Annotated in this window: 51 protein-coding genes, 4 tRNA genes, 2 pseudogenes and 1 other annotated feature (2 of these 58 cut by a window edge); of the genes and pseudogenes, 34 read left to right on the top strand and 23 right to left on the bottom strand. The window is 40.9% G+C overall.

The window, feature by feature from the left end:
• On the top strand, positions 1-786 hold the 3' portion of the coding sequence (locus tag PSM_RS12420) for a mechanosensitive ion channel family protein (protein ID WP_013465812.1). Its footprint begins 171 nt before the window's first position; 786 of the gene's 957 nt are visible here — the last part of the coding sequence; its start codon lies off the left edge, out of view; the stop codon is at positions 784-786.
• A 745-nt stretch (positions 787-1,531) separates the two neighbouring features.
• On the opposite strand, the gene PSM_RS12415 is transcribed toward PSM_RS12420, so the two are convergent.
• Positions 1,532-1,852, bottom strand: coding sequence for a BON domain-containing protein (locus PSM_RS12415; protein ID WP_013465811.1), 321 nt, complete (start codon positions 1,850-1,852; stop codon positions 1,532-1,534).
• A 239-nt stretch (positions 1,853-2,091) separates the two neighbouring features.
• Positions 2,092-3,318 (bottom strand): ATP-dependent RNA helicase SrmB, encoded by a 1,227-nt coding sequence (gene srmB / locus PSM_RS12410; RefSeq protein WP_013465810.1) that lies wholly within the window; start codon positions 3,316-3,318, stop codon positions 2,092-2,094.
• A 76-nt stretch (positions 3,319-3,394) separates the two neighbouring features.
• On the opposite strand from srmB, the gene PSM_RS12405 reads away from it, so the two are divergent.
• Positions 3,395-4,093, top strand: coding sequence for a tRNA1(Val) (adenine(37)-N6)-methyltransferase (locus PSM_RS12405; RefSeq protein WP_013465809.1), 699 nt, complete (start codon positions 3,395-3,397; stop codon positions 4,091-4,093).
• Between the two features lie 81 nt (positions 4,094-4,174).
• The gene (locus PSM_RS12400) at positions 4,175-4,633 is read left to right on the top strand and encodes a DUF2147 domain-containing protein (RefSeq protein ID WP_008467790.1); all 459 of its coding nucleotides are present in this window, start codon (positions 4,175-4,177) and stop codon (positions 4,631-4,633) included.
• Positions 4,634-4,680: 47 nt separating this feature from the next.
• On the opposite strand, the gene fldB is transcribed toward PSM_RS12400, so the two are convergent.
• A complete protein-coding gene (gene fldB / locus PSM_RS12395) occupies positions 4,681-5,202 on the bottom strand; it encodes a flavodoxin FldB (RefSeq protein WP_008467792.1) in 522 nt (173 codons plus the stop codon).
• Between the two features lie 105 nt (positions 5,203-5,307).
• Here fldB and xerD point away from each other — a divergent pair, with 105 nt between their 5' ends.
• The 22 genes and pseudogenes from xerD to PSM_RS18460 all read left to right on the top strand — a co-directional run.
• Positions 5,308-6,234, top strand: a complete 927-nt coding sequence (gene xerD, locus PSM_RS12390; protein ID WP_008467794.1) for a site-specific tyrosine recombinase XerD — start codon at positions 5,308-5,310, stop codon at positions 6,232-6,234.
• 72 nt (positions 6,235-6,306) lie between these two features.
• Positions 6,307-7,035: a bifunctional protein-disulfide isomerase/oxidoreductase DsbC gene (dsbC, locus tag PSM_RS12385; RefSeq protein ID WP_013465808.1), complete on the top strand. Its 729-nt coding sequence runs from the start codon at positions 6,307-6,309 to the stop codon at positions 7,033-7,035.
• 83 nt (positions 7,036-7,118) lie between these two features.
• A complete protein-coding gene (gene recJ, locus PSM_RS12380) occupies positions 7,119-8,840 on the top strand; it encodes a single-stranded-DNA-specific exonuclease RecJ (RefSeq protein WP_013465807.1) in 1,722 nt (573 codons plus the stop codon).
• 145 nt (positions 8,841-8,985) lie between these two features.
• Positions 8,986-10,084 (top strand): peptide chain release factor 2 gene (gene prfB / locus PSM_RS12375; RefSeq protein WP_109874146.1). Its coding sequence is split into 2 segments (ribosomal slippage): positions 8,986-9,060 and positions 9,062-10,084, totalling 1,098 coding nucleotides; the frame shifts between segments, so codons are not numbered across the junction.
• A 26-nt stretch (positions 10,085-10,110) separates the two neighbouring features.
• Positions 10,111-11,646 carry a lysine--tRNA ligase gene (gene lysS, locus PSM_RS12370; RefSeq protein WP_013465805.1) on the top strand — a complete coding sequence of 512 codons (1,536 nt, stop codon included), beginning with the start codon at positions 10,111-10,113 and terminating at the stop codon, positions 11,644-11,646.
• A 353-nt stretch (positions 11,647-11,999) separates the two neighbouring features.
• The gene (locus PSM_RS12365; protein WP_013465804.1) at positions 12,000-12,182 is read left to right on the top strand and encodes a hypothetical protein; all 183 of its coding nucleotides are present in this window, start codon (positions 12,000-12,002) and stop codon (positions 12,180-12,182) included.
• A gap of 128 nt (positions 12,183-12,310) precedes the next feature.
• Positions 12,311-12,403, top strand: a tRNA-Ser gene (locus PSM_RS12360).
• A gap of 34 nt (positions 12,404-12,437) precedes the next feature.
• Positions 12,438-12,514, top strand: a tRNA-Arg gene (locus PSM_RS12355).
• Positions 12,515-12,572: 58 nt separating this feature from the next.
• Positions 12,573-12,649 (top strand) — tRNA-Arg (locus tag PSM_RS12350).
• A 144-nt stretch (positions 12,650-12,793) separates the two neighbouring features.
• Positions 12,794-12,870 (top strand) — tRNA-Arg (locus tag PSM_RS12345).
• A gap of 153 nt (positions 12,871-13,023) precedes the next feature.
• Positions 13,024-13,338: an IS66 family insertion sequence element accessory protein TnpA gene (gene tnpA, locus PSM_RS12340; protein ID WP_013465803.1), complete on the top strand. Its 315-nt coding sequence runs from the start codon at positions 13,024-13,026 to the stop codon at positions 13,336-13,338.
• On the top strand, positions 13,335-13,685 hold the full coding sequence (gene tnpB, locus PSM_RS12335; RefSeq protein ID WP_004588658.1) for an IS66 family insertion sequence element accessory protein TnpB: 351 nt from the start codon (positions 13,335-13,337) through the stop codon (positions 13,683-13,685). The genes tnpA (PSM_RS12340) and tnpB (PSM_RS12335) overlap by 4 nt, the downstream gene beginning before the upstream one ends.
• Before the next feature lie 80 nt (positions 13,686-13,765).
• Positions 13,766-15,268 carry an IS66 family transposase gene (gene tnpC, locus PSM_RS12330; RefSeq protein WP_013465802.1) on the top strand — a complete coding sequence of 501 codons (1,503 nt, stop codon included), beginning with the start codon at positions 13,766-13,768 and terminating at the stop codon, positions 15,266-15,268.
• A 766-nt stretch (positions 15,269-16,034) separates the two neighbouring features.
• On the top strand, positions 16,035-17,207 hold the full coding sequence (locus PSM_RS12325) for an exo-beta-N-acetylmuramidase NamZ family protein (RefSeq protein ID WP_041695782.1): 1,173 nt from the start codon (positions 16,035-16,037) through the stop codon (positions 17,205-17,207).
• A gap of 12 nt (positions 17,208-17,219) precedes the next feature.
• Positions 17,220-18,878 carry a penicillin binding protein PBP4B gene (pbp4b, locus tag PSM_RS12320; protein WP_013465800.1) on the top strand — a complete coding sequence of 553 codons (1,659 nt, stop codon included), beginning with the start codon at positions 17,220-17,222 and terminating at the stop codon, positions 18,876-18,878.
• Positions 18,879-18,958: 80 nt separating this feature from the next.
• The gene (locus tag PSM_RS12315) at positions 18,959-20,335 is read left to right on the top strand and encodes a Na+/H+ antiporter NhaC family protein (protein ID WP_041695779.1); all 1,377 of its coding nucleotides are present in this window, start codon (positions 18,959-18,961) and stop codon (positions 20,333-20,335) included.
• A gap of 174 nt (positions 20,336-20,509) precedes the next feature.
• On the top strand, positions 20,510-22,252 hold the full coding sequence (locus tag PSM_RS12310; protein WP_013465798.1) for a potassium/proton antiporter: 1,743 nt from the start codon (positions 20,510-20,512) through the stop codon (positions 22,250-22,252).
• 72 nt (positions 22,253-22,324) lie between these two features.
• Positions 22,325-23,382, top strand: a pseudogene (locus PSM_RS18765) (IS3 family transposase); the annotation flags it as partial.
• Positions 22,603-22,719 (top strand) — a sequence feature (AL1L pseudoknot). Its footprint overlaps the pseudogene before it by 117 nt.
• Positions 23,383-23,465: 83 nt before the next feature.
• Entirely contained in the window at positions 23,466-23,771 is a 306-nt protein-coding gene (gene tnpA, locus PSM_RS12295) for an IS66 family insertion sequence element accessory protein TnpA (protein WP_013465796.1), read from the top strand.
• The gene (gene tnpB / locus PSM_RS12290; RefSeq protein WP_024605589.1) at positions 23,768-24,121 is read left to right on the top strand and encodes an IS66 family insertion sequence element accessory protein TnpB; all 354 of its coding nucleotides are present in this window, start codon (positions 23,768-23,770) and stop codon (positions 24,119-24,121) included. Before tnpA (PSM_RS12295) ends, tnpB (PSM_RS12290) begins: the two co-directional genes overlap by 4 nt.
• Before the next feature lie 39 nt (positions 24,122-24,160).
• Complete coding sequence (gene tnpC / locus PSM_RS12285; protein ID WP_013465794.1) at positions 24,161-25,705, top strand: IS66 family transposase; 1,545 nt, start codon at positions 24,161-24,163, stop codon at positions 25,703-25,705.
• Between the two features lie 21 nt (positions 25,706-25,726).
• Positions 25,727-25,897, top strand: a pseudogene (locus PSM_RS18460) (IS3 family transposase); the annotation flags it as partial.
• Between the two features lie 112 nt (positions 25,898-26,009).
• On the opposite strand, the gene PSM_RS12280 reads toward PSM_RS18460, so the two are convergent.
• A complete protein-coding gene (locus tag PSM_RS12280) occupies positions 26,010-27,341 on the bottom strand; it encodes an MFS transporter (protein WP_013465793.1) in 1,332 nt (443 codons plus the stop codon).
• Positions 27,342-27,454: 113 nt separating this feature from the next.
• A complete protein-coding gene (locus PSM_RS12275) occupies positions 27,455-28,231 on the bottom strand; it encodes a hypothetical protein (RefSeq protein ID WP_013465792.1) in 777 nt (258 codons plus the stop codon).
• Between the two features lie 255 nt (positions 28,232-28,486).
• On the opposite strand from PSM_RS12275, the gene PSM_RS12270 reads away from it, so the two are divergent.
• Complete coding sequence (locus tag PSM_RS12270; RefSeq protein ID WP_013465791.1) at positions 28,487-29,197, top strand: VC0807 family protein; 711 nt, start codon at positions 28,487-28,489, stop codon at positions 29,195-29,197.
• Positions 29,198-29,269: 72 nt separating this feature from the next.
• On the opposite strand, the gene PSM_RS12265 is transcribed toward PSM_RS12270, so the two are convergent.
• The 3 genes from PSM_RS12265 to dps form a co-directional block, all read right to left on the bottom strand.
• A complete protein-coding gene (locus tag PSM_RS12265; protein ID WP_041695873.1) occupies positions 29,270-29,713 on the bottom strand; it encodes a c-type cytochrome in 444 nt (147 codons plus the stop codon).
• A gap of 313 nt (positions 29,714-30,026) precedes the next feature.
• Entirely contained in the window at positions 30,027-31,769 is a 1,743-nt protein-coding gene (locus PSM_RS12260; RefSeq protein ID WP_013465788.1) for a SulP family inorganic anion transporter, read from the bottom strand.
• 185 nt (positions 31,770-31,954) lie between these two features.
• Positions 31,955-32,479, bottom strand: coding sequence for a DNA starvation/stationary phase protection protein Dps (gene dps / locus PSM_RS12255; protein ID WP_013465787.1), 525 nt, complete (start codon positions 32,477-32,479; stop codon positions 31,955-31,957).
• A gap of 348 nt (positions 32,480-32,827) precedes the next feature.
• Here dps and corA point away from each other — a divergent pair, with 348 nt between their 5' ends.
• The gene (gene corA / locus PSM_RS12250; protein ID WP_013465786.1) at positions 32,828-33,784 is read left to right on the top strand and encodes a magnesium/cobalt transporter CorA; all 957 of its coding nucleotides are present in this window, start codon (positions 32,828-32,830) and stop codon (positions 33,782-33,784) included.
• Between the two features lie 33 nt (positions 33,785-33,817).
• Here corA and PSM_RS12245 read toward each other — a convergent pair whose 3' ends face one another.
• From PSM_RS12245 to PSM_RS12235, 3 genes are all read right to left on the bottom strand, one after another.
• Entirely contained in the window at positions 33,818-34,180 is a 363-nt protein-coding gene (locus tag PSM_RS12245) for a DUF2237 family protein (protein WP_013465785.1), read from the bottom strand.
• 165 nt (positions 34,181-34,345) lie between these two features.
• Complete coding sequence (locus tag PSM_RS12240) at positions 34,346-34,765, bottom strand: CBS domain-containing protein (RefSeq protein ID WP_013465784.1); 420 nt, start codon at positions 34,763-34,765, stop codon at positions 34,346-34,348.
• A gap of 177 nt (positions 34,766-34,942) precedes the next feature.
• The gene (locus PSM_RS12235) at positions 34,943-35,722 is read right to left on the bottom strand and encodes a DUF2189 domain-containing protein (protein ID WP_013465783.1); all 780 of its coding nucleotides are present in this window, start codon (positions 35,720-35,722) and stop codon (positions 34,943-34,945) included.
• 233 nt (positions 35,723-35,955) lie between these two features.
• Between PSM_RS12235 and PSM_RS12230 the strand changes: the two genes are divergently transcribed.
• Positions 35,956-37,836 carry an MFS transporter gene (locus PSM_RS12230; protein WP_013465782.1) on the top strand — a complete coding sequence of 627 codons (1,881 nt, stop codon included), beginning with the start codon at positions 35,956-35,958 and terminating at the stop codon, positions 37,834-37,836.
• 58 nt (positions 37,837-37,894) lie between these two features.
• On the opposite strand, the gene katG is transcribed toward PSM_RS12230, so the two are convergent.
• Together katG and PSM_RS12220 are read right to left on the bottom strand one after the other, a co-directional pair.
• Positions 37,895-40,162, bottom strand: coding sequence for a catalase/peroxidase HPI (katG, locus tag PSM_RS12225; RefSeq protein ID WP_013465781.1), 2,268 nt, complete (start codon positions 40,160-40,162; stop codon positions 37,895-37,897).
• 315 nt (positions 40,163-40,477) lie between these two features.
• Positions 40,478-41,818: an L-cystine transporter gene (locus PSM_RS12220; RefSeq protein WP_013465780.1), complete on the bottom strand. Its 1,341-nt coding sequence runs from the start codon at positions 41,816-41,818 to the stop codon at positions 40,478-40,480.
• A gap of 291 nt (positions 41,819-42,109) precedes the next feature.
• Here PSM_RS12220 and PSM_RS12215 point away from each other — a divergent pair, with 291 nt between their 5' ends.
• A complete protein-coding gene (locus PSM_RS12215; RefSeq protein WP_013465779.1) occupies positions 42,110-42,637 on the top strand; it encodes a hypothetical protein in 528 nt (175 codons plus the stop codon).
• 69 nt (positions 42,638-42,706) lie between these two features.
• On the opposite strand, the gene PSM_RS12210 is transcribed toward PSM_RS12215, so the two are convergent.
• Positions 42,707-43,894: a GGDEF domain-containing protein gene (locus PSM_RS12210; RefSeq protein ID WP_236613517.1), complete on the bottom strand. Its 1,188-nt coding sequence runs from the start codon at positions 43,892-43,894 to the stop codon at positions 42,707-42,709.
• A 255-nt stretch (positions 43,895-44,149) separates the two neighbouring features.
• On the bottom strand, positions 44,150-45,292 hold the full coding sequence (locus PSM_RS12205; RefSeq protein WP_029610021.1) for an alkene reductase: 1,143 nt from the start codon (positions 45,290-45,292) through the stop codon (positions 44,150-44,152).
• Between the two features lie 110 nt (positions 45,293-45,402).
• Between PSM_RS12205 and PSM_RS12200 the strand changes: the two genes are divergently transcribed.
• Positions 45,403-46,287 (top strand): LysR family transcriptional regulator, encoded by an 885-nt coding sequence (locus PSM_RS12200; protein ID WP_013465776.1) that lies wholly within the window; start codon positions 45,403-45,405, stop codon positions 46,285-46,287.
• A gap of 3 nt (positions 46,288-46,290) precedes the next feature.
• On the opposite strand, the gene PSM_RS12195 is transcribed toward PSM_RS12200, so the two are convergent.
• Together PSM_RS12195 and PSM_RS12190 are read right to left on the bottom strand one after the other, a co-directional pair.
• Complete coding sequence (locus PSM_RS12195; protein WP_013465775.1) at positions 46,291-47,559, bottom strand: mechanosensitive ion channel family protein; 1,269 nt, start codon at positions 47,557-47,559, stop codon at positions 46,291-46,293.
• Positions 47,560-47,678: 119 nt separating this feature from the next.
• The gene (locus tag PSM_RS12190) at positions 47,679-49,568 is read right to left on the bottom strand and encodes a propionyl-CoA synthetase (protein ID WP_013465774.1); all 1,890 of its coding nucleotides are present in this window, start codon (positions 49,566-49,568) and stop codon (positions 47,679-47,681) included.
• Between the two features lie 203 nt (positions 49,569-49,771).
• Between PSM_RS12190 and PSM_RS12185 the strand changes: the two genes are divergently transcribed.
• A complete protein-coding gene (locus tag PSM_RS12185; protein ID WP_016900495.1) occupies positions 49,772-50,182 on the top strand; it encodes a nucleotide triphosphate diphosphatase NUDT15 in 411 nt (136 codons plus the stop codon).
• Here PSM_RS12185 and PSM_RS12180 read toward each other — a convergent pair.
• Together PSM_RS12180 and PSM_RS12175 are read right to left on the bottom strand one after the other, a co-directional pair.
• Positions 50,179-50,940, bottom strand: a complete 762-nt coding sequence (locus tag PSM_RS12180; protein WP_013465772.1) for a substrate-binding periplasmic protein — start codon at positions 50,938-50,940, stop codon at positions 50,179-50,181. The two genes, PSM_RS12185 and PSM_RS12180, sit on opposite strands and share 4 nt — an antisense overlap.
• 93 nt (positions 50,941-51,033) lie before the next feature.
• Complete coding sequence (locus tag PSM_RS12175; protein WP_013465771.1) at positions 51,034-52,032, bottom strand: AraC family transcriptional regulator; 999 nt, start codon at positions 52,030-52,032, stop codon at positions 51,034-51,036.
• Positions 52,033-52,128: 96 nt separating this feature from the next.
• On the opposite strand from PSM_RS12175, the gene PSM_RS12170 reads away from it, so the two are divergent.
• Together PSM_RS12170 and PSM_RS12165 are read left to right on the top strand one after the other, a co-directional pair.
• The gene (locus PSM_RS12170) at positions 52,129-52,578 is read left to right on the top strand and encodes an SRPBCC family protein (RefSeq protein ID WP_013465770.1); all 450 of its coding nucleotides are present in this window, start codon (positions 52,129-52,131) and stop codon (positions 52,576-52,578) included.
• Entirely contained in the window at positions 52,568-53,392 is an 825-nt protein-coding gene (locus tag PSM_RS12165; protein WP_008111422.1) for a sterol desaturase family protein, read from the top strand. Before PSM_RS12170 ends, PSM_RS12165 begins: the two co-directional genes overlap by 11 nt.
• A gap of 69 nt (positions 53,393-53,461) precedes the next feature.
• On the opposite strand, the gene PSM_RS12160 is transcribed toward PSM_RS12165, so the two are convergent.
• From PSM_RS12160 to PSM_RS12150, 3 genes are all read right to left on the bottom strand, one after another.
• Positions 53,462-55,651 (bottom strand): fasciclin domain-containing protein, encoded by a 2,190-nt coding sequence (locus PSM_RS12160; RefSeq protein WP_013465769.1) that lies wholly within the window; start codon positions 55,649-55,651, stop codon positions 53,462-53,464.
• Positions 55,652-55,794: 143 nt separating this feature from the next.
• Positions 55,795-56,178 (bottom strand): hypothetical protein, encoded by a 384-nt coding sequence (locus PSM_RS12155; RefSeq protein ID WP_008111424.1) that lies wholly within the window; start codon positions 56,176-56,178, stop codon positions 55,795-55,797.
• Positions 56,175-56,480 (bottom strand): hypothetical protein, encoded by a 306-nt coding sequence (locus PSM_RS12150; RefSeq protein ID WP_008111425.1) that lies wholly within the window; start codon positions 56,478-56,480, stop codon positions 56,175-56,177. The genes PSM_RS12155 and PSM_RS12150 overlap by 4 nt, the downstream gene beginning before the upstream one ends.
• A 283-nt stretch (positions 56,481-56,763) precedes the next feature.
• On the opposite strand from PSM_RS12150, the gene PSM_RS12145 reads away from it, so the two are divergent.
• On the top strand, positions 56,764-57,186 hold the full coding sequence (locus PSM_RS12145) for a VOC family protein (RefSeq protein WP_013465768.1): 423 nt from the start codon (positions 56,764-56,766) through the stop codon (positions 57,184-57,186).
• 24 nt (positions 57,187-57,210) lie between these two features.
• On the opposite strand, the gene PSM_RS12140 is transcribed toward PSM_RS12145, so the two are convergent.
• Positions 57,211-57,671, bottom strand: partial view of a sensor domain-containing diguanylate cyclase gene (locus PSM_RS12140; protein WP_013465767.1) — the end only. 1,006 nt of this gene lie beyond the right edge of the window; only the last 461 of its 1,467 coding nucleotides appear in the window; its start codon lies beyond the right edge, outside the window — the gene reads right to left on this strand; it ends in the stop codon at positions 57,211-57,213.

The raw sequence follows: 57,671 nt of genomic DNA, 5'->3' as shown, positions 1-57,671 counted from the left end.
CGTCGCTCGCTCGATTCTACTCAAATTGCTGACTTAATGGCCTCCATTTTTAAAGTTATTGTTCTGAGTGTTGGGGTCTTTATTGCCCTTGATTTTATGGGCTTAAAAAGTACCGTTACGTCACTGCTTGCGGGTGCAGGTATTGTTGGTCTCGCCATTGGTTTTGCTTTTCAAGATATGACCGAAAACCTAATTGCGGGTATTGCTATGGGTATTCGTAAACCGTTCAAAGCGGGTGATGTTATCGAGACCGATAACGTATTTGGTTCAGTGCATTCAATAAACTTGCGCAACACACTAATAGAGAGCTTTTACGGGCAGTTGATACTGGTTCCTAATAAAATACTATTTAGAAATGTACTGCGTAATTACAGCACTTTAGGGGTCAGAAGAATAGAGGTAGCTGTAGGTATTTCTTACGCTGATGATATAGAAAAAGCCAGTGAAGTTATTGTCGAAAAAATTAATCAATTTGACTTTGTGATCCGCAAAAATGAGACCGCGGTGTACGCAGAAGGCTTTGGTGATAGCAGTATAAACTTACTGGTATGGTTTTGGATTAAATACCCTGGTGAGCCCGATTTTATGACGGTGCGTCACAAAGGGGTTGTGGCAGTAAAGCAAGCACTCGATGCTGCTGATATAAGTATTCCGTTTCCTATTCGTACGTTGGATTTTGGTATTAAGGGCGGTGAAAAACTCGATGCCATGATAAGCGATAAAATAAATCAGCAGTCAGCAAATAAAGAGGGTGACAATAATACTGATGCAAGCCAAGGTGAGTAAATAATTTAAAACCCCGAAGGTAAAAGCATTGGGAAATAGTTACTGACTATCAGCGCGTTTTTACAAATTAAAACGCGCTTTTTATAATAAATAATATAAGGGTCTGTTGACCTTTGCGGATTAAAATTAGTTCAAACTAAGAGCTATTTAATCGCGACGCGAGGTTTGTTGCCTAGTGGGCTCGATAACTGCTCCTGTGTTATTCTACTGGCTTACATCCATGTAATAATAAGTAAAAACCGAGCAAAGCTTCCGCGTCCAGCTCACGCTCCTTACCACCATCCATGTAGACAACAAAGAGTAAATGTCCCTGGGCAAAACCCTTGGCTAAATACCAAACAGACTACTGCAAATTCAACCTTGAAAGAACAACAGACCCAATTGATAATCTGAAGTAATTAAAGCCTTGCGCTAACTGCCTTAAAAACGCCTCAATTAGAAAACTATATCGATAAGGTTTCTCATCTCAAAATAGATTATTTAATCAACCGAACTAGAGCCCAAGCTTGATGTAAGCTCTTTATAATAAGTGTCTATAAACAAAGGTTTCAAAAGTATAAGCAGCTGCAATGAGCGTCGCGATTGGTGCGTAAACTAAAAGGCTTTTAATTAAGTATTTAAACTGGCTTGGGAATATGCTCTGCAGTGAATTATATTGTGCAAACCATAAAAAAGCGCCGCTTGTGTTGGAGAAACAAGCAGCGCTGAGGGATAAGTTAGGTGTATTAGTTAAGAAAAAGTTGTATTAAATGACACTAATTTTGTTATGAATGATTTTAACCCCATCCATATTTTCTAAAAACTTTTGTGCGAGAGCGCGTTCAAAACCGTTATTGGCTTCACCTTTAAGTTCAACGTTACCGTCATTAACGTGTACGTTTAGTTTTTCTAACTTTAAATTTGGGTTAGTGCGCAACTCATGAGTAATAGATTGTTGTAAATTAGGTTGTGTAGCCACACTGCTAACTACAGCTAAATGCGTTGCTGCACTGACTTTAAAAGCAGAGACTAATAAAAATAAACAACAAAACGAAATAAAACCGATAGTAAATTTAATGCGACTCATAACTATATCCTTAGTGTGTTACTAAAAAACAACGCCATTACTCGGCGTTTTAATACTCGTATATTCGATAGGGTTACAAGTTTCATTCCAAGATTAACTATTTGAAATAAATTACTATTTTATTAATTGGTTATTCAGCTAAGTATTTTTTACATATTACTATGAATAGCTTACTCACTGTTTTTAAGTCACAAAAAAGCCGACAAACGTCGGCTCAATTAAATGTGTTAAAGCTAAAGCTATTTTTTCTTTTTAGCTTTGGCTTTTTTCTTCGCTTTCATTTTTACTGGATCTTTACGTTTTTTAACCGGTGGCTTGGCTTCTTTATGCTTTGGCTCTAATCCTTTAAATACACGGCGTTTTAGCTTTTGCTCTATGTAACGTTCTACTTTGTAAAGTATGCCAATGTCGTGCGCTTCAATGAGTGAAATCGCAATACCTTTTTTACCCGCACGACCCGTACGGCCAATACGGTGTACGTATACATCTGCAGTACGTGGCATATCAAAATTAATTACGTGGCTTATATCAGCTACATCAATACCGCGGGCCGCCACATCGGTAGCGACTAAAATACGGGTTTTGCCACTGTGGAAGTTTTCCATGGCTTTCATGCGTTTGTCTTGTGGCATTTCACCACGTAACCACGCAGCTTTTACGCCGTTATTAGTAAGCTCACCAATTAGGGTTTCAAGGCGCTCACGAGTTTTTACAAACACAATCGCTTTACTTACATCAGGGCCATTTAAGGTGTTAACTAATAGCTCTAGTTTATGGCGGTAGTCGTCGGCTAAATGAACCCATTGATGAATTTTAGCTTTTTCTTTGCGTGATGATTCGGCTTCAAGTAGCGCGGGGTCGTTTAAAATACGCTCAGCAAATAATTCTACGCTATCGCCCTCAAGGGTTGCTGAGAATAAAAAGCACTGACGGCGGTTCTTAGCTTCATCACAAATGCGCAGCATTTCTTTACGAAAGCCCATGTCGAGCATGCGGTCGGCTTCATCAAGAATGAGCATTTCTACGTTTTCTGCGTGGAAGTTCTCGGTTTCCAAATACTCCATTAAACGCCCAGGTGTGGCGATTAAAATGTCATTATTATTTTCAAAAATTTCTTTGTGTGTACCGTAGTTTATACCGCCGGTAACCACCCCAATTTTTAACTGGGTTTGTTTTGCAAGTAACTCACATTGTTCATGAATTTGATAAGCAAGCTCGCGCGTTGGGGTCATAATTAATACCCGTGCAAAGCCCGGATCACGACGTGGGAAATCCATTAAATATTGAATTGCCGGAATTAAAAATGCCGCCGTTTTACCCGTACCTGTTGGTGCCGACGCTAAAATATCGCGTCCTTGCAACGCCTCAGGAATGGCTTGTTGTTGAATGCTAGTGGGGGTTTCATAGCCCATTTTATTAATAGCATTGAGTAGCTTATCATCAAGATCAAATTCAGAAAATTGCATAGAGTGTCAAAAATAGGGGACAATTGCCGTTAATTATACGCACTTAAACCTGCTTGGTGAATGAAAAGGTGAAAAAATGTCTGGTTTTGCATTTAAACAATTTAAGGTTGAGCACGACCAGTGCGCCATGAAGGTCTCTACCGATGGTATTTTACTGGGCGCATGGGCTGATTTAAGCCACGCAAATACGTTACTTGATATAGGAACAGGTACAGGGTTACTGGCTCTAATGTGTAAGCAACGAGCGCCACATTTAAAGGTGAGTGCGGTTGAAGTTGATGAAACCGCCTACCAGCAGGCTTTACAAAATTGCCAGCAAAGTCCTTGGCGAGATATTAGTATTTACCATCAGCCTATTCAGCAGTTTGAGGCTGTGGGTTTATTTGATTGTGTTATAGCTAATCCGCCTTATTTTAATCACAGTTTAAAAGGTGATAATGCAGCGCGAAATACCGCTCGCCATACCGATGGTTTAAGTTTTGCAGAACTGCTTGGTGCGTTTAGGCATCTAAGTCATCAAGATTCGCGTTTTAATCTTATTTTACCCACCACTGAGGCGCAGTTATTTATAACATTAGCACAGCAGCAAGGGCTGTATTTAAATCGCCTTTGCCAAGTACAAGCTATGCCAAATAAGCCCTTTAGCCGCAGTTTGATGACTTTTAGTTATGAGCAGAGTGAGATAAGTACAACTAAGTTATGTATTAGAGCCAATGATAATAGCTATACCACAGAGTATCAGGCGCTATGCCGCGCATTTTATTTAAAAATGTAGCGCGTTCTGGGTGTTTAAACAGTTTTGCATCTAGTTGTTTATTGTTACTATGGCTTAATTAATCGCTAATATAGTAACGCAATGAATTTATTGAATAAAAAAAGAGCTAACTCGCTGTTGATGGGATTTTTGGTCGGCAGTATTTTTGCCTCATTTAAGTTATTAGCTAACCCCACACCGGTTGGGCTTTGGAAAACTATTAACGAAGAGACTAACGAGGCTAAGTCGTACGTGCGCATTACTGAGCAAGATGGCGTGCTGACTGGAAAAATTGAAAAAATACTCAATAAAGCCAAGCAAGATGCACTTTGCACCGAGTGTGATGGTGATAAAAAGAATCAGCCTATGTTGGGGATGACCATTATTGAAGATGTGACCTATGCGGGTGACGGTAGTTGGGAAGACGGTGAAATACTCGACCCAAATAATGGTAAAACCTACAGCGTGCGTTTAACACCGCAGCAAAATGGCGAAAAACTAGAAGTGCGCGGTTATGTGGGCTTTTTTTACCGTAACCAATACTGGTTAAAAGTAGAATAGTTAAGAATTAAAAAGCGCTGCATGGCAGCGCTCTTTGCAATAGTGAGTTATAGGGTTTCAGCGTACTCTGTCATCACTTGTTCTACCCAAGTGGCGATACGCTCGTCGCTTAGCTCGTACTGACTGTCTTCGTCTAATGCTAAACCTACAAACTGTTTACCGTCTTCGGTAAGTGCTTTTGATGCTTCAAATTCGTAATTACTGTCGTTCGGCCAAAAGCCTAATTGAGTAATGGCTTGGGCATTTATTTCGTCGTGAAGCATGCCTAATGCGTCTTGAAACCACTGACCATACCCTTGCTGGTCGCCCATACCAAACAAAGCAATGGTTTTACCATTTAAGTCGACATCTTTTATGTCGTCCCACTTTGATTCCCAATCTTCTTGAATTTCGCCAAAGTCCCACGTAGAAATACCAAAAATGATAAAGTCATATTGCTCAGCGTTTTTAAGCGGCTCGTCTTTAATATTGTGTAAACTGACGATATCGGCGCCAATAATGTCGCGTATTTTTTCTGCCGCCATTTCGGTATAGCAGGTAGTAGAACCAAAAAATAAACCAATCTGCATCGTATTTATCACTGTGTAATTGCCTGTTATGATAGGCTCAAGTTTACCGTAAGGTATTTTTAATTGATACCTTCTCCCGTGGTATTACCAACATGAGATCACAACGTGACAACGCTATCTGACGATTTACCTGAACAAAATACTGAGCTAAGCAGCAATAGCGACTTTTTAGAAACCTTTTTAGATAGCCTCTATTTAGAGCAAGGCGTAAGTGAAAACACACTGAGCGCTTATCGCAGTGACTTAGATAAGTTTTGCCAGTTTTTAAAAGGTGAAAGCTTAATGACGGTAACCAGTTTAGATGTTGAAAGTTACCTAGCACACCGCGTTGATTTAGGGCTAAAACCACGCAGCACTGCGCGAAGTATTAGTGCATTAAAACGTTTTTATCAGTACTTTGTACGCGAAAAAATAATTAGCGACTCACCTATGGTCAATATTGCTCAGCCAAAGGCAGGGCAGTCGTTACCAAAAACGCTTTCTGAGGCCGAAGTAGAAGCGCTATTAAGTGCGCCCAACATTGAAGAGCCAATGGGGCTGCGCGATAAAGCCATGCTGGAGTTACTGTATGCAACAGGCCTGCGGGTAACCGAGCTGGTGGGGCTTAGAATGGAGCAAATAAATTTGCGCCAAGCTGTGGTGTTTGTAAAAGGTAAGGGAAACAAAGAGCGGCTAGTGCCATTAGGTGAAGAGGCCATGTACTGGCTTGAGCAGTTTTTAAAGCTCGGGCGCGCACAAATGATAAAACACGCCACCGATTTTGTATTTCCCTCAAAGCGAGGGGTGGGTATGACACGACAAACTTTTTGGCATCGGATTAAACACTATGCTATTTTGGCATCCGTTGAGTCGCCGTTATCACCCCATACCTTGCGACATGCATTTGCAACGCATTTATTAAATCATGGGGCTGACTTGCGTGTGGTGCAGATGATGCTTGGCCACAGCGACCTATCAACTACCCAAATTTATACGCATGTAGCGAATGAGCGATTAAAATCGGTGCATGCTGAGCATCACCCTCGTGCTTAAGCGAATTTTTTTGTCACTAAGCCGGTCATATAGACACGATAAGATAAGTATTTTTAGGATAGAGAACCCGTTATGAAAAAATTAATGTTAGCAGGTGCCATGTTGTGCACTAGTTTGAGCGCTTTTGCTAATAGCGTTGCAGTCACTCCGGATGCTACAGATCCTATCGTGACAAAATTTGCCGCGCTAGGGGTGACCGTTAAACAAATTAATCCAAGCCCAGTTGCAGGCTTAAAAGAATTGATCACCAATAAAGGTGTGTTGTATGCAAGCCCTGACGGTCAGTTTTTAATGCAAGGTACGCTAATCGATCTAAACAACCGTAGTAACTTAACCGAGCAAGCACTTAATGGTGTGCGCCAATCAGGGTTAAAAGAATACGAAGACTCAATGATTGTGTATAAAGCGCCAGAAGAAAAACACAGCATTACTGTATTTACCGATATTAGCTGTGGTTACTGTCGTAAATTACACCGTGAACTAGATGACTTACTTGAATCGGGCATTACGGTTAAATACCTAGCGTTTCCACGCGGTGGCCTACAAGGGTCAGGTTATGCTGATTTAATGAATGTATGGTGTGCGAAAGATCAGCAAGAAGCACTTACTGAAGCTAAATCTGGTGCAGATACCCAAATTGTTAAAGGCTGTAGCGCACCTGTTGCTGAGCATTATCAGTTAGGCCAGAGTTTTGGTATTAGCGGTACACCGGCTATTATTTTAGAAGATGGCACGATGATCCCAGGCTACCAACCAGCTGCGGCATTAAGCGCAGCGCTTGAGGCTAACAAAGCGGGCTAAGCAATACCGCGAGTATGTGTTTAAAAAGGCCTTAATGGCCTTTTTTTGTCTTATATCATGAACATCATAAGTTAAAAACTAGCATGAAAAAAATGATCATTGCGCGAGAACCCGTTGACGACTCTCATCTGCCGAGCCATCTTCACCCTGTTATTAAGCAAATTTATGCCACGCGAAATGTTTCCCATGCCGATGAGCTAAACAATAGTGCAGCTACACTCCACGACTTCAAACTTTTTAAAGATATAGACAAAGCCAGCCAACTGTTAATTGAAGCCCTACACGCACAAAGCAAAATACTTATTGTGGGCGACTTTGACGCCGATGGCGCAACCAGCACCGCCACCTTAATGCAAGGGCTGGCCATGTTTGGCTTTACCCATTTAGATTATTTAGTGCCAGACCGCTTTAGTTTAGGTTATGGCTTAAGCCCAGCATTGGCTGAGCAAATAGTCACTATGCAGCCCGATTTAGTGATCACCGTAGATAACGGGATTTCGTGTATCGCAGGCATTGATATTGTTAAAGCCGCAGGCATTAAAGTGCTGGTTACAGATCATCATTTACAAGGCGAGCAACTGCCTAATGCCGATGCTATTGTTAATCCTAATCGTCATGACTGTGATTTTCCCTCTAAGTCGATAGCCGGTGTTGGGGTGGCGTTTTATTTACTTATCGCACTGAGAAGTGCGCTGCGTGAACAAGGCTACTTTAACCAACATCCTATGCCAAATATTGCTGACTTACTCGATATTGTAGCCCTTGGTACGGTGGCCGATGTGGTGGCTCTGGATGCGAATAACCGTACGTTAGTGCATCAAGGCTTGGCACGTATTCGCAGTGGTAAAACCCGCCCAGGTATCACCGCACTGATTGAAGTGGCTAATCGCAATGCAGCTCGTTTGAGTGCCAGCGATTTTGGCTTTTCATTGGCGCCACGTTTAAATGCAGCAGGGCGTTTAGATGATATGAGCCTAGGTATAGCTTGCTTACTTAGCAACGACATAAATCAAGCTAGGCGCATAGCCGGTGAGCTTGACAGCTTAAACTTTGCCAGACGTGAAATAGAGCAAGGCATGCAAGTAGAAGCGCAAGCCGTGCTCGATAGGCTCGCCTTTAAAGAAGACAGTGTGCCTGATGCTATTTGTTTGTATCAAGACGATTGGCATCAAGGTGTTATTGGCATTTTAGCGGGGCGCTTAAAAGAAAAGTACCACCGCCCAACCGTGATATTTGCCGGTGGCGAAAACGGTGAAATAAAAGGCTCATGTCGCTCAATTGAAGGCTTGCATATGCGCGACCTACTTGAGGGATTAAACACCGCGCAACCCGGTCTAATTAATAAATTTGGTGGCCATGCAATGGCGGCAGGTTTAAGCATTAATGAGCAGCATTTTACTGAGTTTAAACGTGCTTTTGATAGTGCGGTCAGCGCGCAACTCAGTGAAGAAAGTAAACGCTGCATTGTATTTACTGATGGTGAACTACCTAACGACTGCTTTAGTATGGATTTTGCGCAATTATTAAAGCAATCAGGCCCGTGGGGACAGCAATTTCCTGAGCCGATATTTGAACACACCTTTGAATTGATACAGCAGCGCATTGTGGGTGAAAAACACCTAAAGTTAGTCCTTAAACACCAATCTGCACGTTTAGTTGACGCCATTGCTTTTGGGATTGATGTAAAAGCGTGGCCAGATACCGAGGCGCAGTTTGTTAAAGTAGCGTACCAGCTCGATATAAATGAATTTAGAGGTAAATTTAGCTTACAACTGATTGTAAGAGAGCTTGAAAAAGTGGGCTAAAAAATATCTTCAAACCATGCATAAAAGGCTAATAAAACGCGCGGTTTTTTGTTAAAATCGGGCGTTTTTATTATTTGATGATTTTTAATTGCGCTCGGTCTCTTTTTTAAGTGCGCAATAACCTAGCCATTTTGGAGTAATGTACATGTTTGAAGTGAATCCTGTGATTAATCAAATCAAGGAAATTCGCGAACGTACTGAACTGCTTCGGGGGTACCTTTGACTACGCTCTTAAACAAGAACGTTTAGAAGAAGTTAACGCCGAACTTGAAGATTCAGCCGTATGGAATGAGCCTGAGCGCGCACAAGCCCTTGGTCGTGAAAAGTCAGCACTAGAAGCCGTGGTTGAAACAATCGATAACCTTGTTGCTGGTACTGACGATGTTGAAGGTTTAGTAGAGCTTGCTGTTGAAGCTGAAGACCAAGACACTTTTGATGAAGCACAAAGCGAACTAGCTGATTTAAACCAGCAGCTTGAAGGGCTTGAGTTTCGTCGTATGTTTTCAGGCTCTCACGATTCAAACGATGCCTACCTTGATTTACAATCAGGCTCTGGCGGTACTGAAGCACAAGACTGGTGTAATATTTTACTGCGTATGTACTTACGCTGGGGTGAAGCAAAAGGCTTTAAAGTAGAGCTTGTTGAAGCCACCGATGGCGATGTTGCTGGTATTAAAGGCGCAACGGTACGTTTTTCTGGTGAGTATGCATATGGTTGGTTACGCACTGAAACAGGCGTACACCGCCTAGTTCGTAAAAGCCCATTTGATTCAAGTGGCCGTCGTCATACTTCGTTTGCATCTGCGTTTGTTTACCCAGAAGTTGATGACAACATTGAGATTGATATTAATCCGTCTGACTTACGTATAGACGTTTACCGTGCATCAGGCGCGGGTGGTCAGCACGTAAATACCACTGAATCGGCAGTACGTATTACCCACGTACCAACCAATACCGTGGTGCAGTGTCAAAACGAGCGCTCGCAGCATAAAAATAAAGCCCAAGCAATGAAGCAGTTAAAAGCGAAATTATTTGAGCTTGAGCTACAACAGCAAAATGCAGAAAAGCAAAGCCAAGAAGACAATAAGTCTGATATTGGCTGGGGAAGTCAAATTCGTTCTTACGTACTTGATGACTCGCGTATTAAAGATTTACGTACCGGCGTTGAAAACCGTAATACTCAAGCGGTACTCGATGGCGACTTAGACAAATTTATTGAAGCCAGCTTAAAATCTGGTTTATAACCACCAAGCTAAAAAAGAGCTAAAAAATGACTGATCAAATCCAAGACGAAAATAAGTTAATCGCTGAGCGTCGCGGCAAATTAGACGCTATTCGCGCAAATTGCCCAGCCAACGGTCATCCAAACCAATTCCGTCGTGAGCATTACACGGCAGATTTGCAGGCTGAGTTTGGTGATAAGAGTAAAGAAGAATTAATCGAATTACAGCACGTAGTATCGATTGCAGGTCGTATTCTTGCTAAGCGTGGTCCGTTTATGTCTATTCAAGATATGAAAGGCCGTGTACAAGTTTATGCATCAAAAGACGTACAAAAAGATTTAAAAGCAAAATATGGCCAGCTTGATATTGGCGATATTATTGGTGTTAAAGGGCCGCTTAATAAATCGGGTAAAGGCGATTTATACGTAGATATGGCTGAGTACGAACTGCTGACTAAGTCACTTCGTCCACTACCAGAAAAATTCCATGGTCTATCGGATCAAGAAACTAAATACCGTCAACGTTATGTTGATTTAATTACTAACGAAGCAACGCGTGAAACATTCCGCATTCGCTCACAAGTGGTTGAAGGTATTCGTCGCTTTTTAGCAGACCGCGATTTTATGGAAGTAGAAACGCCAATGCTACAGGTTATTCCTGGTGGTGCATCTGCGCGCCCATTCGTAACTCATCATAATGCGCTTGATATCGACATGTACTTACGTATTGCGCCTGAGCTTTACTTAAAGCGTTTAGTAGTAGGTGGTTTTGACCGTGTATTCGAAATTAACCGAAACTTCCGTAACGAAGGGTTATCAACGCGTCACAACCCAGAATTCACCATGATTGAGTTCTACCAAGCATACGCTGACTACATTGATTTAATGAACATCACCGAAGACATGTTACGTACAGTTGCAACTAACGTACTGGGCAGCCCAATTGTGGTTAACACCACTAAAGATGAAAACGGCGACGTTGTTGATTCAGTAGAGTATGACTTTGGTCAACCGTTCACACGTTTAAGCATGAGCGACGCAATCTTAAAATATAACCCTGAGTTTGATGCTGCGGTATTTAATGACCCAGAAAACCACTTTGAAGAATTAAAAGCGTACGCGAAACAAGTGCATGTTAAAATTCCTGAAAACTGCGTATGGGGCCCGGGTAAGTTTTTATGTGAAATATTTGAAGAGACGGCTGAGCATATGCTTATCCAACCGACATTTATCACAGGGTATCCGTGGGAAGTATCGCCACTTGCACGTCGTAACGACGAAAACCCATTTGTTACTGACCGTTTTGAGTTCTTTGTTGGCGGGCGCGAGCTTGCAAATGGCTTCTCTGAGCTTAATGATGCGCAAGACCAAGCAGAGCGTTTCACGCGTCAGGTTGAAGAAAAAGACGCCGGTGATGATGAAGCAATGCACTACGACGAAGACTACATTCGCGCTCTAGAGTATGGTTTACCACCAACAGCCGGGGAAGGGATTGGTATTGACCGTTTAGTCATGTTGTTTACTGACTCATCAACTATCAAAGATGTTATTTTATTCCCGCATATGCGCCCACAAGCAGACTAAGCTTGAAGGAATAAACTAAAAAATTATCAACGCCGCTAACTAGCGGCGTTTTTTTGCCTTATTGTTTGTGAGATATTGCCTAAACTTCACATTAGGGCTTTTAATTAATAAGTACTACACTGATAATTAAGTGTAAGTATAAAAGTAAATTAATCTTTAATTCAGCTTCATTATCATAAAGTTGCTTGACTGCTTTGCAACATTACAGCAGTGCTATAACTTTTTGGTATGATTGTTTTTTAAACATTATGTTGTATTTATGTGAATTTTTTAGCTAAAATGTGGCCGAAATTTATACGCGGTCATTCTTAGTCGTAAAAAATAAAAATTTCTAAAGGACTTAGAGAAATAATATGAAAGCTAAACGAGTAGAATCTTTACCTGATGAGAACACTACAGAGCAACAGCGAGAAGCGTATTATCGCGCGTGTATTGCCGAGTTTCAGAAGTTAGGCTATCAAGAGCAATACCTTGCTGAACTTACGGACGAACTAGTGCCAGTGATGGGTGTAAATTCAAGCACCCCAAACACCTAACCTGATTATTTTTCAAACTAATTACACTTTAAAACTAGGCATGTGTGCAATCTATAGCCATATAGTCACTTTTGTCAGAAAAGTGTTTGACATATTTTCTGAAATCTTTATTATACGCCCCATAAGACGGAGAGGTGTCCGAGTGGCCGAAGGAGCTCCCCTGCTAAGGGAGTATAGAGTTTGTAGCTCTATCGAGGGTTCGAATCCCTCCCTCTCCACCATTTTTTAAATGGCGCATCTTGTAAAATAAAGTATGGGCGCATAGCTCAGCTGGATAGAGTACCTGGCTACGAACCAGGCGGTCGGAGGTTCGAATCCTCCTGCGCCCACCATACTTTACTCTCTTTTAGAGAACGCTCTGCTTAGAGTTAAAACAAGCAAAATGAAAGTGGGCGCATAGCTCAGCTGGATAGAGTACCTGGCTACGAACCAGGCGGTCGGAGGTTCGAATCCTCCTGCGCCCACCACTTTCATTGCAACTCCTGCTAAGAGTATAAAATAAGTAAAGTGTTGGCTAACGCCAAGCGGTCGGAGGTTCATTCTTATTAGATACGTCCTACGCTCACCACTTTCAACTCTCACTTAGAGTTTAAATAAGTAAATATGAAAGTGGGCGCATAGCTCAGCTGGATAGAGTACCTGGCTACGAACCAGGCGGTCGGAGGTTCGAATCCTCCTGCGCCCACCACTTTCATACATAAGCCGACATTAAGTCGGTTTTTTTGTGCCTGGAATAAATCAAAGGTAAGCGTCCGGCCAACCGTAAGCGTCCGGCCAACCACACCTAGCAACACCATTTTTTGTATTTGAAAATACCTTCAACTTTTTATTGGAGGTCATTATGAATTCACCCATCCCTAAACGTTGGCTAGAAATCCTAGCGCTTCGCTCATCATTTACTGGAACGAATGAAGCGTTTTGCAAACACCATCAAGTATCTATCAGCTCGTTTTATAAATATAAAAGCATGCAACAGGTGAAATCTTCAGGTGCATCACCTCAATTTGTCCGAGTTGAGCAACAAACCCAACGCACACACGTCAGTATCACTGAGCAACCAACGATTAACTTTAATCCGCGCACTGGCCAACTGACATTACCCACAACACTTAACTGTGATGCTATCGTCTCAATTATTAAAGGTCTATCAGCATGAATATGTTTGTTAATCCGCCCGAGGTGTACTTATGTGCTGAGCATGTGGACTTTCGTAAATCCATCAATGGCCTTGCGGCGTTGGTGGAATGTGAGCTTGAATTGCCCGTGCTATCGGGCGCGCTGTTTGTGTTTTGTAATAAAAAGCGCGACAAGTTAAAGCTTCTCTATTGGGATAAGACAGGCTTTGCATTGTGGTACAAGCGACTTGATAAGCACAGGTTTAAATGGCCTAAGCTTAAACGTGACACCATGACACTGAATGAGCAACAATTACATTGGCTATTATCAGGGTATGACGTTATTGGCCATGAAGAAATCAACGTCAGTCAGCACACAGTGACTTAATTACTTAGATCAATTGATGATCATCAAGGTTTAAGTTATTAACCCTATTCATTGTGCATAAAAGCCGTAAAATAAACGGCATGAACGATGTATTTACCTTACAACAACGCATTGCTGAGCTTGAAAAACAGCTTAAATATGAGCGCGAAGTATCTATACAGAAAGATGCTAAAATCGCCTATTTATATGAGCAATTCCGTTTAGCCCAACAAAAGCAATTCGGCAAAAGTGCTGAAGGCTTTGTAGGGCAAGGTGAATTATTTAATGAAGTTGAAGAGATTGCTGAGAAAGCTGAGCCTGAGCAGCAAGGAATTAGCTACACCCGCAACAAGCCTAAACGCAAGCCACTGCCAAAAGACTTACCCCGTGAACAAGTTATCCACGACATAGCAGATAAAAGCTGTGCATGTTGCGGTGGTGAGTTACATAAAATCGGTGAAGATACTGCTGAAAAGCTTGAGTTCATTCCAGCACACGTCAAAGTGATTGAACATATTCGCCCTAAATACGCCTGTCGTGAGTGTGAAAAATCAGGCACTGGGTCAACGATAAAGCAACAGCCTATGCCCGCCATGCCCATTAACAAAGGCATTGCCACCGCGAGCTTACTTAGCCAACTCATCACCAGTAAATATCAATATGGTTTACCGCTTCATCGCCAAGAGAGCATGTTTAAGCAATACGGCATTGAGCTGAGCCGCAAAACCATGAGCGATTGGGTGATTAAGTCAGCAGCGCTGTTTACCCCGCTGGTTAAACGGTTAAAAGAAGAATTACTCAAGCAACCACTCCTTAACGCTGATGAAACCACGGTCAATGTGGTGAAATCAGATAAAGTGAATAGTTACATGTGGGTGTACTGCTCAGGTGCTGACTCACCTAAACCCGACAGCCCCATCCCTAACATTGTGCTTTACGACTACCACACTCGTCGCGCAGCCGCCTGCGTGATGGATTATCTTGATGGCTATCAAGGGTACTTACATGTTGATGGTTATCAAGCTTATGAAAAGACACAGGCCAGTCTTGTGGGGTGCTGGGCGCACGCACGTCGGAAATTCATTGAAGCGAAAAAGCTGCAAGGGAAAAATAAGACAGGCAAAGCCGATGTGGTGCTCAGCTTAATACAAAAGCTGTATGGGATAGAGTCACGGTTGAAAGATAAATCAGCGGATGAGAGTTACCAGACTCGACAAGCACAGAGTAAACCGATACTCGATAAACTCAAACAGTGGCTTGAAAAACATCAGCCAAACCTTGTTGGTAATAGTAAACTCATTGATGCCGCCAATTACATGGCAAACCAGTGGCCGAAACTCATTGAGTACATTAATGATGGGCGACTGAGTATCGATAACAACCGTGCAGAAAGAGCCATCAAACCGTTTGTGATAGGCCGTAAGAACTGGCTGTTTAGCCAAACAGCAACAGGTGCTAACGCAAGCGCGATACTTTACAGCATCATCGAAACAGCCAAAGCCAACGGCTTAGCGCCATACGATTACATCACCGCGTGTTTAGATGAGCTGTGCCAATCAACACCTGATATCGATAGTCTATTACCGTGGAATTTTAAAGGCTAGGCGGTGATCACCGGACGGATACGTTAAACCTAATGATACATACTGCCAAATCTTCCATTCAGTCACTTCTCTAAAAGCGCAGCGCCTCTTAACCTCTTTGTGAATAACGCCCTTAAAAATTTAAATGCACAAAGAGAAATGAATGAGGAGTAAATGAGACGTTCAAAATCACCATGAGTATTTGAACGCCAGCAAGCTACATTCTACAAATAATATCATCGTCTATTTTCAATGTGGACGTAGAGCTTACTTACGTTAGAAACACAGCTTCTGATTTATAATGTTTTAATCACTTCTCTAAAAGCGCAGCGCCTCTTAATCTCTTTGTGAATAATGCCCTTAAAAACTTAAATGCACAAAGAGAAGTGAATGAGGAGTAAATGAGACGTTCAAAATCACCATGAGTATTTAAACACCAGCAAGCTATATTTTAGAGATAATATTATCGTCTATTTTCAATGTGGGCGTAGAGCTTACTTACGTTAGAAACACAGTTTCTCATTGCTAAAACCTAAAACCTAAAACCTAAAACCTGCGCGAGGTAAACTCCCGCCTACAATATAAAAATTGCGCTTGCAAAAGGCTCGGTGTTTTATTTTTATTACCTGACCGCTGACCGCTGACCGCTGACCGCTGACCGCTGACCGCTGACCGCTGACCGCTGACCGCTGACCGCTGACCGCTGACCGCTAATTCTTAAAACCTAAGCTGCTCTTTAAACTTAGCTGTGTTATTTTAAATGCCTTGTTTAAAAGGATCTTGCTGTATGTTTAAAACCGTGTTTTTTACCTTCTTTTTTATACTAAGCGCACTTTTTACTGTTGCTACACATGCAAATGAGGCTAAACATGCAATCGCCGTTGGTGCAGAGCAATTTGCTTTGTACTTACCGCAATTAAAAAATAAACGTGTAGGGCTGGTGGTTAATCAAACCTCTCTTGTGGGGCAAACGCATTTAGTTGATAGCTTGCTGGCTAAAAACATCAACATCACTAAAATTTTTGCACCTGAGCATGGCTTTCGAGGCGATCATGATGCGGGAGCACATGTTAAAAACGCTGTTGATAGTAAAACCGGTATTGCGCTTATTTCTATTTACGGTAAAAATAAAAAGCCAAGCGCCAAGGTGCTTAGCGATGTTGATATCATTATTTTTGATATTCAAGATGTGGGCGTACGTTTTTATACTTACATTAGCTCTATGCATTACATGATGGAGGCCGCGGCAGAGCAAGGTGTTGAATTTATAGTACTCGATAGACCAAACCCAAATATTGCTTATGTTGACGGCCCATTATTAGAACCAGAATTTAAATCGTTTGTGGGTATACACCCAATCCCTGTATTACATGGTATGACGGTAGGCGAGCTTGCTAAAATGATCAAAGGTGAGGGGTGGATCAATCAGGCTCGTGATTTAAAGCTAAACGTGATCCCTGTTGCAGGCTACACCCGCACAACGCCATACAGTTTGCCGGTAAAGCCAAGCCCTAATTTACCCAACGATCAATCAATTGCGCTTTATCCATCACTTTGCTTTTTTGAAGCCACTCCTATTAGCATAGGTAGGGGAACTGACTTTGCCTTTCAGGTCATAGGTTACTCGCCGGTGGCGCTTGGAGAATTTAGTTTTACCCCGCGTTCAATAAAAGGCGCAGCGCTTAATCCAAAGTTTAAAAACCAAATGGTGAAAGGGATTGATTTACGCCATAGTGATACCGTCGGTTTAAACTTAAATTATTTAATTAATGCTTACCAGCAGCTTACACAGGCTAAACAGCTGTTTTTTGAACGTGCCGATTTTATGGATAAGCTCGCAGGTACCGATAAATTAAGGCTCGCCATAGAAGCAGGACACTCAGCTGAGGAAATCAAACAAAGTTGGCAAGCCGGGCTAAAACAGTTTAAACAGCAAAGAGTGCCTTATTTGCTGTATTAATAAAAGGGATGTATGTATTGGGCTTTAAAAATGATAAATAATAAAACGTACTATAAAGTAGTTATATTGCTGCTGAGCATTATTATTGCGGGCTGTAGTCGCTCTACAGCAATTAAATCAGAGCGCCCTTTAACGGTTAATCATATCAACGCGTTAGCTAATGCGCAGGTGATTGCTACCTTTCCTGAGCCAAATCCTAGCAGCAGAGAATATGTAAATAACCGCGGCACTTTTAAAGCCTACCGGGGCCATGGACAACTATTGCTACAAAATGTCAGTGCGGTTAGCGCCGATATATACATCAATAATAAAAAGCTCTCACTTAATGAGCCTTTACGCGCTAACACCGAGTACGACTTTAATTTAGGGCACTATACGCATAACGGCGTGAACACCTTTAAGGTAGAGAACATTCAACCTGCTGGCGGCAGTTTAACCCTGCGCTTTGCATTTGCTACCTTAGAAAATAGCGCCACAAAAGAAATCGACTTTAGCCAAGTTGATACCTTAATTGAAAACGATATAAAAGCAGGCTTTCCAGGAGCGGTATTAGCGGTTGTTAAAGCGGGTAAGGTATTAAAATTAACTGCGTATGGCGATGCAAAACAATATCAGCAAAGTGATTTAATGCTTCTGCGCCCAGAGCCTATGCAAACCAATACCTTATTTGACTTAGCCTCAAATACTAAAATATTTGCTACTAACTTTGCATTAATGAAGTTGGTCAGCGAGGGGCAGTTAAACATAAATCATACGGTGCATTCATACCTAAAAGAGTATCAGGGTAATGGTCGAGAGCACCGCCAAGTAAAAGACTTACTAACTCATAGTGCCGGTTATCCGCCAGTGTTTGATTTTCATCGAAAAGACACCGCTTACGGCGATGCGTTTTTCTCACAAACAAGCGAAACCACTAAACAGCTATTATTAACAAGTGTGCCATTAACCGCTGAACCTACAGCGCCGCATGTTTACTCTGATATTGATTACATGATTTTAGGGGTTTTAATTGAGCGAATTAGCGGCCAACCTCTCGATGAATACCTAGAGCAGCATATTTACGCGCCTTTAAAACTCAATAACACCTTATTTAATCCGCTTAAAAAAGGTTTTAATCGTCAGCAGTTTGCTGCCACGGAGCTTAGCGGTAATACTCGAGATGGGCGTATTCATTTTGATAATATTCGCACCAATGTACTGCAAGGGCAGGTGCATGACGAACGTGCTTATTATTCGCTCGATGGTGTTGCAGGCCATGCGGGATTATTTAGTAACGCTCCCGATTTAGCTGTGCTGTGCCAAGTTCTACTTAACAAAGGTGGTTATGGCGATACGCAAATTTTTAACGCCAGTAGCTTAGCGCAATTTTTAACGCCACAAAGCAGTGATGAAACCTACGGGTTAGGCTTTCGTCTTGCGGGAAATAACCAAGCACGGCGTTGGCACTTTGGCCCTTATGCCAGCGCTCAGGCCTATGGCCACACGGGGTGGACAGGCACAGTCACCGTGATTGATCCGGCTTACGATTTGGCCATTATTTTACTCACTAATGCGCGGCATACTCCTATTAAAGGCACTGAAAAGCGCTATCAATTTGTAGGGAAAAATTTTGAAACAGCGCAATACGGCTCTATTGTGTCGCTTGTTTATGAGGCATTATTAAATCAATAAGCGTTAGTAAGTGACTTAAGTGCTTATATCTATTAAGTTAAGTAAAGCGTCGTCATTATAAAAATAAATAAGGTTTGTTTATGCATTGGTATTCTATTTTACCGCCACTGATTGCCATTGCTATCGTGTTTTGGCGTAAAGAAGTGATTATGGCGCTTTTGGTGGCAGTGGCTTCATCAGAGTTCTTACTGGCCATTCAGGGCGAAGGAAATAGCGTATTTAATACATTTTTAAATACCATAGAGCGCATTATTTCGGTAGCAAGTTCCCCCGGTAATACCCGTATACTCATATTTAGTATTTTAATAGGCGCATTACTGGCCTATATTCGCGAGTCTGGCGGTGTTGCTGCTACCGTTAATATGCTTATGAATAAAGGCATTGCAAAAAGTAAGCGCCAAGTTGGCTTTTTAACCATGTTTACCGGCATCGCGGTATTTATAGAGTCAAACCTCAGCGTATTAACCTCAGGTATTGTATCGCGTGGCTTGTTCGACAAGTTTAAAATGAGCCGAGCCCGTCTTGCTTATATTATTGATAGTACCAGTGCACCGGTGTGTATTTTAATATTACTTAACGGTTGGGGCGCATTTGTACTGGGTTTACTTGGCAATTACGAGCTAAGCGAATCGGCAGTTTCTATTTTATGGGGCAGCGTAGGGTATAACTTTTACGCGATTATCACGCTAGTCATTGTGTTTTACACTATCGCGTTTGATAAAGTACACGGCCCAATGAAAGAAGCCGAGCAAAAGCTAGAGCTGCAAAAAACCGACCTAAAAGAAGAAGTAAAAGGCTCTAAAGCGCGTTACATGCTAGTGCCATTACTTACCTTAATTGTGAGCATGGTAGGCTTTATGTTTTACACCGGCAACGGCGTACTTGCAGAAGGCAGCGGCTCTAAATCGGTTTTATACGCAACGGTATTAGCCATTGTGGTTGCATATGTTTTAATGATTAGCTCGCGCCAATTTACTCACCATCAATTAGTCGATACCGGCTTTAAAGGCATGGGCGAGTTATTACCGCTGGTGAGCATTGTATTGCTTTCACTTACACTGGGCGCAAGCTTAAAAGAGCTAGGCACGGGCGTATTTGTCGCATCACTAGTGGGCGATTACCTACCTATTTACTTAATTGTACCAGTGCTGTTTTTAACTGGCGCGGTTATGTCGTTTACTACAGGTACATCGTGGGGCACATTTGCCATACTTATTCCTATTGGCGTACCGCTTATTCAAGCGCTCGGTTTGCCACCTTCACTGGTGGTAGGCGCTATTTTAGGCGGCGGTATATTTGGCGATCACTGCTCGCCTATATCCGACACCAGCGCCGTATCGGCACTCGCTTCGGGGTGTGACTTACTCACCCACGTTAAAACGCAGCTACCGTATGCGTTATTTGGCGGCGCACTGACGTTTATAGCGTATTTAGTAACAAGCATAATAGTGTTATAAAATTTGCTCGTTTAAATACAAAAAGGCCTGCTTAATCGCAGGTTTTTTTGTTTTAAATATGCAGTTAAGTACCCGTATTTATATTTTTTAGGTTATTGTATGGCATGAGCTTTAAGCTTTTTAATAGCTATAAATTCTTACTTTTTAACTTATACAAGGCTGTAAACCCACACTATGTTTGTAATAGATAATATCATTCTTGTTAGTGCCATTTTAATTTTACTAGGGGTTATCTCGAGCAAGCTATCTGCGCGCGTTGGCTTACCCGTACTGGTGCTATTTTTACTGGTGGGCATGCTTGCAGGTGAAGACGGTATTGCCGGTATATCATTCGATAACGCAGGGGCTGCGCATGCTCTGGGCACGTTAGCACTGGCTATTATTCTATTTGATGGTGGGCTACAAACGCCAACCAGCTCTATTAAACAAGTGTGGAAACCTGCTTCAGCTTTAGCAACGGTCGGGGTGCTTTTAACGGCTGTAATTACCGGCCTTGTCGCCACTTATATTTTAGACTTACCCGTATTACAAGGCGTTTTGCTGGGCGCTATTGTGGGCTCTACAGATGCCGCAGCCGTATTTGCACTTTTACGTAGCGCCGGTATTCACTTAAATAAAAAACTTAAATCAACCCTTGAAATAGAAAGTGCCTCGAACGACCCAATGGCTATTTTTTTAACGGTTGGTTTGCTCGAAATGCTAGTGAACGACATGCCAATAGGGCTGGGTTTACTGCAGTTATTTGCCCAGCAAATGGGCGTAGGCGCCGTTTGTGGGTTTTTAATTGGTAAGGTGTCGGTGTGGTTTATTAATCGAATAAAATTAAATGCATCAGGTTTGTATTTAGTAATGGTAACCGCATTTGGGCTGCTTTCTTTTGGCCTTTCTGCAACGCTTGGAGGCAGTGGCTTTTTAGCTGTATTTATAACCGGCGTTATTTTAGGTAACAGTAAATTTGTATATAAACGCGGTATTTTTCTGTTTCATGACGGTTTAGCGTGGCTTGGGCAAATAACCATGTTTGTTGTGTTAGGGCTTTTAATTAATCCCTCGTCGTTGGTTGATGTATGGTTAGAAGGGTTGTTAATTGCACTGGCACTTATTTTTGTTGCTCGCCCACTAGCGGTAGCGCCAATTTTGAAATTATTTGGCTTTAATAATCGCGAAACTTTATTTGTATCTTGGGTGGGGCTAAGAGGCTCAGTGCCGATTATTTTAGCTATATTCCCACTGTTGTTTGGCCTTTCAGGGGCGGAGCTTATTTTTAATGTGGTTTTTTTCGTGGTGTTAATCTCGGCCACGTTGCAAGGCTCAACTATGCCTTGGATGGCTAAAAAGTTAAGTTTAATAGAGCCGCCACCCGATTTAGCAGCTGCAACGCTCGAAATTACCGCCTTAAACGATATTGATATAGAAATTGTAGAGTACACGTTAAGTGATGTTTCTCGGGTTTCTGGGCGCAGTTTGTCACATGCTGCACTGCCAGAAAGTGTAGTTGTAGCCATGATCACACGAGGGCCATCAATCATACCGCCACGTGGCTCAACAAAACTAAAACCAAACGATCATTTATTTGTTGTTTTAAAACCCGATAACAGACCTTTTGTTGATTTAGTTTTTACAGCAACCGATAAAACAAACCACCAAGACAGTCACTTAGCGCGCAACGAACTTAAAGTGAAAGGGGTTACGTTAGTAGGCGATATATTTTACTCATATCACATGAAAATAGACGCCCCAGAGGGCATAAGCTTGGAAGAGGTGATCAACCAAAAGCTCTCAGGAGAAATCAGTAAAGGCTCAATTGTGGTTATTGGTAATGTTCAACTACGCGTTATAACAATGGTACATACACGTATAGTGACCATCGGCTTAAAATACTTACACAATCCAGAACAACGACTTTTAAAGCAGTAGTCATTAACGCTGATTTATAAGATGAATCGCCCCGTGTTTGCTAGAGACTCAATAACTTGAGAAACTGGAACTATGAAAAAATCAAATCGCTATACATCAGAATTTCGTGAACGTGCAATTAGGCTTGTTACCACACAACAGCATGAATACCCCTCTCTTTGGGCTGCGCTAGTATCGATTTCAGATAAACTGGGATGTACCCCAGAAACACTTAGAGCATGGGTCAAGAAGTCTCAAGCTCAACCGTCTAAACCCTCTTCTAACACGCAATCAACTGAAGAACGACTTGCCGCCTTAGAGCGCGAGAATAAAGAGCTCAAGCGAACGAATGATATCCTGAGGCAAGCTGCCGCTTTTTTCGCCCAAGCGGAGCTCGACCGCAAACAGAAGTAATAGTGGATTTTATTGATGCTTGCAGAGAGCATTACGGTGTCGAGTCAATTTGCAAGGAATTGCCGATTGCACCATCAACGTATTATTCTCATAAACAGATACAAAGAGAGCCTGAGCGACTGTCTAACCGCAAAAAGCGTGATGCTGAGCTGATAATACTCATTCGCGAAGTGTGGGAGGATAATATGTCAGTTTATGGTGCAAGAAAAATATGGAAGCAGCTACAGCTTGACGACCATCAAGTCGCCCGCTGTACAGTCGAACGATTGATGCGAGTTATGGGAATTCAAGGTGTTCGTCGGGGTAAAGCACATAAGACAACGATACCTGACGAGCAACAAGATAAGCCACTTGATTTAGTTAATCGTCAATTTACTGCTGAGCAGCCAAATCAACTTTGGGTAGCTGACATCACCTATGTTGCCACATGGAGTGGGTTTGTTTATGTCGCTTTCGTGATAGATGTTTTTTCACGATACATTGTAGGTTGGCGTGTATCAACGACAATGCACACAGAGCTTATTCTTGATGCGTTAGAGCAAGCTATTTGGCATCGTGGCAACCCCGAAGGGTTAATTCACCACAGCGACAGAGGCAGCCAATATTTGTCTATACGATACACTGAGCGACTTGCTGAAGCTGAAATTCAAGCGTCTGTAGGCAGTGTGGGTGACTCTTATGACAATGCATTGGCTGAAACAATAAATGGATTATTTAAAACAGAGATTATTCGCAGAAATGTAAGCGCGCAATTAAACCCACATACCAATATTAATGCTACCTATGCATAATTTACTCAGCATATTAACCTGAGGTAATTATGAATAAACAGCAAAAAATAAAACACTGGCAAGGCATTTTTGAGCAGCAAAAATCGAGTGGTTTAGCCATCATTCAATTTTGTCGTGATAACAACATTAACGCATCGACTTTCTATGTTTGGCGTAAACGCCTTTCTGACGAAACGATAAGGGTTAAAAAGCAACAGGTGATCCCGTTTGTTATTCATGAGCAAGCCTTTACACACCCTTCAATCATTAAACTCACCACACCAAACGGCTATCAAATAGACTTCGAGTCGACATTAGCTAACCAAACGCTAGCCAAATTATTGAGCGTACTGTGACACCTTGCACCCACCAAGTTTACTTGGTCACGGGATTCACCGACATGCGAAAATCAATCAATGGGTTAAGTATTATTGTCAGCGATACCCTATCTCTCGATCCTTTAAGCCAAGCGTGGTTCGTTTTTTGTAATAAACAACGCGATAAATTAAAAATTTTGTTTTGGGATACCAATGGTTTTTGGCTTTATTATCGTCGCTTAGAGCAAGGACGATTTCAATGGCCAAATCATGCTCAAGCACACGTAGCCATGGGGATTGAACAACGGCAGTTACAATGGTTATTATCTGGCTTACCGGTAAATAATAAAACCCGCCACTCAACTTTATCAGGGTTATCAGTGATGTAAATTAACCAGATCGTTTTTTTTACTTGAACGATCTTTCCCATGTGTCATGCTATTAAAATGCCAGACACTATTCTCATCACCGAACTACAAAATCAGCTTGCACTTATGCAGGCTAAGCTTGATGGCTTAGAAAAAGATAAAATTTCACTGCAAGAAGATAAGGTTGAAATGCAATCGCGGATTGACCACTTGCTTGCTGAGCTTAAGTTAAGTAAATCCCAAAAATACGGTAAAAAAAGTGAAAAAGCCCCACGGGGCACCTTCAATGAAGCGGAGCAGCATAAAACGACTGAGCCGCCTAAACACCATAAGAAAGGTAAACAAATACTGGCTGAGCACTTTGAACGAGAAGAGGTTGAGCACACTTTAACCGAGTTAACATGTCAGTGTTGCGATGAACAACTACATCAATGTGGTAGTGAAGACAGCGAGCAAGTGAAGATTATTCCGGCGAAAGTCAGTGTCATTAAGCACAAACAATTTAAATATGCTTGCAGACATTGCGAGCATGAACAATTGGCCAGTAAAATAATCACCGCGCCTAAACCCAAGCAGCCTATTCCTGGCAGCATTGCGAGTCCAGAAGCGTTATCGGCGGTTGTTACGGGCAAATACTGCGACGCCTTACCGCTTTATCGTTTCGTTGACATACTGGGCCGTGGCGGCCTTGAACTATCGCGCGGAACATTAGCTAATTGGTGTATTAAAGCGGGCCTGCTAATCAGCCCCTTAGTGGCAGCCATGCAACGTCACTTGCTTAGTGAGCACAGTTTATGTGCCGATGAAACCCGTACACAAGTGTTAGATGAAGGTGACAACCCTAGCAGCAATTCCTACATGTGGGTTTATCGCAGCAATGAGGTCAGCCGTGAGCCTGTCGTGATTTACGATTACCAAGCAGGTCGAAGTCGCGCTTGCGCAAAAGAATTTCTTGCCGGTTATCAAGGCTATTTACAGTGCGACGGTTACCGTGTTTATGACGGTATTGAAGGCATTACCCCTGTTGGTTGCTGGGCACACGCTAGACGCAAATATAACGATGCCTTAAAAGCAGAGTCGAAAAACAAAGGTCGAGCGCATAAAGCCATCAGCTTTATCAGCCAATTATATAAACTGGAAACCCACGCTAAAAACAAACAGTTATCTCCTCAAGCGCGGTATCAGTTACGACAAGAAAAAGCCTTACCCATATTAATGCACTTTAAAGCGTGGCTTGATGAAGCCGAAGGTAAAGTAACGGCGGGGAGTTATATTGGCAAAGCGATAAAATACACGCTTAATCAATGGCCGAAATTAATGCGGTATAGTGAAGATGGCGAACTAGGGATTGATAATAATATTACTGAGCGAGATATTCGGCCGTTTACCACTGGTAGAAAAAACTGGCTATTCTCAAAATCGGTTAATGGTGCTCAGGCCAGCGCGATACTTTATAGTATTGTGATGACGTGTCGTGCTAATGACATCAATCCGTATTACTACTTTGTGCATTTATTTAAAACGTTGCCGAATCGAGATGTGGGTGATGATGATTTTACCGACCTAATGCCGTGGAATGTGCAGCTAGACTTCGATTATAGCTAAGCGCACTGCTTAAATGCGCGCTTACGCAGAAATGGCCCGTGGAAGAATGTTGATGCTGTTGAATACGCAACGTTAGAGTGGGTCAATTGGTTTAATAATCAACGCTTATTATCTTCAATTGGGTATATTTCACCAGCTCAATATGAAACAGACTACTATGATAATTTAAACGAGTCAGGTAAAGTGGCCTGACTTAAACAAACTGGTCTCCGATGAACTCGGGGCGATTCACTTCATTTAATTGAGGCTGAAAGTGAAGCGCTATTGAGCGTTCATTAGTTGTTGTTAGTGCATAGCGTAAGCGCTATGCACTTTTTTGCTCGTTTCCTAGATCTTTAAACAGCTCCCCTTGGGGATGTTCAAAAAACGCATCATTTATTTCTTCATCATCCACAACCAACATTTGATCTTGTGCGGTGGTTTCTTCAATACGCGGATCCATAGTGGCAGCAAGTGGTGAGTTAGTTACATCGGACGTACCGACCACATAATCACTGGGTTCAGGCTGTTCTACTTTTTGTTTAGAATTAATAAACGTGAGTAATAAATACATGGTTACGGTTAATAGCGAAATAGACGCATACAATGCTTGGTGACCAAAGTAGCTCATGATCTGTGCGTTAACTGTTGAGCCTATTGCTGCCCCAGCGCCAAAAGCAACCAATAATGCTGATGACACGCCTACGCGTTCTTCGTCTTCAACTCGCGAATTGGCCAATGCCGAACAAAGCGGATATAAAGTAAAGGCAAACAAACCAAATATAAAGGTGAGTATGTAAGCAATTAACTGTGAGCTTGGTAATAAAAACAATGCCAAACTCACAATGCCTATGGCTATGGCATTAGTACGAATTAATAAACTGCGGCGAATACGATCAGAGAGCATTCCCATTGGCCACTGGGCTAGCAGGCCGGCTAAAATAGTTAGCGACATGAAAATAGCAATTTCAGCGGCGTTAAAGCCTGATAACTTGGCAAAAATAGGTGCTAGACCATAAAAGCTACCATTAATAATGCCTGCAAAGTGCACCGCAGTAAGCGATTGTGGCACTTTTTTAGCGTAATCAAATAGGCTCATTTTTATGGGTTTTAAGGGTTTTGGGTGAATTCTACGGGTGATAGAAATAGGAATAATGCCGATTGCTAACGCCATGCACACTAAAAATAGCGGCGCATAACCTAGCTCAGGAAATTGTGCGAGCGCTAATTGCCCTAAAATCATGCCCAAGTATGAAGTGATCATATAAAACGAGAATACCCGACCTCGGGATTCGGGGGCTGACTGTTCATTCAGCCAGCTTTCTAGCACCATGTAATTACACATCATACCTAAGCCAACAAAAAGCCTAAGGCCTAACCATATATAAAGATTATCACTCACCCCGTGAGCAGCCACACAGGCAGTAACCGCCGCAGTACTTGCTGCAAAGGTTCTGATGTGACCCACCGATTTAATAAGATGATAGCCAAGTTTTGAACCCAGTAATAAGCCAAGGTAATAACACGAGGTCATTAAGCCTATCCAAAACGTAGACGTGCCTTGTTTACCTAAATAAAGCGCTAAATAGGTAGTAAGTAAACCGGTACCAATAATTAAAAATAAATTGGCAAAGTACAGTGACGGAAATGATTTCATTAAAATGCAAATTATGAGCTAAGACAACTAGATACTAGAGCAAGCGAGAAGGTTTTCCAAGCTGTAAAAGGGAGTTTTATATGGCGCAACCCTATGCAGGCTTTAAATAGAGGTTAATGAATAAAATAATCATTTAATAATATTTCTATTTCACCGTTTTGCAGATATTCGGTAATTTTTTTGTTTATTTTTTCAAAGTCTTTTTTATAGCTTGGGTGGCAAATAATATTATCGTTAATGCTCACCGGTGAGTAGTTATTACTATAGGGTAGATGGGGGTGTATATTTAACTCTTTATAAGCAAAGTTAATATCGGGGTAAAACGCTAATATTAAGTCTACTCGCCCGAGTAATAAAAGTTGTAAGCTTTCCAGTTCGCTATTTACTTCAATTACTATTTTGGCTTTTTCTTTTATTTTATCTAACTCACGACTACTGGGTACCCCCCGAACAATGCTAATAATATCGCTGTTATTAATTTGGCCTACGTTTGAAATAATCCGTTCTGGGTTATTAGAAACCACTTTGATCAGTGCTTTGTTAAAAGGTGTGCTGTGTAAAATGTTTTTAGGTAAAGCCATTCCTTCTGAGCCATCAAAGGTGTCCTCACCTGGTGCATAGCAAGCAACAGTTTGTTTTAAAAACTCAAGCTTAGCGCGTTTCATTGGCATGACTTCAATTATATATTGATCACTCAGTTTTGTATCTGCGAGTGCTTTGGTTAATAACGCATGATAAACCCCTTGGTGTTGATTATTAGCAGCGTGTTGAAACAGTCCACTTAATTCGGCAACAGCAATAATTTGTTTGGCAGCGGCCTTTTGATGCACACAAACCACCAATAAAAATAACCAAAAGTACGATGTAGATAAATACTTACCACTGAGCATGACTTTAAACTAATTTATTTTTTGTAGTTCTAATATAGTCTTTGAGGACTGAAAATACGACTAGTGATTTAATTAACGTCTCAATTTATACCTATTTTACTGCAGAGTAAGCGCTACATAATAAAATAATACGACTAAGTGCCATGCTAGAATAGCGAGCGCATTGCGGGTATTATGCAATGAAGCAATCTTTAGCATTATTTACTCCACAAAGGAGAAAATTGATGGCAGCAGTAATATTTTTTGGAATTAAAAATGACCAGTGATAATCAAGCCGTAAATAAGCGTAAAAAAAATAATCCGCTTATCGAAATAGTATTTAATATCATCATCCCTTCAGTCATTTTAATGAAATTTTCTGGCCCTGAATATTTAGGCAGTGTGGCTGGTTTAATTGTCGCGCTTATATTCCCTATTAGTTACGGTATTTATGATTTTATAAAAGCGGGCTCATTAAACTTCATCTCGCTTTTAGGCTTTTTAAGTACTTTGCTTACCGGTGGTATTGCCTTGTTTGAGCTAAACGTTGAGTGGTTAGCCATTAAAGAAGCAGCTATTCCGGCAATCATTGGTTTTACCGTGCTGATGTCGGGCTTTTTTGGTAAACCCCTGCTAGCCAAACTTTTATTGAACTCACTTTTATTTAAGTTAGACACTATTTACGATGCCTTAGATGCACGAGGCAATACACAAAGCTTTAAACAAAAAATCACCAATGCTAATTACCTCTTAGCGCTGACCTTTGTGTTTTCATCTACGATGAATTACCTCTTAGCTAAATGGATTGTTACCAGCCCTGCAGGTTCCGTTGAATTTAACGAACAGCTTGGTGAAATGACGCTATTGAGTTATCCGGTAATTGCTATTCCGTCTATGCTCATGCTCATTGGTATTTTTGTTTATGTAATTAAAGTACTAACTAAATTAACCGGTATGAAGTTTGAAGACATGGTTAATGCTGAATAGGGTTATACATAATCTATAATAAAAAGCCGTTGTTTAATAACGGCTTTTTTGTTGATGTTTACTTATAAGTATTTATTTGTAATCAGAGTACTTCGTTCTGTGATAAGGAATAAGCTTATAATTTGGTTGTAAAAAGGTCACTAAATCAGTGAGTTCAGAAACGGTCATGGTGTCGTTAAATACCGTCATTTTAGATGCTCCATCGGGGGTTCTAGCATCAGCTCTGTAAGGTCTCGAAAAGCGGTGAGAAGGGTTAAGAACCGATGTAACTAACTCAGCATAAGTGACTATTTTGGTTTTATTACCGCCTAGTCTGATAGAAATATCGTCATGTTTTTTTATACTGTCATCTTCTACGCCTGCAAGTGAATGGCATGCCAAACACTCATACTTTATAAAAACGGCTTTACCTTTTTCAGCATTTCCCTCTGGTAAGCTAAACCCTCTTGGAGAATCAACGCCTCTATCGCAACCTGCAAGTGCAATTAAGCATAAAATTATTAATGTATATTTCATGGTAGCTCCTTTGTCTTTCATTGGTTTAGTGAGCGGCAATTGATAAACCATAGCCATAAACAACTTATGGCTAATTAGCTAAAACTAAAAGCGACCGCATTAGCGACTAAACTATGTATTTACTGCGCTGTATGATATTTGCATCTGGCTATTGTTTGTATTTTTAAGGTTTAGTAAGTAGCAAGAAAAGGTAATAAGGCTACGCTTATTATTAAGTGTTGATTTATTAAAATGCTTGAACACTCTATTGTTTTTATAAAGAGTCATTCACAATAAATGACTCATCTAGTGTAGTTGAGGAAAAATAATAACCCTAATTATTACCTGCATTTATCTCTTCGGAGTTTTGCGATTGAAACATCGTAACCTCGTCGACATGCTGACTGACGCTGTTTTTTTGTAAGGCAATGTATAAGTCTGAATGAATATAAATACCGTCTTTACCTGAGGCGATACCAGCGGTTTTAAACCAAGAAAGTAGTTGGCGTTTTCTTCCCGCTAGCTCTAATCGAATACCTCGTTTTTTAAATATCACATCTAGGTCTGCGAGCATGGCCATAACGCTTAAATCAAGATGAGTGAAGCAGGGCACAGCATCAATAATGACACATTGCGTGTCGTCTTTTTGTCTTGCATATTGCTCTAACAAGCGGCGTTTAAAATAACTGGCATTAAAATAGGTTAAAGGAGAATTAAAACGATATATAAAAACCCCTTGTACTGCTTTGGCTTTATCTGTTTCGTCTAAGCTTCTTACTACGCCTTTTATATCCACACCTAAAATGGTGTCTGATGGGCGCATAACAGTTCGAATAAATTGAAATAACCCTAGTAATACAGCAAGGGTAATTCCTGGTATAACACCAATAAACAGCACAGCAAAAAGTGTGGCTGAGGCTAAGTAAAATGCCTGCTTATCTTTAAGTTTTAATTGCCAGACTGCCTTTAAATCAAGCAGGTGAACAGAGGCAATTATTAATACAATCCCGAGTGCAGCACTGGGAATAAACTCAAGCGGCGCCGTTAAAAAAAGAGCGATAACGCCAATAATAGCGGCAGCTATAATCGAAACTAATTGGGTTTTTCCGCCAGAGTCGTCGTTCACGGCTGTGCGTGAGTCGGCACCACTAACGGCAAAGCCTTGTGATAATGCTGACGCTAAATTAGCGATGCCCAAGGCTCTAAATTCTTTATCGGCATCGATGTCGTAGCCATTCTTTGCTGCAAAGCTTCGCGCCGTTAGCATCATGCTGACAAAGCTAACTATGGCTAAGTTGAGTGCCGGTACAACAAGTTCTCGAATAATACCCACGTCAAATACTGGAGTGTTAAACACAGGCAAACCACCGGTTACTGTGCCTATGGTTTTTATTTCAAACTGCTCTAAATTAAACAACCAAACGAATACCGCACCTAGTGCAATGGCAAACATAGAGGCTGGCCATGTAGGTTTTAAGCGCTTTAACACAAAGTAAACGCCGAGGGTAAATAAAGCCATTAGCAAGGTGGGAATATGAGTTTGCGATAAATACGTAGGAACGCCACCTAAACGCTCAAGCAAGTAGCGCTCATCAAAGGTAAAGCCAAATACTTTAGAAAACTGACCAACAATAATGGTAATAGCCACACCGTTTAGTAACCCCATTAAAATTGGTTTAGATAAAAAGTCGGCTAATACACCTAGCTTAAAGCGGCTGGCAATAAAGCACCAAAAACCGGTCATTGCGGTCATGGTGATCACTAATTGCCAATGTTTAAAGCTATCGCCTGCAGCAAGTGGAGTAACAACTGCTGCAATAACCGCACATGTTGCGGCATCAGGGCCAATAATAAGCTGTTTAGAGGTACCAAAAAGTGCATAAAGCATCATAGGTAATACGCAAGAATACAGGCCAACCGCAGCATTAACGCCTGTAAGTTGAGCATAAGCTATAGCAACAGGTAAAGCAACGGCTGCAACCGATAATGCCGCTCTAACATCATCTGCAAACCATTGGCGTTGATAATTAAATAAGGTGTGCAAACCTGGCATAAAGCTATATAGACGCGACAACACTTCAAATTCCCTACTAATAATTAGGAGTCGATAGTAAGTTCTCTTTAATAATAAGTATAGTAACTAAACGTGTTAGATGCGCTAAATAGGGGGATTTCTAGTGTATTAATAAGAGGAATATAGTTTAAAAACAAAAAAGCCCAGCAAGTTACTGGGCTTTGTAAGTCAAATGACTGCTTTAAAAATTAGCTGTTCAATTGACCAGTAGATGATTCTATGTGGGCGCGAACAAACCACTGATATTGCTCAAGCTCTGCAAGTTGCGCAATGATCATATCTTCAGATACTGGATCAAGCTCAGCAAGTGATTCTATGGCTTTACGGTGATCACCGTTAACGCCATTATATACTTTGTCTAATGCGGCTAAATGTTCAGTTACTAAGCCTTTACCTATGGCGTAATCTTCCCATGTACGACGCTCAACAATCGATTTTGGTGTGCCAACTGGGACGCCGCCTAAAGTGGCAATACGTTCTGCTATGGTGTCGGTCATTTCACGGACGGTTTCTACTTGTGGGTCTAGCATTTCATGTACGCCAATAAAGTTTGGACCTACTACATTCCAATGAATATGTTTTAAAGTTAGCTGTAAATCAATTAGCGCTACCATGCGATTTTCTAGTACAGATATTGCTTTATTTGCTGATTCGTTTTTTACACCGGGAGCGGTAAATTCAGCGACTTTATTTGCATTATTACTGTTACTCATGATTCCTCCTACTATTTCAAAAATAGTGCTCGCTTTACTCTAGTGAGTATTTAAATTGCGATAACGAACACCTCTTGTATTTATAGAAGCAATCGTCATGCCGATAGTGATATGGTTTTAACTAACTGAAAAATAGCAGTTTAATTTTTATTTATAGTGCTTGATAAAGCAGTAAGATTAAGTGCATATGAAAAATATGCACTTTTTTGTAAATTCTGCAAAACAGCAGTACTTTAAAGTGTTAGCGAATAGCGTGCCCTTTATAGTGGTTATAATGAAGGTATTATCATTGTTGATTAATGTCCTGTTACATATACTCAACTTAAAGATTCATTAAAGGAGAAGTGTATGTTGAGGTTTTTTTCCATCGAGCAAGGAGTGATCAAAGAGTTAACGCCTTTACCTGATACCCCTGTTGAAGTATCCATAAAGAATGCACATTGGATTGATACTATTAATCCAACACCGCAGGAGCAAAATGCGCTTGCAAAAACGCTCAATATAACTTTTCCAGATTCGGTAGATGTAGAAGAGATTGAAACGTCGTCAAGGTGCTTTATCGATAATGAAGGTTTACATGTGCATGCATTGTTTATGTCACCTAATGAAGGGCGATTTAATACTGTAACGGTAGCTTGTTTGTTGCAAAACAATTGCTTACTTACTATTCGTGATGAGGAATTGGCTGATTTTAGACTACTGCGCTTAAGAGCGCGCAAAGGTCAGGTGGCATGCGATACAGCAAAACAATTATTAATCACTTTATTTGATCAAAAAGTTGAAAACCATGCTGATATGCTCGAAGACATGCATCATCAATTAGAGAGGCTCAGTGCTTATGTACTTGAAGAAGATAACTCAGACTTAGAAGAGGCGGTTGGTCGTATAGCTCGCTTAGAAGATGCTAATGGTAAGGTGCGTTTATGTTTAATGGATACGCGACGCAATATTTCGTTTTTAATACGCCGTATAGGCGCGCAAAATGACGAGCGCGAATCTCTTAGAGAAATTGTACTCGATATAGAAACTTTAATGTCGCACTGTACCTTTTTATTCGACAAGGTGAACTTTTTGATGGATTCAACACAAGGCTTTATTAATATTGAACAAAATCAAATTATTAAAACCTTTTCTATTGCCTCAGTAGTTTTCTTACCGCCTACAGTAGTGGCTAGTGTGTATGGTATGAATTTTAATATAATGCCTGAGCTACAATGGGAATGGGGTTATCCATTTGCAATTGGCATTATGTTACTGTCGGGCTTTGCCCCTTACTTATTTTTTAAACATAAAGGGTGGTTATAATACTTTAATATTGCAAGCTGAGCGCTCAAATCATTACCCGGTATATTGATGTGCTTTTAATACTTCAAGGGGAATAATATCTAGCGCTTTTTGGTTTGTTGCTTCAAGAACAACAGGAGGAGCAACGTTCGCAGCAATGGCATGATACCAACGAGTCGCACATAAGCACCACTTATCGCCAGCTTTTAAACCAGCAAAATCATACAAAGGATTAGGGCTAATTAAATCGTTGCCTTGCGCCTTGGAAAACTGCAAAAATTCGTCGGTCATAATGGCGCATACACTATGATTGCCAAAGTCTGAATCTGGCACATAGCAAAACCCTTCGCGAGTATAGCCGCCATTGCCACAACATAGCTGTAAGCGAGTTCCTAGTACATTTAATTGATTAGCCATATGACAAATTACCTTTTAGTAATAACTGCTGAAAAGAGCTGTTTACCATAACAGGCTGTTAGTGACTTAGCTATATACGAAGAGGCTTCTGGGTAGGTATTTGTTTATAAAAATAGCTGCGCTTTGAGTAAATTCAAAACGCAGGTTTTTTATTGTGCTATTAAGTTAAGATAATAGCGCCGCAGCTAAGCGCACAAAATCAGAAGAGGTTAGAATACCTACTAGCTGACCTTGCTCGCTAACCACAGGCATACAGCCATGGCGATTCTCTACAAAAAACTTAACCACATCTGATAATGGCTGAGTTGGAGTAACACTAATAAAGTCACTCACCATAATATCTTCTACTTTTGTGAGTTTTTCTTTGCGTTGTAATGCATTTGCGCCAAAGGTAGCCATGATCCCCATTACTTTGGCGACCATAATTTTTTGCGTAAGCATGCCAACAAATGCGCCATCTTCGTCGATAACGGGAATGTGACGAACATTTTTTTCTTTCATTAAATTATGTGCGTCGTGCAAAGTACTTTTTATATTCACTGAGAATGGGTTAGGTGTCATTAAGTCTGCAACGTTTTGACTCATGTTTATTCCTTTATAAAGCGTGTGGTATATCACATTATATTAGCGCGCTTTTTAAGCTTTGCACCTTATTCAGATCAAGGTTTTTGCAGATTTAATTCACAGGAGGGAAACAGGCATCACTTAATAAAACACCCTAAAGCGTTTTATTAAGTGATAAAAAATGACTATGGGTGAATGTTATTCGTAACCACGTTCTTTTTTAGTTTTAATAACCGCAATGTAACCGTGCCAACTAGCGTAACTAAGTAGTGGCATAATAATAATGAATCCAGCGGCACCCGCAGCAAAGCCCAGTGCCACAAGTACAAATATACAAATAGACCACACCAGCATGGCTGCAAAGTTTTCTTTAACTGCATGGATTGAAGAAACCACGGCAGTCATTATATCAACGCGTCTTTCCATCATAATTTGCGGGGTGAACGCCGAAATTGAAAACACACTAACCAGTAAAATACCGCCAATAATACTGCCTATGGTTAAAAACGCCGAAAGCTCTTCAAATGTTGGGTTTGCATGGCTTGGGTACAATGCATGAACAATTGCAGCTAAGCGCATCCAAATAATCATAATTACCATAAGTAACACGGCAAAACCCCACTCACCTACAGGGTTACGAAACATCGATTTTAATGAATGGCTTAAAGTAGGTTTATGGCCTTTTTCAAGCTCCCAAGCCACATCGTACAAACCAACCGCAAACACAGGACCTATTAAGGCAAATGCAACCGTGGCTGGCAGTATGGCAAGGTGGCTGTCGGTAAGTACAACAGAGTAAACAATCGCTACGGGAATAAGTGTGAAGATTAAACCGTAAATTAAGCTCAGCATGGGCGCGCGCGCCATATCCTTAAACGCTAACGAAAGCCAATGAAAAGCGGCAAATGTATTTACTTTGTTGCACTCTAAACAACGTGCGAATTTAGTGTCTTTGTCTATTGTGTTTGTAGTTGGCATAAAGATGCTCCTTTTTTAGTCACCTTTTAGTTTTAGAACATAGATGTTTTATTTACAACTCATAAACAACTTATACGATTGATTTAGTCGCATTGTTCATTTGTTAGTCATTTTTGTTGGGTTAGCTATTTTGTTTATTTAAATATATGTTTGAGCATGTACTTAAAAAGTGGGTTCGTATTTCTTTTCCACAGTGGTAATCTAAGCCCTGAAGCTAATTTTAAGAGACCGTAATGAAGGAAAATAAACAACAATTTCAGGGAGCTTTACTGGGTAGTAAACGGTTTTTACCTCTGTTTGTGACGCAGTTTTTCTCTGCTTTAAATGACAATGTTTACAAGCAATCAATCCTCCTTATTTTAATTTTTCAGGCTGCTACGGTGGCCGATGGTGCTTTTTATTCTAACGTGGCTGCGGGATTATTTATTTTGCCATTCTTTTTATTTTCGGGCATGGCTGGTCAAATTGCAGAAAAGTTGGAAAAATCAAAGTTGATCAGCATCGTAAAGTTTTGCGAAATTCCAATAATGCTGGTGGGCGTGGTATCTATTTTAACCGAGCAGGTTTGGTTAATGTTGGGTACTGTGTTTTTAATGGGTTTACAAAGCACTTTTTTTGGGCCACTTAAATACTCTATTTTACCGCAGCATGTGGCTCCTCATGAATTAACCAAAGCTAATGGGTTAGTTGAATCTGGCACCTTTGTGGCTATTTTATTGGGCACCGTATTTGGCACTTATTATATAACCCAAGCTGCAGGCCCTGTTTATATCAGTATCGCGATAGTGAGCTTGGCGGTTATTGGTTATTTGAGTAGTCGTTTTATACCAAAAAGTGCTGCGAATGATGCTAATTTAAAGGTATCGCTTAATCCTATTTCCTCGACCAAAAGTGTATTTAATGTGCTTAACGCACAAACCGAGTCAGTGGGTAAATCAGTATTGGGGATCAGCTGGTTTTGGCTGATTGGTGCAGTGATATTAACCGCGCTCCCTAACTATGTAAAACATGTAATGGGAGGCGATGAGCTGGTGGTTACCTCAGCTTTAGTGGTGTTTTCGTTGAGTATTGCATTGGGGTCTTTACTTTGTGAGAAGCTATCGCGCTCACGTATTGAGTTAGGCATTGTGCCTTTTGGGGCGCTTTTAATTAGCTTGTTTTTATATTTATTAAGCCAAGAGCCAAGCATTGAGTTTTATCGCCAAACTAATGAATCGCTGCTTACCCTTGAACAAGTGATTAATACCGGCGATATGCTCTGGCACTTTATTTGGATGGCTGGTATTGGTATAGCTGCAGGTTTTTATACGGTGCCACTGTATGCACTTATTCAGCAGCGTACTCACCCAGATAGCCGTTCACGAGTGATTGCTGCCAATAATGTACTAAACGCCTTATTTATGGTGGGCAGCGCTGTTTTAAGTATTGTTACCCTAACGCTTTTACACTGGGAAATTTCACAATTACTGTTGTTATTAGCAGGGCTTAATTTACTGATATCGCTGTACATATATAGCAAAGTGCCTGAGTTTTTCTTACGTTTTATTATTTATATTCTAGCGATTTGCATGTACCGAGTACGCACTAAGGGAACGCTTAATATGCCCGATGATGGGGCTGCCGTGGTGGTGAGTAACCATGTTAGCTTTGTTGATTGGATGTTTATTTTAGCCGCGTCACCTAGGCCAATTCGGTTTGTCGTGTTTGCCCCTATTTATTATTCACCAGCACTTAATTGGTTGTTTAAAATGGCCAAAGCCATTCCAATTGATAGCGAAAAAGCAAATCCTAAGGCGTTTAATAAAGCCTTTGACGATATCGCTCAGGCACTAGAGCGTGGAGAGCTGGTAGGAATTTTTCCTGAAGGCAAGCTCAGTGGAGATGGCGAAGTTGATGTATTTCGCCGTGGCATTGAAAAAATAATTCAGCGCACACCGGTGCCTGTTATTCCTGTTCATTTAGATGGACTATGGGGCAGTATGTTTAGTCGAAAAACCAAGTGGCGATTGCCTAGACCAAAGTGGTCGTTGGTCAATGTGACTATTGGTGAAATGGTGGCTGCACAGAAGGTTAATGCCGATGATTTGCGCGAGCGAGTGGTTGCTTTAAAGTAGCTTAATAAAAAAGCGCTGCAATTAATTGCAGCGCTATGGTTGTATTACTTAATGGTTATTAACGGTCTAAGTTCATTACTTTAGTCCATGCCGCAACAAAGTCTTCTACAAACTTTTGCTTTGATGTATCAAAGGCATATACTTCGGCAACTGCACGCAATTCTGAATTTGAACCAAAAATCAGATCAACTGAAGTGGCTGTGTACTTTTGCTCACCTGATTGACGATCAAAGCCTTGATAAATACCCGCATCTGATGACTTTTTCCAAACCGTCGACATATCTAATAAATTAACAAAGAAGTCGTTATTTAGAGTGCCTGGCTTGTCAGTAAATACGCCGTAGTCAGTGCCTTTGTAGTTTGCATCAAGCGAACGTAAGCCGCCTACTAACACGGTCATTTCTGGCACGGTTAGGTCAAGCTGATCGGCTTTATCTATTAGCATTTCAGTTGGCGACTTATAGCTTTTTTCTGCATCAAAGTAGTTTCTAAAGCCATCGGCAGGCAGCTCCAATAAACTAAATGCATTAACGTCAGTTTGCGCTTGCGTAGCATCGCCACGGCCAGCATTAAACGGTACATCTACTGTGTAACCTGCATCTTTCGCTGCTTTTTCAATCGCTGCATTACCACCTAACACAATCAGGTCGGCCAGTGACACTTGGCTTTTGCTAAAGAAACTATCATTAAAGTCGGCTTGAATCGCTTTTAATACGTTAAGTACTTTTGCGGTTTCGGCTGGATTATTTACCGCCCAATCCTTTTGTGGAGCAAGCGCAATGCGTGCACCGTTGGCACCGCCTCGCATATCTGAATCACGGTAGCTAGCAGCAGAAGCCCAGGCTACACGTACTAACTCAGGTACACTTAAGTTTGAGTCTAAAATAGCGGCTTTAAGCTCTTTTACTGCACCAGCATCAATGTTTGATTGAGTTTCTGCTGAAATTGGGTCTTGCCAAATTAAGTCTTCTTTAGGAACTTCTTTCCCTAAAAAGTTACGTGGTGGTCCCATATCTCTGTGAGTTAATTTGTACCATGCTTTAGCAAATGCAAGTTGATACTCTTTAGGGTCATTTAAAAAGCGCTCAGCAATTTTGCGGTATTCAGGATCAAATTTTAACGCTAAGTCGGCCGTGGTCATTACTGGTGCGTTAAACTTACCTTTAATATGAGCGTCAGGTACAGCGTTGTGTAACGATTCATCCGTTGGGATCCACTGAATGGCACCTGCAGGGCTGCGAGTTTGTTTCCACTCAAAGTTAAGCAGGTTGCTCAAGTACAGTGATGACCAGCGGGTAGGTGCTTGTGTCCATGCGCCTTCTAAACCACTAGATACGGTATCTTCAGAGTGGCCTTTACCACATTTGTTTTTCCAGCCTAAACCTTGCTCTTCAATACCGGCTGCAGCAGGCTCTGCACCTACACAGTCTTTAGGTTTGTGCGCACCATGCATTTTACCAAAGGTGTGACCACCGGCGATAAGTGCCAGTGTTTCTTCATCGTTCATCGCCATGCGAGAAAACGCAACGCGAATGTTCTTAGCTGACCCAATTGGATCAGGAACCCCTTTAGGGCCTTCAGGATTTACGTAAATTAAACCCATGTGCGTTGCACCTAATGGGCGTTCTAATTTGCCGCTAGCATCTTCACGGTCGCTGGCAAGCATTTCTACTTCTGGACCCCAGTAAACCATGTCTGGTTCCCAGTCGTCAGTTCGCCCGCCGGCAAAACCATAGGTTTCAAATCCCATGTTTTCTAGAGCAACGTTACCTGCTAATACGATTAAGTCTGACCATGAAAGTGCTTCTCCGTATTTTTGTTTAATTGGCCAAAGTAAACGGCGTGCTTTATCTAGGCTTACGTTGTCTGGCCAGCTGTTAAGCGGTTCAAAACGTTGTTGACCACCGCCTGCGCCACCACGGCCATCAAGCGTACGGTAGGTGCCTGCGCTGTGCCATGTCATACGAATAAAAAATGGGCCATAGTTACCAAAATCCGCTGGCCACCAGTCTTGAGATTGCGTAAGTAGGGCGTCAATATCACTTTTTACTGTGTCTAAATCTAGGCTGTTAAATGCCTCTGCATAATTAAAGTCTGCACCATAAGGATTAGAACGTAGATCATGATCACGAAGAGGAGATAGGTTTAGTTGATCTGGCCACCAAAATTGGTTTGTTCTGGTTGCGCCCATTTTAGCCTCACCCATGCCAACAGCACCTTGTGGCTTAGACATTTGTGGTTTTTCTTGGCTAAAAGCAGAGCCAGACATAAGTGCCATACTTATAAATCCAATAAGTGCTTTTTTAGTAAATGATCGGTTTTTCATTGTCAGCTTCCTTAAAGTTAACGAATTTCGTTATATATAAAGCGTATTACTATTATTAAAAATAGAATCTAATAATTTAAAAATTAGTGAGCTTTTACTCCATTCAAGTTGTTGTTTACCAAGCTTGAATGACTAAGCAGTGCGAATAGTATAGTAGAGGGGCTAAAAACCGTGTGCGAAATAAACCGATTGATACAATCTATAAAAATGATTTATTAAAGTTAAATGATTAAATAAACAAATCACTAAAGAGCATTGAAAGTGGCAGACGTAAAAAAGCCCAGCGTAGGCTGGGCTATTAGATTAAAATCTGTGTTATTGATTTTTCATTAATTTGCTGGTGATCATACCTGAGGTCATAGAGCCTGATACGTTGAGCGCAGTGCGTGCCATATCTATTAAGGGTTCAATAGAAATAAGTAAAGCCACAACCTCTATAGGTAATCCCATGGTAGGCAATACAACCAACGCTGCGAAGGTAGCACCACCACCAACACCTGCAATACCAAACGAGCTAATAACTACAATACCAATTAACGGTAAAATAAACTCAAATGTAAGTGGGTCTATCCCCACACTTGGCGCAACCATCATTGCGAGCATCGCAGGATAAATACCAGCACAGCCGTTTTGACCAATAGTGGCACCAAAAGAAGCCGATAAGTTTGCAATTGCTGGTGGTACTTTTAACTGGTTAATTTGCACATCGACATTCATAGGAATGGAGGCCGCTGAGCTACGTGAGCTAAATGCAAAGGTCAGTACTGGCCAGATTTTTTCAAAATAATGCTTTGGGTTTACACCCACAAAGCTAAGCAATAAGCCATGCACAACAAACATTAATAAAATAGCCACATACGAGGCAACAATAAAGGCAAGTAAATTTAAAATATCGTTACTGCTAGAGTTTGCCACGACGCTTGCCATTAGGCCCGCAACACCATAAGGAGTGAGTGCAATCACCATGCGAACTAAGCTCATTACCGTAGCTTGTAGGGCGTTTACACCGTTACGAATTGGGCTGGCAAGTTCTGTTTTTTCCAGCATTACTTTACGTGCAGCTATACCAACAAGGACACCAAATATAACCGTGGCAATAATAGAGGTTGAACGTTGATTACTTAAATCCGCAAAGGGGTTTTCAGGGATAAAGCTCAGTAGCATTTGCGGCACGCTTAAGTCGGCTACATTCGCAGCTTTGCTTTGTAGGGTGTCCATTCTAGCGGCTTCTCGAGTACCCGAAACAAGCCCTTCAATACTGAGGTCAAATCCATAGGTGACAGCAATACCCACCAAAGCGGCAATTGCTGTGGTAAAGAGTAAAACAGAAATACTAATAAATGATATTTTACCTAAAGAGCCTTGGTTTTCGAGCTTTACCACTGCGGCAATCATAAAAATTAATACCAATGGCATGATGATCATTTTTAATAAACCGACATAGCCTTTACCCACCACGCTTACCCAGCTGAGTATTTCTTTAATGGTTTCTGGGGAGTGGGCAAATAAAAACTGTAGGGCTAAACCAAAGGTGCTACCAAGCACTAAGCCAAATAAAACGGTACGAGATAAAGAGCTGCTTTTTTGCGAAAAAAGATAAATCGCGAACAGCAAACCGACAAATAATGCCAACATTAATAATACAGCAAGCGACATAGTACCCTCTTTTATAGCTGTGAATTAGCGCGGCACTTTAACGCTTTGTAAGACGTTAACAAAATACGCTTTCGCTATGGTATAGAATTAAAATGAATATAGTAATAATATTAAAGTATAACGAATGAGCACATTGTTGAAAAAATTAGCCCATATGATTGTATTTTCTTTAATTTATGGCGTTTACTAGATGAAAGTAAGATCTTAACTACAGTTAAAATCGTAACCCTAACACGTAGTAATAAATTAATTTGTTCACTTTAGTTTTTATTTAAAAGAGGGAGTAGAGGTATGTTAAAGGCAATAATGGCACTGGTGATGGTTTTAGTGGTTAGTGGGTGTTCAACCCAATACCCAAACCAAGCATTACTTGGTAAGCAATTTCCTTCAGTGACGGGAGAAAGCTTAGAGCAACAGTCATTCACCATTCCTGATGACTTTAACAACCCCAATACGTTGTTATTAATTGGATACAAACAAGATAGCCAGTTTGATATTGATCGTTGGCTTATTGGTTTAGATATGAGCGCAGTGAATGTGACCGCTTATGAGTTGCCCACTATTCAGGGTATGGTTCCTCGCATGTTTAGTACCTTAATCGATAGCGGTATGCGCAAAGGGATCCCAAAAGAGTTGTGGGGTGGGGTGATCACAATTTACAAAGATGGCGATAAGGTTCAGGCATTTACTGGTAACGAAAACCCGAATAACAGCCGCGTAATACTGCTTGATGAGAGTGGCAAAATTATTTACTTTTACGACCGTGGCTTTTCGGTCTCCGCGTTAAATAATTTAAAAGCGGTGATTGAAAAGCAATAGGTTGCAGATAAAATTAGTTGCCTTTGGGCACGCTATGACTAAACGTTAGCGTGCCACGTTATAAAAGCATTATTCGCTTACGTTGTTTCTGCCTTTCTTTTTAGCTCTATAAAGCGCTAAATCAGCATTTTTTAGAGCCTCGTCAAAGGTTTGTTTTGCCGTTCTTTGTGCTACGCCAATAGAAACAGTCACGTTCACCGTTTTATTGTCGCTTGGCTGTTTACCTTTGCGAGATTTTTTATCTGTGCGTTTTGGGTTTCTGATCACCATGTCGTAAGTTGCAATATTTTGACGCAGTGTTTCGAGTTCAGGAATTGACTGCTCAGCTGTTTTTCTTGGAAATACAACGGTAAATTCCTCTCCGCCATAACGGTAAATCTTGCCACCCCCTTTAACGCCACTCATTTTTGCTGCCACTAGCTTAAGTACTTGGTCGCCAATATCATGGCCATAGGTGTCGTTGAATTTTTTAAAGTGGTCAATATCGAGCATAGCAACAGTGTATTTTCGCCCTAATGATAGAGCAAGCTGATTAAGTGCGCGGCGCGTTGGTAAGCTCGTTAAATCGTCTCTGTAAGCTAAATAATAAGAGTCGGTACTCACCGCTAATAAATACAAAGAAGCCATAAGTACAGCAATGACAGACCAAGGAAAATCAATAATATGTTGTTGGTTAAGGCACCACACAATAAAAGTAATGAGTAACGCCGTTTGCGTCAGGTTATGTGTTCTTACGCTTTGCCAAATGAGTAAGCTGCCAATGAGCGACAGTGGTAAAGCTATGGGTAAATAAGGAAGCAGTTGAGTATAAACAGAAGGTTGTAATGATAGCCCTTGTAAATGCAGACTCAGTGCCAGCCACGCAAACGCTGCGCCGCCACATAGAATAATTAATAAGGTTCGGGTCGCAGTGTGTATTGATAAAAGTGCGCGATCTTTTATCACGGCTAACAACATTAATAAACTTGCAGCGCATAGTAAAACCCAATCAGATTGCGTTTTAAGCCAACTTGACCACGGCAAAGCATATTCAAGTGAGCATAAATAAAGTAACCAAAACGCGCACAAAATAGCGACTCGACTTCGATTAAACTGAGTGGCAAATATAGCGGTAATAATCAGTAATGGATAAACAAGATTATTAATAAGAGAGAGCTTACTTTGCCATTGGGTTTGAAATTGAGTTAATAACAAAAATAATCCACACACGGCTAAAAGACTCAAAGAAGTTGATTTAACTCCTGCTAATTTTAACAACCCATGCTCCAAAGACCGATGCCTAAAAAAATAAAAGCTTATTGTATTGATATTAAAAAATATTACTACTTTAATGCTTGTTAATTATTTAAAAACAATACTTTAAAACTAACTTTAATGCTTTTTATCGACATTTTTTAACCAAATGTATGACATTTTAGTAAATGTAAAAATAGTGAGCAGATTTAATTTAACAAGCTGGGAGACGATGTAAAAAGCGTTTAAACATTGAATAGGCCATCCATGGCCTATTAATTAATCGTTTTTGTAGCAAGGGTAGTCACTGTAACCTTGCTCAGTGCCGCCATACATAGTGGCTGTATCGGCTTCATTTAATGGCCATTGATTTTTTATGCGCGCTGGTAAATCAGGGTTTGCAATAAAAGGGCGACCAAAAGCAAATAAATCACCGTAGCCCTTAGCTAACATCGCCACCGCTTTTTCAACAGTGTACTTACCAGCGTAAATAATACGCCCAGAAAATTCAGCTCTAGCTGCTTGATAAAATTGCTCTGGTAAATCAGGGGCATTGTCCCAATCAGCTTCTGCAATTGAAAGGTAGGCAATACCGGCTTGTTCAAGTACTTTAATCGCTTCAATGTAGGTATGGTGTGGGTCTGATTCTACTAACCCTAAATAAACACGGGTTTCATCAGTACTGCTAAATAAGGGCGCAAATCTAACCCCTAAGCGCTCAGGGCCTACTACGTCACTTACTGCCGCGACAATTTCTTTTAAAAAGCGCAGGCGATTAGTAAGAGAGCCGCCGTATTCATCATCTCGTTTATTGGTGTGCTCAGAAATAAACTGATTTACTAAATACCCATTAGCACAATGCAGTTCTACGCCATCAAACCCCGCTTCTAGCGCATTACGGGCAGCTTGTGCATACATGCCAACAAGCTCTTTTACTGCATCGGTTGTTAAAGCTTGTGGTTCACTTGGGTTGGCTAAAGCGCCTTGAGCCGGTCCTGTTTCAATAAAGACTTTAACGCTATCAGCTATTAGAGCTGAGGGGGCAATAGGTTTGGCTTCATTAGGCTGTAAGCTGGTGTGTGAAACGCGGCCAACATGCCAAAGTTGAGCAAAAATAATTCCACCTTCTGCATGTACTGCATCAGTTACTTTTTTCCAACCAGCTATTTGTTGATTAGAATGAATGCCTGGTGTCCAGGCATACCCTTGTCCTCTTGGTTCAATTTGAGTGCCTTCGGTAACCATAAAACCAGCACTAGCACGCTGTGCATAATATGTGGCCATCACCTCGTTGGGGATATTGCCAGGAACTGTGCTGCGTGAGCGTGTAAGTGGCGGCATTACAATACGGTTTTTAAGTGTGTATGGGCCTAAATTGATTGATGAAAATAGACTGTCGATATTTTTACTTGGTTGACTCATTTTAATACCTTTTAAATTAATAATGCTGTTTAGCGCCAATTACAATGCTGGTGAGCATAGGGATTAAGAGGTACAATTTGAAACAATGCTTTTTTGTTTAAGATACAATTATGAATGGTATATCTCGGCTTGATATAAAACAATTACGAATATTGAGTGCATTACTTAAACTAAAAAATGTGTCGGATGTGGCGCGCAAAATGGGCTTAACCCAGCAGGCTATTAGTGAGCAGCTGCGAAAATTGCGTGACTTATTTGACGATCGGCTTTTTATTCGACAAGGCAATACAATGGTTGCAACACCTAAGGCAATTGCACTAGAGAAGCCCGTTAATCAAATATTAACTCAGGTAGAAGCGTTATTAATACCTAAACAATTTACCCCAAGTAGTTACAAGGGCGTATTTACAATAAGTGCGACTGATTACGCTATAGCAGCTCTTTTGCCACAATTATTAGAAATAACAAGACGCGAAGCGCCAGGATTAAAGCTGATTATTCGTGACTTTGCCTCTGATAATGTTAATCAATTAATAAGTGCAGGAGAGCTGGATTTATTAATTAGTTTTCCTGAATTTATCCCTGCAAACTTAATCTATGACACATTATTTGAAGAACAGCATATTTGTATTGCAGGGAAAAACACGGTGTTTTCTACATCGACGTTGAGCCTTGCTGAAGTGGCCGCACACCCTCAATTAGTGGTTTCGGCGTCCCGTGCTAACTTACGAGGCTCTCACGACCAATGGTTTGCTGATAAGGGCTATGCGCGCAATATTGTTATGTCAGTGCCTGGCTTTTCATTTGTCCCCGATTTGCTCTGCAGTACTGACTTAATTGCTTTTTACCCATCGCGTTTACTGCCAAACGCCAAAGTGAAACAGCTTGAAGTTGAATTATTACCACCGCCATTTAAGGTGATTGCAGCGTGGCATCCACGTTCAAATAACAGCGATATTCACCAGTGGTTAATAGCGCAATTAAAACGGATTTAGTGACTATTTAATTAGTTGACGAATATCGTTCCCTGTTGGTGCCTCATGGGCACGTAACGAAAAGGCGGGTAATATCGCTAATATATGGTCAAATATATCTGACTGAATATTTTCATACTCACCCCAATTAGTTGTATTGGTAAATGCATAAATCTCAATGGGTAAGCCATTTTTAGTTGGCTCTAGCTGCCTTACCATCAGTGTCATTCCCTGATGAATATGTGGGTGATGTTTTAATAGCGCGACTAAATAATGACGAAATGTGCCAACATTAGTGAGCCGACGACCATTTAACGTACAGCTCATATCTATTTTTTTCGTGGTATTTTGCTCGTTAATAGCCGGTAGGGTAATTTCGAGGTAGTGACTCAATAAATCTGCTTTTTTCAGCGCGGTGATCTCTTGCTCATCTAAAAAGCGCACACTGCTCATTTCTATATGGATACTCCGTTTTATGCGCCGCCCACCAGATTCTGACATACCGCGCCAGTTTTTAAATGAGTCAGAAATTAGCGCATAGGTTGGAATAGTGGTAATGGTTTTATCCCAATTTCTTACTTTAACTGTGGTCAAGGCTATATCAATCACATCACCATCAGCGCCGTATTTGGGCATTTCTAACCAATCACCAACCGCAAGCATATTGTTTGCTGAGAGCTGAATACCGGCCACCAGCCCTAAAATAGCGTCTTTAAACACCAGTAGCAGTACAGCCGATAGCGCACCTAAACCACTGAGTAATATTAACGGGGATTTATTCATTAATAATGAAATCGCTAAAATACCGGTTAATACGCTGGCGATCAGTTTAATTGTTTGTAAAAAACCACGTAATGGAAAGTGAGCTGCAATGGGTTGCCTGTCAGATATTGCTTGAAAAATATTGAGCATAGAGAACAGCGAGAGCAGTGCAAATAAAATGATCCACTGATCAGTAAACATCTCAATGATATGTAAAAAAGCCGTTCCTTCTGGAACCCAGAGCCTAGCTTGTATAACAACCACAGCACCTTGTAAAACAAAGGAAATATTACGTGTTAATTTAAGCGCTAAGTCGGCAGGCGTGTGGGTATCGGTTTGAACAACTTTATCACTAAAGCGGCCTTTAAGTAGTCGTTTTGAAACTGACCTTAAGATGAGGTGCAATATGAGCGCAAATAAGCCAACCCAGCACAGTACTAATATGTTGTACCATAAATGCGCACTCCCAGGAAAATAAAGACTAAACCATTGCAGTAAAAATTCTCGCAGCTGCGATCGTATTTCAGTCATTTATATTCCCAAGAGATTTATTTGCGTGAGTTTCATCTATTTAATGAAATCTAGTTAAGCAGATGGGGCGAGAAAAGTCTATTTAAGCCGCGCTTAAATAGACGTTTTAAAAATAATATTTATATTTTATTTTCAGCAAGTTGCAGAGTTAACTCCTCAAAAATACTCGGATCGTCAATGGTTGATGGAATTTGTAGTTCTTCACCATCAATAAGTTGACGTAAGTTTTTGCGTAAAATTTTACCTGAGCGTGTTTTTGGTAAGCGCTCTACACACATAATATTTTTAAGACACGCAATAGCGCCGATTTGATTACGCACGGTTTGCACCAATTGCTGCTCTACTTCTTTATGCGAACCATGAAAATCATTTTTTAATACCACCATGGCCATGGGGTTTTGACCCTTGAGCGCATCATTAACACCAAATACGGCACATTCAGCAACCGCGGGATGAGCGGCTACAATTTCTTCCATTTCACCGGTTGATAAACGATGTCCCGCGACATTAATCACATCATCGGTGCGGCCCATAATAAATAGGTAGCCATCATCATCAATATAACCGCCGTCGCCAGAAAGATAATAGCCTTCATATTCACTTAAATAACCGGCTTTAAAGCGTTCGGTATTTTGCCAAATAGTGGGTAAACATCCTGGCGGTAAAGGCAGTTTAATAACGACTGCACCTTGTTCATTGGGGGCGCATTCGTCACCATTCATATCTAAAATACGTACGTCAAACCCAGGAGTCGCAACCGTTGAACTGCCTGCTTTTGTAGGTAGGTGCTCAATGCCGACAGGATTACAGGCTATCGCCCAACCAGTTTCGGTTTGCCACCAATGATCAAGCACAGGTAGGCCTGTTTTTTCTTTGAGCCAATCGTAGGTCGGGGGATCTAAGCGCTCGCCTGCTAAAAACAAGCATTTCAGACTTGAAGTATCGTATTGTTTAAACCCATCGGCATTGGGATCTTCTTTTTTTATCGCTCTAAAGGCTGTCGGTGCGCTAAATAAAGCCGTTACTTTATACTGTTCAACCACTCGCCAAAATGCACTGGCATCTGGGGTTCTAACTGGTTTACCTTCAAATAAAATAGTGGCACAGCGGTACATAAGCGGGGCATACACTATGTAGGAATGGCCTACAACCCAACCAATATCCGAAGCGGCCCAAAACACGTCACCAGGTTTCATTCCGTATACGGTTTCCATGCTGTAATGCATGGCAACGGCATGGCCGCCATTTTCACGAACAACTCCCTTGGGAGTACCGGTTGTGCCTGACGTGTATAAAATATAAAGCGGGTGATCGCCATTTACCGGAACAGGATCAACGCCAGTAGCTGTTTGCATTGCAACAGCCCAGTCAATATCACGCTCAGGCATAAGTGGTGCAGTTACTTGTTCACGCTGATAAATAATACAATGTTCTACTTTATAAGAGGCTGATTCGAGGGCGTTATCAAGTAACTCTTTGTATTCAATTACGGTATTCACTTCCACACCGCAAGAAGCACTGAGTACTAACTTAGGCTTGGCGTCATCAATTCTTACGGCAAGCTCATGCGCTGCAAACCCGCCAAATACGACCGAATGAATAGCGCCGATGCGGGCGCAGGCTAACATACCAATTACGGCCTCGGGGATCATGGGCATATAAATAACCACGCGGTCGCCTTTTGTTACGCCTAAAGACTGCATTACTCCTGCGAATTTAGCGACCTCTTGTTGTAGTTCAAAGTAGCTGTAGCTGCGCGCGGTATTGGTTACGGGTGAGTCATAAATTAACGCTGTTTCATCACCATGGCCGGCAATAACATGCTGATCTACCGCTAAAAAGCAGCTATTAAGTTGGCCGTCGGCAAACCAGTGATATAAATCGTTTTCATCTTGTGTGTAAGCTGTTTCGGGAGCCTGGTACCAAGGGAGGCGTTTACTTTGCGATAACCAAAACGCTGCCGGGTTTTGTTTAAACTCGTTGTAGTGTTGTTTGTATTCACCTGACATAAAGGCTCCTGAGCAAAATTTAATATAACTTTATTTAAAACTAAGCGCTTTTTATCAGGAGTGATATTCGACTATGGTCGGTTAAATAATGAACGGATTGTGTGGTTTTTAGCTAACGCTATGGTTTATAAAGAACTAACGACTAGTTTGATGATTTAAATGAGGTAACATATAAAAATGATGAACTATTTAATGTGGTAATAATGAGTCAAGTTGTCAGAGTAGGCGTTGCAGTGATAGTAATGCATGATAATAAAATTTTACTCGGTGAGCGAATAGGCGCACATGGTGCAAATACCTGGGCAACCCCTGGGGGGCATTTAGAATTTGGTGAAACGGTTGAGCAATGTGCAGTGCGCGAAGTCGCTGAAGAGACTGGGCTTACTGTTACTAATATTCGTAAACTCGATTTTACCAACGATATTTTTAGCGCTGAGAACAAGCACTATATTACCTTATATGTACAGGCAAAGTATGAAGGTGGCGAGCCTGTAAATAAAGAGCCTAACAAATGTTTACAGTGGCGTTGGTGCGATATTAATAACTTACCTTCACCTTTATTTACTTCATTAAAAAATTACTTAACGCAAGGCGTTTTACCTACTCAATACTAAAGGCGCGTTGGAATAGGGAGTTGCCATTTATTTAAAATTTGTTGGTATTCACCGCTTTCTTTTATCGCGTTTAATCTATCAGTAATAATTTTCGCTGTTTGCGGGTTAAGCTGCTTACTTGCTGCAAAGTGAAGAGAAGAAGGTAGCTCATCTAAATGTATACGCTTAGTAATTAAGTTTGGGTCGAGCCCTGCTCGCTTTAACTCGTTTTCAAGGGTGAGGGTGTTAGTCACCACAAAATCGATACGATTTTTATACAGCATTCTCCATAGCTGCTGGTAGTAACTGACTAAGACTAAATTCTCACTTTCAGTAAAGCCTTGAGCTTCTAAATAAGCCTGTGCAGAATAACCGCGAATAGTGGCTACTTTGTATTCTTTGGCAAAGTTTAAGTGAATCACTTCATCGTTATGACTGCGTAAACTTACTAGGTATGCATCTGCAAAATACACTTTTCCCAGCCACTTAAACTGGCTGTTTCTGTTTGGCGTTTTTAACAGTGACAGCATGATGGCATTAGGATTGGCTTGTTGTTGTTGAAACATACGCGCCATCGGCATTATTTCAAACGTTGCTGTTAAAGCCGTGCCTTTTAATACTGCTTTAGCGATATCTACTAAGGCACCCTGCGCTTCACCTTGAGGGTTTTTAAAATGATAAGGAGGCAAATCTTCAGCGATGAAGGTAACCGGGTTTGCGTGACAGGCCGCACTATAAAAAACCAATACAAAAACAGTTAACATCATACGCAAACGCATAAATAATTGTCTTTAAAGCAATACATGAGGCTAGTGTAAATAAAATCAATAAAAAGGTACACGTTAAATGTGTGTTTTAGGTAATCAAATTGTTTAATTATTGTTTTTTATAAATTGACGAGGTGAGCATTGATACCAGCGCTTAAAGGCGCGATTAAAAGAGCTTTGATCATTAAACCCCAACATAGTTGCAATACTGCTTAGCGAATAATGAGGAATATAAGTTAACAAACGGCGTTTTTGCTCTTGCTCAAGAAGAGCGGCAAAATTGGTGTTTTCTTGCTTTAGGTGGCGTTGCACTGTGCGCGGGGTCATATTTAAAGCACTAGCCGTTCTGATCAGTGAGCAGTCCTGCAAATCGTATTTAGCCATTAAAATATGATTAATTTTTTCTGTTAATAATTGCTGACTTTTAAACTGGGATAGCTGTTGCTCTGACATTTGCTTTAGCACAGCGTTAATCTGGGAGTTATCGGTTTTAAAAGGAAGGGTTAAGTAACTACTTGGAAACTCTACTTGATTAAAGTTAGCGCCAGCTTTTACTGGGCAATTAAACCATTGCGCTAATTGTTGTAACTCACTGTCTGAAAAATGTGCTGTAAAATAAACGCAACTAGGCGAAAGCTGAGGATTAAGCAGTTGGCGTATAACACTTACCCACGCGGTCATATTTCGTAATACGGCCTGTGGACTGCACTGTGGGTCTGCTAACCAGGTTACCTTGCAAAGTGTTTGTTGCTGTTCAAACTCAGCACGCCCTATGTTAGCCACTAAACTGTCGTAGCTCAGTAATGCAGTAATGGCACTGGCTAGATTAGTACTCGATTCAATTAAATACCCAAGTACACCAAAATCAGCGGTACGTATTTGTTTTCCTAATTCAAACCCGAATAAGGAGTCATTTAGCGTTTGCTGTGCATAACTAAGCAGCGCATTATAGCTTTTTAAGCTAATACGTGGCGCTAATTGTTGTGTTTGCTTATTTGTATATTCATCAAATTCAATGGCAGTTAGTATCTCTTGGCTATCTAATCCTGTGCTTTGAAGATAATCCAAACAGCTAGAAAAGTAATGATCGGCTAAGGTTTTCATTTGTCGCCTAAAGCTAAAAAATAGTCATCTAATCGCAAGTTTGCCATGCAATATTTTTATATGCTAGAGATCTATAAAAATAATATGGGGCACACAATGATTGAGATAAACGTTAAACATAGTGTGGCAGCAACGCCTGAACAATTACGCACCTTATTATTAGCGCATGCTGATTTGGGGCGCTTTTTTAATGCGCAGTTTGAAGTGTTAACACCGCAAGACTCGGGTGAAATAAGTGGTGGAAAAGGCACCATTAGACAAATAAAAATGCAAGGTACAACATTTAAGGAGCAAATAATAACGGCCGATAATAGCCACATTTGTTACTGCATTTTAGGGGATAAACCCGTTGCACAGCACCGTGGTGATATTTACTTAAAAGCCAATAATACTCAGCCATCACTCACCGAGATCAGCTACCATATTCGTTGTATTGCGCCTTTGTGGTTACCCGACTTTATACTGGTTTTTTTTATAAAAAAAGATGTTAGCCAAGCACTTAAAAAAATAGCCAGCTATTTTCAGGAGAAAGGTCATGAGCATTGAAATTATTTTATTGGCACTGAGCCCTATTTTTTTGCTGTTTGTAGGGGTTGAGTTTATAAAATTTAGACGTTACTACGATATAAAAGACAGCTTAGCCAACGCGTTACTTGCTTTATTACATCAAGGCGCTGATGCCATTGCGTTATTATTATTAATGCCGTTTTTTTATTGGTTGTATCAGTTTCGGCTATTTGATATTGAATTGACGCTATTTACTGTATTAGGCGCTTTTTTACTGCAAGACTTTTTATACTATTGGTTTCATCGTGCATCACATCATATTCATTGGTTATGGGCCGCTCATGTAGTGCATCATAGTTCTACTAAAATGAACTTTACCACGGCATTTAGGCAAAGTTTAATGTATCCGCTGGCGGGAATGTGGCTATTTTGGTTGCCGATGATATTAATAGGCTTTGAGCCTGTGATTGTTTTTGCTGTGGTGGCACTTAATTTGGCTTATCAATTTTTTGTACACACGCAAGTGGTAAAAAAGCTCGGTTGGTTTGAAGCATTATTTAATACCCCATCGCATCATCGGGTGCACCACGCTATAAATAATGGCTACTTAGATAAAAACTTCGCTGGCGTTTTAATTATTTGGGATAAATTATTTGGCACTTATGTAGAAGAGGATGAAAACAAGCCCTGTAAATACGGCATTATTGGTCAATTAAACAGTAATAACCCGATCAAAATCACCTTTCATCAGTGGCAGTATTTATTTAAAAGTACTTACCAAGCTAAAGGATTAAAAGCCAAGTTAAACGTGTTGTTTGGCTACCCAACAAGCTCTCAAAGTAGTAATAAGTAAGCCTATTTTTATATAAAAAAGCCAGGAGCAAATAGCATCACTCCTGGCTTATCTCACAGTAAAATTTAGTTATTTGGCCGTTGTGATCACTGTATCAATTAAGTGTACAACGCCATTACTAGTGTAAATATCAGTGGTTGTTACATTGCTGCCAGCTACTTGTAGTGATGTAGCCGGTAAGCTTACTTGCCACCAAATATCGTTCACAGCTTGACCATTATTCTGACCAGCTGCCGTATCACCTGAGAAGGTATATAAAGGGCGGCCAAGGTAAGCGACTTGCATGCTGTCATCTGAGCGAGCAATCAATGATAAACCCGGAATATTTTCGATAGACTCCGCAGTGCCTAACACGGGTGGCCACGTTGTTGCACAAGCTGCTTCACATACGCTCATTGCCTCACCTAAGTCGTTATCAAATACATACACGGTTTTACCTGGTATTGCGTTGGCCATACCTGTTACCAAACGATTATTTGTTGCATCATAAGCTACGCTGTCTGTTGCTGTATTTTCGGTACTGGTAAAATCTACCACGTTTACGCTTAGCATATTATCAGCAAGTGTAGTGACCATTTTACCATTGGCTGCAAATGCATCGGTACTTCCAACTTGAGCGCCTAATACATGTTGAGTCAGAACACCTGTTAGTGCAGCGGTGTCAGCCAATAAGGCATCTAAATCAGCGGAAGGGATTTTACTAAATGCCGCATTTGTTGGTGCAAATACAGTAAATGATTGAGTGGTATCGTTAAACGTATCAACTAACCCTGCTGCTTGCAGTGCAGTTACTAATGTAGATAATGCAGGCGTTTCTGTGGCAACTGTTGCAATAGTTTTAGTCGGTGTGCCGACTTCAGCCGGTGGCATAATCACTTTATTTAATACATGAATAACGCCGTTGCTAGCGGTTACATTTGCCTCTGTGATTGCCGAATCATTGATAAATAGCGAGCTATTTACATAAGAAATAGCAGCCATGTCGCCATTGGCCATTTCTACTTTGTTACTATTGCTATTAGCAATGGCTACAGCGTCATCAGATAAAACAGTGGCGTCAGGGAATACATGGTAAAGCAAGATATCACGAAGTGTATCTGTATCAGCTAACAGCGCATTAATTGTATCCTGACCGAGCGCTGCAAATGCATCATCCGTAGGAGCAAATACACTAAAAGTGTTATATGGATCAGCAACTAACGTATCTAAGCCTGTTGCCGTTAGCGCAGCAAGAAGTGTAGTAAAGTTACCATTTGCACTGGCTATATCAGCAATTGTTCCTGCGCTTTGCGGTAAGGTTACATCAGAAATAATAACCGAATCGATTACATGGATAACACCATTAGAAGTCATAATATCTTTAACAATGATGTTTGCACCGCCAAACGACAACATATTTGTATCTGCGTTTATCGCAATTGGAAGTGTATTGCCTAATAGCGTTTCAGCTGATTGGCCGTTTAAAGACATTGCAGTGACTGAATCAACTGACCCAACAAGTACATGCTGCTTTAAAACATCCGCTAAAACGGTTGGGTTTGCCAGCAGTGTATTTAAAAAACCATTACCAATTGCTTCAAATGCAGCGTCGGTAGGCGCAAAAACGGTGAACTCTTTCGACGTATCCGCCAGTGCCGATGTTAAGCCTGCAGCGTCAAGTGCGGCAAGCAAAGTACTAAAGTCGCCTGCTTGTTGAGCTGTTTCAACAATATTGTTGGTTGGCGGTGTTTCTGACACTGTTTTGGGGGTAAGTACTGCGTCAATAACATGAATAATACCGTTGTCGGTTTTAATGTCGGTCATTGTTACCGTGCTGGTATTAACTAATAAGCTTTCACCATTTAAAGACAGTGCAATACTTTGTCCGTTTACCGTTTCAACGGTTGACCCAGCCAAACCAATTGCTGCTTGCGCATCTACTCTGCCAGAGATCACATGGTAAGTTAAAATTGAGCTTAAAGTATCAGGATCAGCTAATAAATTATTGATAGTTTCTTCACCTAATAACGCAAATGCATCATCTGTAGGAGCAAAAACGGTATAGCTGTTAGTTAAGTCGTCTAGTGTTTCATCTAGACCTGTTGCTTCTAAAGCTGCAACAAGGGTAGTGAATTCTCCAGAGTCCTGTGCGGCATCAAAAACAGAAACGGCTGGTTGTGGATCTACAGTGACAGGGGCGTTGTTATCATCGTCGCTACTACAACCTTGAATGAGTAACAAGGGAAGTATGATAGCACCGAGCTTAAATACTTTATTCATAATTTTTCCTTTAATTGAATGTTACAGTGTTACAGCTTTGTGAACTCTACGTAGCCAAGCTCTGTATTGAACAAAAAAAGGAGCGTTATTTTTGTACGATTTAATAGGTGTAAGATTTAATTGAACTTTTATTCAAGTAAGTCTTAAATTTTAGTTTTTTTACTGCGAGGCGCACCCAGTAAAATAAAAAGGTGGCAAATACACACTGATAAAAATGCACTAATTCCCAAAGCGCCACCAAAGCCATCAAGAATGGGAACCAAATAGGCAAAAAACAATGAAAATATAATTGCTGAACTGGCAAGCGTATAAACACCAAAGCGGTGAGGGGCGCTCATGCCAATAAAGGTGCCGCCAAAAAAAACGATACTATAGAGTTCTGCGTTGAGGCTCAGCTGTGCAAAAATCAGATAGGCAATAATTGAGAGTGCAGCGGAGGCTCTTATAGCATCAAAGCGGTTATGCTTTGCTAAATAAAAGGTAAAAAAAGCACCAGCCAAGGCTAATACTGGGTATGTAATAGTCATATCAGTAATCCTTTAGCTAAAACAAACAGGGCTACACTGGCAAATGCAATACTGCCTAATCGTCCGCCAAATCCTGCAAATACATTAAGTGTTAGTGTATATAAAACAGCGCCAATGGCAGAAATAATAGCGATTTCCCAATAGTTGCTAATTAAGCTGGTGGAACACATACCGGCAAAACTACCTGCATAAATGGAGGCATAAGGGTGGTTTTGATAACGTGCAGGAAACGGAATAAATGAGCCGATGAGGCCTGTTAAAGCAGCAGACACAACAATAGGTAATGCCAATGTGGTATGCATTATAAAGCACGACAAGCAGCCGATAAAAAAGGTGATGAATTTTAAAAGTATGAATTTAGTCATAAGGCGCACATCATAAAGGTTCAGTTTTAGCTTTAATAGTTAAAATCGACGATTTAAGACTAAAAGCGATATATGACTTCCAAAAGAGCAAATAACCGTGGCTTTAAATTAAATGTACGCAATGAATGACTAAAAATAATGCCATTAATGTTCTATAAATTACAAATTATGTATAATGCAGCATATTTCATATATTAAAAGTTATAACCTAAGGTAATTTATGTCTAACTGTTTGCATTTGGCTATTCCAGCTGGTGATCTTGAAAAAGCGAAAGCGTTTTATTGTGACGTGCTTGGTTGTAAAACGGGTAATAGTGAAGCTGGGCGATGGGTAGACATTGATTTTTGGGGTAACGAGTTAACGCTTCATCAAAGCACAGAGCGCTTACCAACAGTGCGTCATGATGTTGATATGGGCGCAGTAGCTGTACCGCATTTTGGTATTCACTTATCTGAAGATGAATTTCAGGCGTTAAAAACTCGGATTGCGGCTGCTGGCCTTGAATATTTAGATAAGCCTTACCGCCGTTTTGTAGGTGATGAATTTGAGCAAGAAACTTTTTTTATTGAAGATCCAAATGGTAACGTTTTAGAAATGAAAACTATGGTAAACCCAGAAGTATTATTCAAAAAAGACGAGTAATGATTATGCGCCTAAACGATTACTTTAGGCGTTTTCTCTTGTGTAGGTTTGCTTAGCCTGCGCTTTTCGTAATGACTTTTTTTGATACATTGCTTCATCACCGGCTTTTAAAACCTCATCTAAATTTTTAGGCGCTTCGCTATAGTTTATTTGCCCTACGCTTGCGTAAATAGCGATGGTGTTGCCTTGGTGTTCTAAGCTAAGCGCATTTAATTTTTGTTCAAGGGTCGCAACTCGCTGGTTAATTTTATCTTTGCTGGTAAATAATGCCATAGCCACAAACTCATCTCCGCCTAAGCGGCCAACTGCGTCTTCACTGCGCATATGCTGACTAATTGACTCTGCCACCGTACAGAGTACTTTATCGCCAACATCATGGCCGTAGGTATCATTTATTGCTTTAAATCGGTCTAAATCGATATATAAAAAACACAACACGCCACCACGTTGAGCGTGTTTTTTTAATAACTCATTGGCTTTTAAAC

The organism is Pseudoalteromonas sp. SM9913, assembly GCF_000184065.1.
GTDB classification, from domain to species: Bacteria; Pseudomonadota; Gammaproteobacteria; order Enterobacterales; family Alteromonadaceae; genus Pseudoalteromonas; species Pseudoalteromonas tetraodonis.
This window is presented reverse-complemented; position numbering and strand designations above follow the sequence as displayed.

Bases quoted from the DNA above. Each gene is read 5' to 3' on its own strand.
- PSM_RS12240 (WP_013465784.1), bottom strand. From the start codon at position 34,765: ATGAGTCAAAACGTTGCAGACTTAATGACACCTAACCCATTCTCAGTG.
- PSM_RS12230 (WP_013465782.1), top strand. From the start codon at position 35,956: ATGAAGGAAAATAAACAACAATTTCAGGGAGCTTTACTGGGTAGTAAA.
- PSM_RS12245 (WP_013465785.1), bottom strand. From the start codon at position 34,180: ATGGCTAATCAATTAAATGTACTAGGAACTCGCTTACAGCTATGTTGT.
- PSM_RS12220 (WP_013465780.1), bottom strand. From the start codon at position 41,818: ATGTCGCTTGCTGTATTATTAATGTTGGCATTATTTGTCGGTTTGCTG.
- PSM_RS12400 (WP_008467790.1), top strand. From the start codon at position 4,175: ATGAATTTATTGAATAAAAAAAGAGCTAACTCGCTGTTGATGGGATTT.
- srmB (WP_013465810.1), bottom strand. From the start codon at position 3,318: ATGCAATTTTCTGAATTTGATCTTGATGATAAGCTACTCAATGCTATT.
- PSM_RS12265 (WP_041695873.1), bottom strand. From the start codon at position 29,713: ATGAAATATACATTAATAATTTTATGCTTAATTGCACTTGCAGGTTGC.
- PSM_RS12235 (WP_013465783.1), bottom strand. From the start codon at position 35,722: ATGCCAACTACAAACACAATAGACAAAGACACTAAATTCGCACGTTGT.
- PSM_RS12270 (WP_013465791.1), top strand. From the start codon at position 28,487: ATGACCAGTGATAATCAAGCCGTAAATAAGCGTAAAAAAAATAATCCG.
- PSM_RS12155 (WP_008111424.1), bottom strand. From the start codon at position 56,178: ATGACTATTACATACCCAGTATTAGCCTTGGCTGGTGCTTTTTTTACC.
- PSM_RS12415 (WP_013465811.1), bottom strand. From the start codon at position 1,852: ATGAGTCGCATTAAATTTACTATCGGTTTTATTTCGTTTTGTTGTTTA.
- PSM_RS12145 (WP_013465768.1), top strand. From the start codon at position 56,764: ATGTCTAACTGTTTGCATTTGGCTATTCCAGCTGGTGATCTTGAAAAA.
- PSM_RS12185 (WP_016900495.1), top strand. From the start codon at position 49,772: ATGAGTCAAGTTGTCAGAGTAGGCGTTGCAGTGATAGTAATGCATGAT.
- PSM_RS12165 (WP_008111422.1), top strand. From the start codon at position 52,568: ATGAGCATTGAAATTATTTTATTGGCACTGAGCCCTATTTTTTTGCTG.
- PSM_RS12180 (WP_013465772.1), bottom strand. From the start codon at position 50,940: ATGCGTTTGCGTATGATGTTAACTGTTTTTGTATTGGTTTTTTATAGT.
- PSM_RS12195 (WP_013465775.1), bottom strand. From the start codon at position 47,559: ATGACTGAAATACGATCGCAGCTGCGAGAATTTTTACTGCAATGGTTT.
- pbp4b (WP_013465800.1), top strand. From the start codon at position 17,220: ATGTATTGGGCTTTAAAAATGATAAATAATAAAACGTACTATAAAGTA.
- PSM_RS12275 (WP_013465792.1), bottom strand. From the start codon at position 28,231: ATGCTCAGTGGTAAGTATTTATCTACATCGTACTTTTGGTTATTTTTA.
- tnpC (WP_013465794.1), top strand. From the start codon at position 24,161: ATGTGTCATGCTATTAAAATGCCAGACACTATTCTCATCACCGAACTA.
- PSM_RS12215 (WP_013465779.1), top strand. From the start codon at position 42,110: ATGTTAAAGGCAATAATGGCACTGGTGATGGTTTTAGTGGTTAGTGGG.
- PSM_RS12325 (WP_041695782.1), top strand. From the start codon at position 16,035: ATGTTTAAAACCGTGTTTTTTACCTTCTTTTTTATACTAAGCGCACTT.
- PSM_RS12405 (WP_013465809.1), top strand. From the start codon at position 3,395: ATGTCTGGTTTTGCATTTAAACAATTTAAGGTTGAGCACGACCAGTGC.
- PSM_RS12190 (WP_013465774.1), bottom strand. From the start codon at position 49,568: ATGTCAGGTGAATACAAACAACACTACAACGAGTTTAAACAAAACCCG.
- PSM_RS12310 (WP_013465798.1), top strand. From the start codon at position 20,510: ATGTTTGTAATAGATAATATCATTCTTGTTAGTGCCATTTTAATTTTA.
- fldB (WP_008467792.1), bottom strand. From the start codon at position 5,202: ATGCAGATTGGTTTATTTTTTGGTTCTACTACCTGCTATACCGAAATG.
- PSM_RS12315 (WP_041695779.1), top strand. From the start codon at position 18,959: ATGCATTGGTATTCTATTTTACCGCCACTGATTGCCATTGCTATCGTG.
- PSM_RS12150 (WP_008111425.1), bottom strand. From the start codon at position 56,480: ATGCATACCACATTGGCATTACCTATTGTTGTGTCTGCTGCTTTAACA.
- PSM_RS12160 (WP_013465769.1), bottom strand. From the start codon at position 55,651: ATGAATAAAGTATTTAAGCTCGGTGCTATCATACTTCCCTTGTTACTC.
- tnpA (WP_013465796.1), top strand. From the start codon at position 23,466: ATGAATAAACAGCAAAAAATAAAACACTGGCAAGGCATTTTTGAGCAG.
- PSM_RS12365 (WP_013465804.1), top strand. From the start codon at position 12,000: ATGAAAGCTAAACGAGTAGAATCTTTACCTGATGAGAACACTACAGAG.
- PSM_RS12280 (WP_013465793.1), bottom strand. From the start codon at position 27,341: ATGAAATCATTTCCGTCACTGTACTTTGCCAATTTATTTTTAATTATT.
- dps (WP_013465787.1), bottom strand. From the start codon at position 32,479: ATGAGTAACAGTAATAATGCAAATAAAGTCGCTGAATTTACCGCTCCC.
- PSM_RS12205 (WP_029610021.1), bottom strand. From the start codon at position 45,292: ATGAGTCAACCAAGTAAAAATATCGACAGTCTATTTTCATCAATCAAT.
- dsbC (WP_013465808.1), top strand. From the start codon at position 6,307: ATGAAAAAATTAATGTTAGCAGGTGCCATGTTGTGCACTAGTTTGAGC.
- corA (WP_013465786.1), top strand. From the start codon at position 32,828: ATGTTGAGGTTTTTTTCCATCGAGCAAGGAGTGATCAAAGAGTTAACG.
- katG (WP_013465781.1), bottom strand. From the start codon at position 40,162: ATGAAAAACCGATCATTTACTAAAAAAGCACTTATTGGATTTATAAGT.
- lysS (WP_013465805.1), top strand. From the start codon at position 10,111: ATGACTGATCAAATCCAAGACGAAAATAAGTTAATCGCTGAGCGTCGC.
- PSM_RS12175 (WP_013465771.1), bottom strand. From the start codon at position 52,032: ATGAAAACCTTAGCCGATCATTACTTTTCTAGCTGTTTGGATTATCTT.
- PSM_RS12200 (WP_013465776.1), top strand. From the start codon at position 45,403: ATGAATGGTATATCTCGGCTTGATATAAAACAATTACGAATATTGAGT.
- recJ (WP_013465807.1), top strand. From the start codon at position 7,119: ATGAAAAAAATGATCATTGCGCGAGAACCCGTTGACGACTCTCATCTG.
- tnpB (WP_004588658.1), top strand. From the start codon at position 13,335: ATGAATATGTTTGTTAATCCGCCCGAGGTGTACTTATGTGCTGAGCAT.
- tnpA (WP_013465803.1), top strand. From the start codon at position 13,024: ATGAATTCACCCATCCCTAAACGTTGGCTAGAAATCCTAGCGCTTCGC.
- tnpC (WP_013465802.1), top strand. From the start codon at position 13,766: ATGAACGATGTATTTACCTTACAACAACGCATTGCTGAGCTTGAAAAA.
- PSM_RS12170 (WP_013465770.1), top strand. From the start codon at position 52,129: ATGATTGAGATAAACGTTAAACATAGTGTGGCAGCAACGCCTGAACAA.